The sequence below is a fragment of the Curtobacterium sp. WHRI 8282 genome (assembly GCF_040223925.2).
Lineage (GTDB): Bacteria > Actinomycetota > Actinomycetes > Actinomycetales > Microbacteriaceae > Curtobacterium > Curtobacterium flaccumfaciens.
The window spans coordinates 1068831-1124430 of record NZ_JBEHCD020000001.1; the positions used below are offsets into that span (position 1 = coordinate 1068831).

Below are 55600 nucleotides of genomic sequence, written 5' to 3' on the forward strand. Positions count from 1 at the left end.
GTGATGGACCGTCTGGCCTCGAACCTCGCCGGCCAGTCGTTCGACTTCCTCGACGACGCCGAACCCGGCCAGGTCATCTCCCTGCTCGAGGGCGAGCTGCCGCAGACGATCGCGCTCGTGCTCGCCCACCTGGGCCCCGGGCAGGCCAGTGCCGTGCTCGCCGGGATCGACGAGCGCGTCCGCACCGACGTCGCCCAGGCCTTCGCGACCATGGGCAGCGCGACCCCCGAGGCCGTCGGCATCGTCGCCGGCGTGCTGCGCCAGCGCGCCGGGGCCGTCGTGTCGCCGCGCGAGAGCGTCGAGGTCGTCGGTGGCATCGCACCCCTGGTCGACATCATCAACCGCTCGGACGTCGCGACCGAGAAGGCCGTGCTCGAGGGGCTCGAAGCCCGCGACCCGGAGCTCGCCGAGGACATCCGCTCCCGCATGCTGACCTTCGAGGACATCGTGAAGCTCGAGTCCCGCGACATCCAGCAGGTGCTGCGCGGCATCGACTCGAAGATCCTCGCGACCGCCATGAAGGGCGCAGCCGGGCCGGTCGTCGAGACCATCCGCGCGAACGTGTCCGAGCGCAACCGCGAACTGCTCGACGACGAACTGCAGGCCATGGGCCCGGTCCGCGTCTCGCAGGTCGAGGAAGCCCGTGCCGAGGTCGTCCGCTCCGTGCGCGAGCTCGAGGCCCAGGGCGTCGTCACCGTGCACCGCGCCGAGGAGGACGAGCTCGTTGACTGACACCGTCGTGCACCGCGTCGCCTTCCCGGTGCTCGCCGACCCCGCCGGACGCGAGCGTGCGTCGAGCGCGGACGTCCGCGGGCACGCGGCCGGGTACACCGCCGGCCTGCGGGCCGCGCAGGCCGAGACCGACGCCCTGCGCGCCCGGCTCGAGACCGAGCACGCCGCGCGGATCACCGCGCTGCAGGCCGACACGGCACGCCGGATCGCGGTCCTCGACGCCGCCACGAACGCCATGCTCTCCACGGTCGCACCCGTCCTGGCGGACGCCGAGGCGTCGGTCGCGAGCGCGGCAGTCGACCTGGCCGAGGCGATCGTCGGGAACGTGGTCCGCGCCTCCAGGCCCGCACACGACGCGACCGTCGTCGGTCCGGACGGACAGGGCAGCCGGGAGGCCCGGATCGCGTCCGGCGCGGAGGCCACCGTCCGGCGGGCGCTCGCGTCCGTCGACCGCACGGTCCCGGTGGCCGTCCGGCTGAGCCCGGCAGACGCCGCGCGCGTCGCCGGCCTCGACCTGCCGGTGCCGGTCGTCGCCGACGGCGCACTGCGCGACGGCGACGCCGTCGTCGACCTGCCGGACGGCATGCTCGACGCGCGCATCGCCACGGCGCTCGACCGCGCCCGCACCGCCCTCGGTGTCGACGTGACGGGAGCCGACCGGTGACCGCCACGCTGCTCCGTCCGCGCGGTCTCGACGAGGCGCTGCTGCGGGCCGCACCCCAGCGGGTCGGTGTCGTCACGAGCGCCGTCGGCCTGGGGCTGACGATCGCCGGGCTCGACGCCCGCGTCGGCGAGGTCGTCACGGTCGGCGCCGAGGACGGCGAGCAGACCGCGGTCGAGGTCGTCGCCACCGATGCCTCGGGCGTCCGCTGCATGCCGCTCGGCCGACTGACCGGCGTGACCGCGGGCACCCCGGCGCGTCCGACCGGCCGCCCGGTGCTCGTGCCGACCGGATCCGGTCTGTTCGGCCGCGTGCTCGACGGACTCGGCCGACCGATCGACGACCGCGGCCCGCTCGAGGGCCCCGGCGGCGAACCGGTGACCTGGGTCCCGCTCGACCACGACACCCCGAGCGCGATGGCCCGGACCCGCATCGACACCCCGATGCAGCTCGGCGTCCGCGTGCTCGACACCCTGACCACCGTCGGCCGCGGGCAGCGCATGGGCCTGTTCGCCGGCTCCGGCGTGGGCAAGTCGTCGCTGCTGTCGATGATCGCCCGTGGGAGCGACGCGGCCGTCAACGTCATCGCCCTGGTGGGGGAGCGCGGCCGCGAGGTGCGCGAGTTCCTGGAGGACGACCTGGGACCCGAGGGGCTCGCCCGCTCGATCGTCGTCGTGTCGACCTCCGACGAGCCCGCGCTCATGCGCCTGCGTGCCGCGTTCGTGGCCACCCGCATCGCCGAGTCGTTCCGCGACGCCGGCCAGGACGTCGTGCTCATGATGGACTCGCTCACCCGCGTCGCGATGGCGCAGCGTGAGATCGGGCTGTCGGTGGGGGAACCGCCGGCCACCAGGGGCTACCCGCCGTCGACGTTCTCGGTGCTCGCGGGACTGCTCGAGCGCGCCGGGACCGACCGCGTCGGCAGCATCACGGGCATGTACACCGTGCTGGTCGACGGCGACGACCACAACGAGCCGATCGCCGACGCGGCCCGCAGCATCCTCGACGGCCACGTCGTGCTCGACCGCAAGCTCGCGATCACCGGGCACTTCCCGTCGGTCGACGCCCTCGGCTCGGTGTCCCGCGTCGCCTCGAAGGTCACCCGACCCGAGCAGCGTGCCGCCGCCACCGTGCTGCGGAAGGTGATGGCCGCCCGTGCCGGTGCCCAGGACCTGCTCGACGTCGGTGCGTACCAGCGCGGGTCGAACCCGCTCGTGGACGCCGCCGTCGACCACCAGGGATCGATCGACGCGTTCCTGCGCCAGGGCATGGACGAGCGGGCGACCGCCGACGCGTCCTGGCAGCGCCTCGGCGGCCTCGTGCAGCAGCTGGGGGTGTCGTGATGGCCCGCCGCTTCCCGCTCGCCGGACTCCTGCGCCTGCGTCACACCGAACAGGACCGTGCCGCCGCCACGCTGGCCACCGCGAACGAGCGCGTCCGTGACGCAGCCGACGCCCGGATCGCCGCACGCCGGAGCCTCGCCGACAGCGAGGACGCCCAGCCGATCCAGGATGCCGCCACCCTGAGCGCCGTCGCCGCAGCACGTGCCGCGACCCGCGGGATGCTCGAGGAACTCGACGCCGTGGTGCAGAACCGCCGTGCCGACGCCGACCGGGCACAGCAGGACTACACCGCCGCCCGTCGTGCCGCCGTCGGCCTCGAGAAGCTCGAGGGCAAGCACACCGAGCAGCAGGCGGCCGAGGAACTCCGGACCGAACAGAACGCCCTCGACGAGATCGCGGCACGACGCCGCACGGAAGGTGGTGCCCGATGAGCGTCGAAGCGGTGCTCTCCCGGATCTCGGAGATCCGGTCCCAGATCGACACGCTGCGCGGCGGGACGGCCACGGCTGCCCCGAGCGCGTCCGCCACCGGCGGTGCCGCGGGGTCCTCGGCCTTCGCCGATGCTCTCGCCACCGCCGACGGCGCGACCGGCGCGGCGGCCGCTGCCGGTGCCACCGCCGCAGCCTCCGCGACGGGCACCCGTGCCCCCGCGACCTCGGTCGACGCCGGCGCCGGAACCCTCGCCACCGGCAGTGGTGCGACCGGCGCCGACGTCGTGGCCGACGCGAAGAAGTACCTCGGTGTGCCGTACGTGTTCGGCGGGGAGACGACCGCGGGCATGGACTGCTCGGGCCTGGTGCAGACGGTCTTCAAGGACCTCGGGGTCACGATGCCCCGGGTCGTGCCGGACCAGGCGAAGATGGGCGTCGAGGTCGGCTCCCTGAAGGACGCGCAGCCCGGCGACCTGATCATCCCGAAGGGCGAGGGCCACGTCGTCATCTACGTCGGCGACGGCAAGGTGCTGCACGCGCCGCGCCCCGGCAAGGACGTCCGGATCGTCGACAACTGGTACTCCCAGGGCGACATCGCGACCATCCGCCGGATCGTCCCCGCACAGGCGGCCCCGGCGGCCGTCGCCGCGCCGACCGCCTCGACAGCGCGTTCCGCGACCGACCTGCAGACCGCCGCGCTGCTGTCCGTGATGCAGTCCGGGAGCGCCGCATGAGCCTGACCATCGCCCCCCAGCCGTCCGTGCCCACCGCACCGGGCTCCACCCGGGGTGCATCGTCCGACCCCGCTGCTGCCGGGTCCTTCGGCGCAGCACTGACCGCCGCCGTCGCGACCGAGCGGCGCCCAGGAGGCGGTGCCGCCGGGCGGGACGACACCGACGGCCGCACGGCGGACGGCTCGGCCGCGACGCCGAGCACCGCCGCCACGCCGTCCGCGTCCGCGTCCGCGTCCGCGTCCGCGTCGGACCAGTCGGTGCTCGCGACCGGTTCCCCGTCGGTCGACGCGCAGGCGCTGCTCGCCGCCGGACTCGTGACCGTGGCCGCACCGACCGCTCCGGCGGGCCTCACGAGTGGCCCGGAGGACCAGTCGGCCACCGGCGCCGCCGAGACGCCCGCTGGCGACCAGCACGTCGCCGTGGCCACGGGGGTGACCTCCGGAACGGCCGCGACACCGGCGTCGGTCAACGAGCACACCTCGACGCCGGTCCCGTCGACCCCGGCGCCGACCACCGCCTCCGCCACGGCGGCCCCGCAGCAGTCGCCGACGTCGGGTGGGGCACGGCAGAACGCTGCCGGAGCGACGACGGGCACGGCGACCAAAGCCACGACGACCCCCGCCGTGCCGCCCACCGGCACCGCGTCTCCGGCCGCCGCCGCGACGATCGCCGCGGGCGCCACCCCCGCGACCACCACATCCGCGACGACCGCCGTCTCGATGGCCACGGCCGCGACCGACCCGGCGACCACCGCCCCGACGGCCGCCACCGCGATCGCGGCCCCCGCGGCCCCCGCCGCCACCCGCACCGCCGACGGCGACACCGCCACCGTGGCCCCGGGCCAGGCGCCGGTCGTCACGGCCGCCCCGGCAGCCGGCGCCGGCTCCCGAGCCGGCCACGGGACGGAGCAGCAGGCGTCGACGCCGGGTGATCCGGGCCTCCCGGCCGTCGCCCCCAGCCGCGGTGGCGAGACGCCGTTCGTCATGTCGACGACGCCGACCGCCGCGCCCGCCGCGACGACCGCGCCGGCCCCGGCACCGCTCGCCCAGCAGCTGGCGCGACCGGTGTTCTCGCTCGCACAGGCCGGCCCCGGCGAGCACGTCGTCACCGTGCAGGTCGTGCCGGACAGCCTCGGCCCGGTCACGGTCCGCGCGCACGTCACCGCACACGGCATGCACGTCGAGCTGTTCGCCGCGTCGGACGCCGGCCGCGAGGCCGTCCGCCAGGTCCTGCCGGACCTGCGGCGGGACGCGGCCGGAACCGGTGTGAGCACCACGCTCGACCTGTCGTCGCAGAACCAGCCGCAGGACGCGCCGGGTCGCGACGAGCGTCCGGCCGCGCGTGCCCTGCCTGGCGACCCGGGCCTGGAGGCGCGGGTCACCCCGCGCACGCAGCCCACCGCCCACACGCCCTCCATCCGCACCGCGGGACTCGACGTCCTCGCCTGATCCGGCTCACGAACAGGAACTCACCATGCCCATCGACGGCATCACCGGCAGCGTGGACCCGACCGCGCAGGCAGCGGCCCTGGCCGCCAACTCGACGCCCCAGAAGTCCCAGACGATGGACTCCGAGGTCTTCATGAAGCTGCTCGTCACGCAGCTGCGCAACCAGGACCCGTCCTCGCCGATGGACACCAACCAGATGATCAGCCAGCAGACGCAGCTCGCGATGATGGAGCAGATCACCAACCAGACCACGACAGGGAACGAGAACTTCTCGCTCCAGATGCGCATCGCCGCAGCGAACCTCGTCGGCAAGCAGGTCAGCTACACCGACGCCGACTCGGGCAAGTCCGTCACCGGGGCCGCCTCGGCCGTGTCGTACGCGAACAGCGTCCCCACGGTCACCGTGAACGGGAAGGAGGTCGCTCTCGACGTGATCTCCGGCATCACCACCACCGCTCCGGCGTCCTGACGCCCGCTCGTTCCTCCCTCGTTCTTCCTCGTACTCCCTCGTACTCCCTCGTTCTTCCTCGCTCTTCCTGCCTCTCCGAAAGGACGCACCATGCTCCGCTCGCTCTACTCCGGGATCTCCGGCCTCCGCTCCCACCAGCAGATGCTCGACGTCACCGGCAACAACATCGCCAACGTCAACACCGTCGGCTTCAAGTCGTCGACCACCGTGTTCCAGGACACCCTGTCGCAGATGACCCAGGGCGCCGGCGGACCGCAGACCGGCATCGGCGGCACGAACCCCGCCCAGATCGGCCTGGGCGTGCAGGTCGCCGGGGTCTCCACGAACTTCTCGCAGGGCTCGGCGCAGGCCACCGGCAAGGCGACCGACCTGATGATCTCGGGCGACGGCTTCTTCGTCACCCGCCTGGGCAACGACACCGTCTACACCCGCGCCGGTGCGTTCGACTTCGACGCGGACGGCCGCCTGGTCACCGCCGACGGCAAGATCGTGCAGGGCTACCCGGCCACGAACGGCGTCGTCAACGAGAACGGCCAGCTGTCCGACATCACGCTGCCGCTCGAAGCAGCGGCCCCGGCGGTCCGCACCACCGCCGCCACGGTCGCCGGCAACCTGCCGTCCGAGACCGCGGTCGGCCAGACCATCACGCGCGAGGCCACCGTCTACGACGCCTCGGGTGCCAAGCACACGATGTCGCTCGCCTACACGCGCACCGCCGACGGCTGGGACGTCACCGGGCGCAACGGCCAGGGCACCACGGCGACGACCTCGCTGACCTTCGGCACCGACGGCAAGCTGACCGCCGGCGGCACCCTCGCCGTCGGGGGCATCCGCGTCGACATGGGCGACCTGACCGGGTTCGCCTCGCTCAACACCGCGGCGATCGGCTCGCAGAACGGCCGCGAGGCCGGCGCGCTGCAGGGCTACTCGATCGCGAAGGACGGCACCGTCACCGGCACGTTCTCGAACGGCGCGTCGCTCGCGCTCGGCCGCATCGCCCTCGCCACGTTCGCCAACCCGGCCGGCCTCGAGAAGACCGGGGCGTCGGGCTACCGCGCCACCGCGAACTCGGGCGGTGCGACGGTCGGCGGTCCCGGCTCGGCGGGCGTCGGTTCGCTCGCTGCGGGGACGCTCGAGATGTCGAACGTCGACCTGTCGCAGGAGTTCACGAACCTGATCGTGGCGCAGCGTGGGTTCCAGGCGAACGCCCGCATCATCACCACCTCGGACGAGGTGCTGCAGGAGCTCACGAACCTGAAGCGCTAGGCGCGGGGGCTCGCGTCGCGGGCGCTGCGCTCGCGTCGCCGGGTGCTTGGTGAGCAGGAACGGTCGGGTGCTGAAGGGGGACTCGACCGTTCCTGCTCACCATCGTCCGTGGTGCATGGAGTTCGGCGCCGGTTCGTGACGAAACGGCGCGTCGTGACGTCTCATCGGTGCGATGCGCGAGAACCCCGACACCGACCACCAGTCCGACCACCGCTGCTGCAGCGTCTTCGACCGCTGGCGGTGTGATCGACCACGCGGCCACGACGGCGTGCACGAGTCGCGTGCTCCCGGCGGCCGCGCGAGCTGGAACGACGCGCTGACCGGGCGGCGGCTCGGGGACGTCTGAGCCCGAGCGGGTATGGTCAGCACATGCTGACCATTGCCTCGCGGCGCGACGTGCTGAACCGTCTCGGGCGGGCGCTCTCCGACCCCACGCGTGCGCGGATCCTGCTCCGGCTGCTCGACGAACCCGGCTACCCGGCGCGGCTCGCCGAGGAACTCGAGTTGACGCGGACGAACGTGTCGAACCACCTGGTGTGCCTGCGCGGCTGCGGGATCGTCGTCGCCGTGCCTGAGGGGCGTCGGACCCGCTACGAGATCGCGGACCGCAACCTCACCCGCGCGCTCGAGTCCCTGGTCGACGTGGTCCTGGCGGTCGACGTCGCCGACGACGACGGATGCGAGGTCGAGCGGTGACCACGGCTGCGATGTCGCTCGCGCCGGCCCGTGTCGGCGTGCTCCGGCAACGGATCAGGTGGATCGTCGCGGCGACCATCGCCTACAACGTGATCGAGGCCGTCGTGGCGATCGCCGCCGGTTCGGTGGCGTCCTCCACCGCGCTGATCGGCTTCGGGCTCGACTCGATCGTCGAGGTCCTGTCGGCAGCGGCCGTGGCGTGGCAGCTCGCCGGGCGTGACCCGGAAGCCCGGGAACGAACGGCGCTGAAGGTGATCGCGGTCTCGTTCTTCGGGCTCGCCCTGGTGGTCAGTGTCGATGCCGTCCTGACCTTCACGGGTGTCCGGTCGCCGGAGCACAGTCCGGTCGGCATCGGCCTGGCCGCGGTGAGCCTGGCGGTCATGCCGTTCCTGAGCCTCGTCGAACGGCGGACCGGACGCGAACTCGGCTCGGCGTCGGCGATCGCCGACTCGAAGCAGACGCTGATCTGCAGCTACCTGTCGGCGGCGGTGCTGCTCGGCCTGCTGGCGAACAGCCTGTTCGGCTGGTGGTGGGCCGATCCGCTCGCAGGACTCGTCGTGGTCGTGTTCGCCGTGCGCGAGGGTCTCGAAGCCTGGCGCGGTGACGCGTGCAAGCAGCCGGTGTCGGCGCTGACCGGGGAACGCGAGCGCGAGGGTTGCGACTGCTGCTGAACGGAGTCTGCCTGTGGCCGGCGGTTCAGCCGGCTTCGGACTCGCTGACGTGGCTGACCGCGTCACCGACGATGTGGGCGATGTGCTCGTCGTGCAGCGAGTAGACGGCGTTCCGCCCGATGCGCTCGACCTGCACGATGCCCGCGAGCCGCAGCGTGCGGAGGTGCTGGGACACCAGGGGCTGCGACAGCTCGGTCGCTTCGGCGAGGGAGCCGACGTCGGAAGGCTGGGAGATCAGCGCGGACAGGATCCGGAGTCGGGCGGGCGAGGACAGCGCCTTGAAGAGTTCGGCTGCTGCTTCGATCCCGTCTGACATGGACTCATGTAAGCGCACGCGCATACGTGCATGCAACACGACGGCCCCGGCGCGGTGCGTCGGGGCCGTCGTGCAGGTCCGTCGATCGGTGCTGATCACGGGCCTGCGCTGATCAGGAGATCAGTGCTCGTCGTAGTGGTCGCCGTGCTGGGCGTGCTTGTGTCCGTCGTGGACGAAGTCGACGTGGTCCTCGTGCTGGACCGTCTCGTGGCCGCAGCCGTCCTGGTGGGTGTGCTCGGCGACGGTGTGCTCTGCGCTGTTCTCGTGCTCGGCCATGGTGACCTCCTGCTGATCGTCGGTTGGGATGCCCTCAGCGTAGATCACATATGCAGAAGTAGCAATACATTTATAGATGAGAACCGGTGTCAACCCGGGAACCGCTGGGTTCCCGCGACGGCCGACGTCGGCAGCGCGTCCGCGGGGATCGCGACTCCGGCGGTGAGTGCCGACGTCCACTCCGCGGTCGTTGCGACGGCGGCGAGGTTCGACTGCAACAACGCCATCAGGGTGCGGTGCACCGTCTCGGCGGACACGGCCCCGCCGGCGTTGACGATGTTGATCGCGCCGGTCGCATCGGACAGCACCTCGACCGAGACGCCGAGCGCCTCCGCCTCGGCTGCCGAGGCGATGATGCAGTTGTTCGTCATGAAGCCGACCAGGGTGACCGTGTCGACCGACCGCTCCTGCAGCCAGGCGAGCAGGTCCGTGTGGGCGAACACGGAGCTGAACTGCTTCGTGACCTGATGCCACTCGGGCGTCCGTCGCCGCTCGATCTCGGGGTGCAGGGCGAACGCCTCCGTCGTCGGGTTGAACACCGGCGCAGCGTCGCCGGCGGTGTGCTGGACGACGACGATCGGCGTGCCGGCGGCCGTCGCGGCGTCGATCGCGGTCGTGATCTGCGCGAGCGCGTCGCGGACGGGCGGGAACCGGACCTCCAGTGGACCGCTGAAGTACTCCAGCTGGATGTCGACGAGGACGAGGGCGCGCTGGGGATCGGACACGGGAGCTCCTTGGGTCGGTGTGCGTACTCCACGATCCTCGTCCGTGGATGCGCTCGGTGCGATTGGCACGCGTGCGTCGGTACGATGGATCCAGGCCAAACCGGAGGAGTCGCGCGTGCGGATCGCCATCTACGCCTTCGACGGCATCACGATGTTCCACCTGTCGGTCCCGCAGATGGTGTTCGACGAGGTCACCCGGCTCGGGCTCGCCGACTGGGAGACCGTCGTGTTCTCCGACCGGCACGGTTCGGTCCGGACCGCCGAGGGACTGACGCTCGGACCGGTGCAGGGGCTCGACGCCGCCGCGGACGCCGACCTGGTCGTGGTGCCGTCCTGGACCGACGACGGAACCCGCCTGCCGACACCGACGGAGCGGGCGGTCGTCGACGCGCACGCGCGGGGATCGGTCGTGGTCGGTCTGTGCCTCGGGTCGATCGCGGTCGCCGGTGCCGGGCTCCTCGCGGGACGCAGCGCCGTCACGCACTGGCGCGCGGTCGATCGGCTCGCCGCCGCGCACCCCGACGTCACCGTGGACGCCGACGTGCTCTACGTCGACCACGGTGACGTGCTGACCTCGGCGGGCACGGCGTCCGGGCTGGACGCGTGCCTGCACGTCGTGCGGACGCGGCTGGGCGCCGACGCGGCGAACCGGGTCGCGCGGAGCCTGGTCGTCGCGCCGCACCGCGAAGGCGGGCAGGCCCAGTACATCGAGCGCCCGGTCGTGCAGCGTCTGGGTGACGACCCGGTGGCGACGGCATCGGCCTGGGCGGTCGAGCACCTGGACGAGGATCTCGGCGTCGACCGACTCGCTGCGGCGGCCCACATGAGCCGCCGTAGCTTCGTCCGGGCCTTCAAGGCATCGACCGGCACCACCCCGGCGGCCTGGGTACGGAGTCGCCGTCTGGACGAGGCCCGTCGGCTGCTCGAGGCCACGGACCTGCCTGTCGACCGGATCGCCGCAGCGTGCGGGTTCGGCAACCCGGTCACGCTGCGGCAGAACTTCGCCGCGGCGTTCGGTAGCACACCCTCGAGCTACCGCCGACGGTTCGACGCGCGGCCCTGACCGGCAGGCCGAGCGAGTGCGTTCCTTCCCATGACGGCTGCAATGGGAACGGGAATCGGGCGTACCCGGTCAGAACGACAGACCGGGTGCGCCCGTTTCGACCAGGTGTGCGCGGAGTCGCCCTACGACGACGTGGGCGGTGACGCCACCGACTCGATGCCATCCAACCGCGCCTCTTCCGCGTCGTACCCCGCACGCACCTGGCGCAGCACCAGGTCGTCGATCTCGTCGGCGTCGCGCAGGCGCAACAGGGTCCTCGCCTTGTGCTGGACGAGTGCGAGCTCGAGGGCGACCGCGTTGTCGTGCCGCTGCAGCGCGGGGTGGTCGTCGTCGTCCCCCTCGCGGGCCTCGATCACGTCGAGGTGCGCCTCGTAGTCCTTCCGCAGGCGATCGACGGTGGCACGATCGGCTCCGGTCGACCGTGCCAGGCGGGGGAGCGCATCGAGCGCCTCCTCGATCGCGGTGCGTTCGGCGTAGCGACGTTCCTCGCTGACGGACTCGTCCTCGGGCAGCGCGGCGCGACGCAGGACGGCCGGCAGCACGAGGGCCTGGCCGACGATCGTGACGATGACCACGCCGGCGGTGACGAAGACGATGAGGTCCCGCTCGGGGAAGTCGCCACCGGACTCCAGGGTGCGCGGCACGGCGACGGCCATGGCGAGCGACACCGCGCCCCGGAACCCGGCGAACCCGCTGACGAGCCGGTCGCGGTGCCCTTCGCGGGGTTCCCCGCCGGTGCGCCGGGTGACGAGCCAGATGGTCCCGCCCGCGGCGTTGAGGAACGCGAACCGCACGATGACGAGCAGCACCGCGACCGCGAAGACGATCCCGGTCCCACGCAGCAGGTCGGCGGGGTCGAGCGCGCGGGCGGCGACCATCGCCTCGATACCGACCAGGACGAACAGCGCGCCGTTGAGCAGGAAGGTCAGGAACGACCAGAACGCGCGCACCTGCTGTCGGGTCTCGGCGCGGTCGAGCTTGGGGCCGACCTGGCTGACGACGATGCCGGCCGCCACGACGGCGAGCACGCCGGAGGCGCCGATGGCCTCGGCGGCCAGGAAGGCTGCGAAGGGCACGAGCAGGGTGACGAGGTTCTCGAGCACGACGGTGTCGACGCGCCGCAGCACCATCGTCCCGATCCAGGCGGCGGCGAGCCCGGCGGCGACCCCGCCGATGTAGGACAGGACGAGCATGCCGGACACGCCCCAGAACGTGAGCTCCTGCGTGCCGACGGTGACGGCCACCGCGATGCCGTAGACGACGAGGGTGGTGCCGTCGTTCACCAGGCTCTCGGCGCGGAGCACCGTGACGTTCGGCCGCGGCAGCATCTTCGTGAGCACGCCGACCGCGGTCGCGTCGGTCGGGGCGACCGCGGCACCGAGCACCCAGGCCGGCCCCCACGGCATCCCGAGCAGGTGCAGCAGCACGGCGACGGCGCCGGCGGTCACCACGACGAGCAGGGTGCCCATCAGGACGATGCCGCGCAGGTTCTTCCGGATCTCGCGGAGCGACGTCGTCAGGCTCTCCCAGTAGAGCAGCGCCGGCAGGAACAGCAGCAGCACGGCCTCGGCAGGGAGCTCGACGTCCGCGAACTCCGGCACGAGCCCGAGCAGCGCGCCGAAGACCAGGAGCAGCACGGGTGGTGCGATCCGGATCCGGTCGGCCACGGCCGCCGTCAGTGCGATGGCGAGGCCGAGCACGACCACCAGTTCCGGTCCCAGCACGTGCACTCCGATCGTCGTCCGACCCGCCAGTCAACGCCGATCCACGGTGGATCCTTCCAGAACAGCCGGACGACGCGCCGCACCACACCCGGACGACGCGCCGCACCGCGCCGCACGACGCGTCACGAGCCGACGCATCACACCGCCCGCGGCCGCCGCACCACCCGCCGCCACCACGCGCGCCACGGCAGGGAACTCACCAGCGCCGACCCGATCACGACGGTCCCGAACCACCCCACGACGACGCCTGGGATCGGCACGAGCAGACTCGCCCACAGCAGCACCGACAGCACCCCGAGCACGTACGCCGCCCCGGCCTTCAGGTACCGCAGCCGCTTGAGCCCCGCAGCCTGGTCGACCCGCGAGGTCAGGCGGGCCAGGAACACCGCGCCCACCCCGATCGCCCCGATGGCGACGGCGGCCTGCTCGAGGGCCCCGAGCCCGTCCGATCCGAGCGGCCCGGACCCCGCCAGGCTGTACACGCCATCGAGGATCTCGAACAGCATGAACACGACGAGCCCCCGCTCGAACACGACCGTCGACGCGTAGAGGTGGATGCGCCAGGCTCCGCGGCCGACCCCGATCGACGCCGTGTCCGACCCGCCGCCGAGGCGGCCGCTGCGCAGCGCCCACGCCGCCGTCCGCTTCGACACGAGGTACGCGGCGATGCCGGCCACCCCGCCGAGCGCGACCGGCAGCAGCGCACCGGCGGCCCACCCGGAACGCGACCCGACGAGCACGGAGGTCACCACGACCCCGGTCAGAGCGGTGACCAGTGACCAGACGCGGGGTCGCGCGACGGAGGCGAGCCGCGCCTCCAGGCTGCCCAGCCACGACCTGCGGGACGCGCGGTCGGTGTTGAACAGGTACTCGGCGAAGACCTGCCAGATGAACGCGGCGCCGAAGGCGGCGAGGGCGGGACGCACCTCGGCCAGGTGCGCGGAGAACGAACCGGGTGCGAAGATGGCTTCCTCCACCGAGCTCGCCGGGTCGGTCGCGTCACCGACCGCGACGGCGGCCGGCGGCAGGAGCAGGCGCATCGCGAGCACGCCCGCGACGATGCCGAGCGACAGGAACAGCCGCCGGGCGGGGGAGTGCAGTCGGCCGGCGATGCCGGCCATCGGCACGGACGAGTCCGCGGCCATCGCGATCTCGAGGAACGCGAGGGCCACGAAGGCGAGCGCTGCGGCGGGGCCGAGCACCAGCCAGGCCGCCGCGGCGGCCGCGACGGTGATGAGCAGGGGGACGGTCAGGAGTGATCTCGTGGCCATCTGCCCATCCAGCACGGTCGGCCTCGGCGGCGCATGGAGCGCTCCTGGGCATCGGCCTGGAGGCCCGTGGGGACTCCGCAGAACGGGTGACGGCCCGTCCCCACTTGCGGGGACGGGCCGTCGGGTCGCGCGGGAACGCAAAACACCGGTGTTCGCGTGTTGAACCGCGGTCTGCGCGTGTTCAACCGGCGAACACCGGTGTCTAGCGGGGGTTCAGCGTCAGTCGTGGAACGTCTCGATGGACGCACCGAGCGAGTTGAGGCGCTCCTGCAGCTGCTCGTAGCCACGGGCGATGATGCCGACGTTGCGCAGGACGCTCTCGCCCTTCGCCGCGAGCATCGCCAGCAGGATCACCACGGCGGGCCGCAGCGCCGGCGGGCAGCTGATCTCGGCCCCTGAGAAGTGCGTCGGGCCGGTGACGTCGAGGCGGTGCGGGTCACGCAGGGTGACGCTCGCGCCCAGGCGGGTGAGGTCGAGCAGGTGGATCGCCCGTCCCTCGTACACCCAGTCGTGCACGAGCGTGGTGCCCTCGGCCATGGCAGCGATGACGACGAAGAACGGCAGGTTGTCGATGTTCAGGCCGGGGAACGGCATCGCGTGGATCTTGTCGATCGGCGCGTGCAGCTCGGACGGGTGCACCGTGATGTCGACGAGACGGGTACGGCCGTTGGCGGCTGCGTACTCCTCGCTGACGTCGAAGCGCAGGCCCATCTCGGCCAGGGTCGCGAGCTCGATCTCGAGGAACTCGATCGGCGCACGCGTCACGGTGAGGGTCGACGCGGTGACGATGCCGGCGGTCAGCAGGCTCATCGCCTCGACCGGGTCCTCGCTCGGCCAGTAGTCCACGACCTCGTCGATGCGGCTCTTGCCGGTGATGCGGAGCGTGGTGGTGCCGATGCCCTCGATCTGCACCCCGAGCAGCTCGAGGAAGAAGCAGAGGTCCTGCACCATGTAGTTGGGGCTGGCGTTCCGGATGACGGTCTCGCCGTCGCGGGCCGCGGCGGCCAGGATCGCGTTCTCGGTCACGGTGTCGCCGCGCTCGGTGAGCACGACCGACTTGGTGGGGACGGCCTGGTTCGCGACGTCGACCTCGTACCAGCCGGAGGTCGCCTCGACGTCCACGCCGAACGGACGCAGCGCGATGAGGTGCGGCTCGACCGTGCGGGTGCCGAGGTCGCAGCCGCCGGCGTAGGGCAGACGGAAGGACTCGTACCGGCCGCTGAGCGGGCCGAGGAACATGAGCACGCTGCGGGTGCGGCGGGCGGCGTCCGCGTCGATCGCGTCGAGGTGCAGGTCGTCGGGGGCGACGATCTCGAGGGTCTCGCCGTCTTCCGACCAGGTGACGCTCGCGCCGAGGCTGCGGAGCACGTCGATGATGCGGTCGACCTCGACGATCCGGGCGACCTTGTGCAGACGGGTCACGCCGCGGTTGAGCAGCGAGGCGCAGAGCAGCGCCACGGCGGCGTTCTTGCTCGAGTTCACCGCGATGGAGCCGCTGAGCTTCCGGCCGCCCTGCACGCGCAGGTGGGCCCGCTGCGGGGCGCCGCCGATCGAGACGATCTGCTGGTCGAGGGCGTCGCTGATGCGGGTGAGCATCTCGAGGGACAGGTTCTGCCCACCCTGCTCGATGCGGTTGATCGCGCTCTGGCTGGTGCCGACGCGTTCGGCGAGCTGGGCCTGCGTCATGCTGCGGCCCTTGCGGGCGCCCCGGATCAGGGCGCCGACCTCACGGAGGGGTGCTGCGGTCGCCGGAGATGCCGGCGAGACGACGGTGGTGGTGTCGGTCATGCGCGCCACGCTAACACGCTCATGAGATAAACCGATGGAAGATCGACACCCGTTGCGCGTCCTGAGGTCTCGAATACGTCACAGTTGGGAATTTCGGGGGACGAACGCTCAGGCATCGGTCAGGCGGCCGTCGACGACGGTGACCAGGCGGTCGAGCGCGTCGCCGTGGACGAGATCGTGCGTGACAAGCATCGTCGCCGTGCCCTGCTCGTGCGTGAGGCGCGCGATCAGCGCCATGATCTCGGCGCCTCGCTCCTGGTCGAGCGCGCTGGTGGGTTCGTCGACGAGCAGGACGGACGGGGTGTTCACCAGGGCGCGGGCGATGGCGACCCGTTGCCGCTGGCCGCCGGAGAGCTGCGCGGGTCGCTTGCCGCGGTGCTCGGCGAGACCGACCGCTGCCAGCAGCGCATCGGCACGGGTGCGCACCGCGGTCCGGTCTCGGTGGCCGCCGCCGAGCTCCGCCATGACGAGCAGCTGTTCCCGAGCGGTGAGCGACTCGATGAGGTTCGACTGCTGGAAGACAATGCCGACCTGGTCGCGGCGGAGCGTCGTCGCCTCGTTCCGGCTCAGGGTCGCTGCGTCGACGTCGTTGATCCACACGTGCCCGGAGTCCGGGCGGATCAGGGTCGCCGCGACCGCGAGGAGTGAGGACTTCCCGGAGCCGGAGGGCCCGGTGATGCCCGTGACGACCCCGCTCGGAGCGGTCAGGGACACGCGGTCCACCGCCGTGATGCGGGAGTCGCCGTCGGGGAAGGTGAGGGTGACGTCGTCGAGGGTGATCATCGGTTGCTCCCGAGTGCGGTGAGGGGGTCGGCCTTGGTGACGGTGCGGAGTGCGACGGCGGCACCGGCGAGGCCGAGGACGACCATCACGGCGGCCGGCAGCAGCGTGGTGAGCGGGCTGAGCAGGAACGGCAGGACACCGTTCGCGAGCGTCCCCAGGACCGACACGAGACCGATCCCGACCCCGACGCCCGCGGCCAGGACGACGAGTGCCTGGCCGAGGGCATCGCCCACGAGCGACGCGTCGGAGGCGCCGAGGGCCTTCAGGACGGCGATGTCGTCGGCACGCTGCAGCGTCCACACGGTGAAGAACGCCCCGACGACGAGCGCGGAGACACCGAAGAGCATCACGATCATGAGTCCGAGGGACCCGACCTCCGACTTGAACGTCTCGATCGCGGTGAGGCTGGCGAGCGGTGACACGGCGACGGTGCGCGTGCGGTCCGCCGTGCTGCCCCAGTCCGGCGTTCCGGAGACGGCGAGCACAGTCGCTTCGCCGTCCCCGCCGAGGCGCCGGTCGGTCGACGCCCACGCCGTCGGGGAGAGCGCGACGACGGGGGTGTGGCTGTACCAGGCGTCTCCGCCGACGGTGGCGACCCGGTAGGTCGTCCCGGTGATCGTGACGGCGTCCCCGACGGCGACGTCGAGGTCCTTCGCTGCGCCGGCGGACAGGCCCACCGTGTCGTCGGACCTCGGAGCCAGGTCGGTGACCGTCGACGCGGGGGCTCCCCGTGGGACGCCGAACAGGGCGACGGCGACCGCTGGTGCGGCTTCGGCGTGCCCGGCGGCGCGCCCCTGTGCGATCCCGATCGGCGTGACCTGCTCGACGCCGGAGGACTCCCGCCAGGCGGACACCGTCGCGGCGTCGATCGTCGACTGCGAGAACGATGGTTGCCCGGTCGAGGGCCCCTGCAGGACGAGCCGGTTCCCGGGGAGGCCGAGGACTGCGGACACGTTCTGCGCGGCGAGGCCGCCGGTCAGGCCAGCGAGGAAGCCGACGAGGAGTGTGATCAACGACACCACGGACCCGATGAGCACGAACCTGCCACGGGCGGATCGGAGGTCGCGCCAAGCGACGAACACGATGGTTCCTTCCCGACGGCAGGGGCGCTCCCTGCCGTCCAGACGAGCCTCGCCGTCGTGGGTCCGAGTGCCATCGCCGGGAGGTTGACTGCTCTCGTCCAACTTCTGGTTGATGTCCGGTGGGTCGTGGCCGCCGTACGCTGCAACGGACATGGCACACAGCACCCTCACGCCCGTGTTCGTCGGGCTCCGCACAGGACTGCACGTGCTGTTCGCCGCGCTCGTCGCACTCGTCGTCGTCCGGGTCCTCGTCGTCCGCGACCCGACCATGTGGGCGGCGATCGCCCTGGTGGCCGGGTTCGCGGTCCTGTACCTGCTCGGTGCCGGTGTTGCCGCCGCGCCGGAGGCACGCCGAGCCGTGGTGGGAGCGGCCTGGATCACCGCCTTGACCGTCGTGTGGGTGGCGTTGCTCGTCCTGGTGCCGGAAGCGGCGTACCTGGTGTTCCCGTTGTTCTTCCTCTACCTGCACGTCCTGCCCCGGATCGTCGGGCCGGCCGCCGTGGTCGCAGCGACCCTGATCGCGGTCGTCGCCCTGGGCCTGCACGGCGGCTTCACCGTGGGCGGGGTGATCGGGCCCCTCGTCGGTGCCGGGGTCGCGTTGCTCATCGGCCTGGGCTACCGGGCGCTCGCCCGCGAGTCCGTCGAGCGGGAGGCGCTGCTGGCAGAACTCCTCGCCACCCGCGACCGACTCGCCGCGACCGAACGGCAGCAGGGCGTCCTCACCGAACGCGCCCGCCTGGCACGCGAGATCCACGACACCGTCGCGCAGGACCTCTCCAGCATCCAGATGCTCCTCCACGCCGCCGAAGCAGCCGACGGCAGCCGGCCGGGCATCGAGCACATCCGCCTCGCACGCGCCACAGCGGCCGACGGCCTCGCCGACACGCGGCGCTTCATCCGGGAGCTCGCACCGCCGTCCCTCGATGCCGGCCTCCCCGCGGCACTGCGCCGCCTCAGCGACCAGTGGCACCGCGAGGGGCTCGGCATCACCGTGACGGCCGCACCCGAAGCGTCGGAGTTGACGATGGACGTGCAGACCGCTCTGCTGCGCATCGCCCAGGGGGCCGTCGCGAACGTCGCCCAGCACGCCGGTGCCACGACCGTCGACATCACCCTCGACGTCAGCGCGACGCACGCGTCCCTGCGGGTGCAGGACGACGGCTGCGGCTTCGACCCGGACCGTGTCGGCACCCGCTCCGGCACATCCGACGCGTTCGGGCTCCGCGCGATTGGTGAACGTGTCGACCAGCTGGGTGGCCGTCTCACCATCGACAGCGCGCCCGGGAACGGCACCACCATCACCGCGACCGTGGAGGTCGGCGGCCCGTGATCCGACTCGTCATCGCGGATGACCACCCCGTCGTCCGCGCCGGCCTGCGCGCACTCCTCGACGGGGCGGTCGACATCGACGTCGTCGGGGAAGCCGCGACACCCGACGAAGCCGCCGCGCTCGTGTCGTCCTTGGACCCCGACCTCGTGCTCATGGACCTGCAGTTCGGGCAGGACCGCACCGGTGCCGACGCCACCCGGCAGATCCGTTCGACCGACGCCGCGCCGTACGTCCTCGTCCTCACCAACTACGACAGCGACGGCGACATCCTGGGCGCCGTCGAAGCGGGGGCCAGCGGGTACCTGCTCAAGGACACGCCACCCGACGAACTGCTCGCCGCGGTGCGCGCCGCAGCCGCCGGTGAGAGCGCCCTCGCGCCGGCGGTCGCCAGCCGCCTGATGGCACGGATGCGTGCGCCACGGGTCAGCCTGTCCGCTCGCGAGATCGAGGTCCTCCGGCTCGTCGCCGAGGGCGCCTCGAACGTCGACGTGGCAGCACGCCTGCACATCACCGACGCCACCGTGAAGTCACACCTGGTCCACGTGTTCTCCAAGCTCGGCGTCGGATCCCGGACCGGCGCGGTGTCCGAGGCCCGGGCGCTCGGCATCCTCCGCTGACGGAGCTGACGGAGCTGACGGAGCCGATGGAGCTGCCGGAGCTGACCTCTCGCGGACACCATGGCATCGCACCGCTCAGGGATCGGTCAGGGTGCCCCGGACAATGGAGTCACCGGAGTGCGCCGGATCACCGTCGTCGGCCTCGGCCGAGACGTCCACGACCGGGAACTCCGCGGTGTCGACGCCGTCGGGCACCGTGAAGCGGCCCTGGTCGCCGTCGAGGTAGCCGACGCTCACCAGTCCGCCGAGGTCCGAACGCATCATCCAGACTTCGCGGAGCGGACCGGTGCCGGAGCGACCGCGCTCACCGTGCAGGTCGACGAGCAGGGTCACCCGGCCGTCCTGGTCACGTTCGAGTTCGGCGCGGCCGGTCGTCCCCGACCAACCGGGCAGCGCTGCGAGCTCGGTGTTCGCCAGGACGGTCTCGGTGTCGCCGCGGGGGAGTCCGGGGACGATCCCCGACGCCACACCGATGCCGAGGACGACGGCGAGGACACCGACGCCGGCGATCACCAGCGCCAGGACACGGCGACGACGCGGACGGGATCGGTGTCGGCGTGCCACGGCGTGGTGCTGCCCGTCGGACGGCGTGGCGGCGGACGCGCGTTCGGCCGCTCGTCCTGGATCGGTCGCCGGCGCCGCGGCCTGCTGTGGCGTCCGGGCGATCTCGGCCGCGATCCGGTCCCACACGTGCTCCGGGGGCGCGGCCAGCGTGACGTCCTCGGACGCCCGGGTCACCGCGGCGACCCGCTGCAGCGCGGCCACCTCGTCGCGGCACCGGTCGCAGGACGCCAGGTGCTCGGCGACGTCGTCGGTCGCGACCTGGTCGGAGACCGCGAGCATCGCCAGCGTCTCGTCGTCGACGTGCTTCATTCGATCACCTCCAGACGTGTTCGGAGCCGAGCCAGACTTCGGTGGATGTGGCTCTTGACGGTGCCCAGCGGCAGTTCGAGCCGTTCGGCGATCTCACGATGGCTGAGGTCGTCGTAGAACGCCAGTCGCATCACGCGCCGTGGGACCTCGTCGAGCCGCTCGAGCTCGCGGGCGACCAGTGCGCGTTCGGCCAGGTCGAAGGCCGGTTCCGGCGCCGGGGTGGTCTCCTCGACCACGTCCGGGTCGGCGGCGCTGGCGTGCCGTCGGCGCTCGTTCTGCGCGTCGGCGATGCAGTTCCGGGTGATGCCGACCAGCCACGCGCCGAGCGGGGCGCGGCCGGGGTCGTAGCTCGTGCTGCGCTGCCAGGCCTTCACGAAGACCTGCTGCGTGACGTCCTCCGCGGCGGCCGGGTCGGCCAGGGCGCGCAGGGCCAGCGAGTACACGAGCGACGACCACCGCTCGTAGACGGCTCGCAGGGCGTGCTCGCCCCCGGCGCGGAACGCGTCCGAGAGCTCGCTGTCGTCCGGGAGGATGGTCGTCACGTCTTCCTGTCGCTGGCGCGGTCGTCGTCGACCACGGTCCGATCGTAGGGGGCGGATCGTCGCCACGGTCAGGCCGGGACCGCGGTCACGACGAGGTTGCTCTCGTAGTGTCCGGTGGCTGCGTCGAACGTCCCGCCGCAGGTCACCAGGACGAGCCGTCGGGGCCCGTCGTGACGGAACACCTCACCCCAGGGGAGTCCCTGCTTCTCGAGCATGCTGACGGAGTCGATCCGCCACGCGGTCTCGGCACCGTCCGCGTCGGTCAGGGTGACCCGGGTGCCGGACGGGGCGTTGCCGAGGCGGGAGAACGGGCCGATGCCGTAGCCGACCGCGTCGACGTGGGCCGCGATGACGACGGTGCCCTCGGTGGACGACGGTGCGGCACCGAACCGGTACCAGCCCGCGGTGGCCGGGTCGGGCGGGAGCGCCATCGCGCCGTCCTCGTCGACCCCCTCCGGACGGACCGGCGCGCTGATGCCGGCGTGGTCGACGGTGATGGTGGTCGGGGCGGGGGCGTCCCGGACCGGGGGGATCGTGGCGGCCTGCTGCGGCACCTCGGTCGAGAACGCCGACGGGACCGGTGTGGGGGTGGTGGTCGTCAGGACGGACGGCTGCCCGCCGGGGGTGGTCCCGGCCGACGAGCACCCGGTCAGGGCGGCAGCCGCCACGGCGACGACGAGCGTCACCGTGGCGGACCGCACGGGGCGTGGCACGTTCAGCGGCGGGTCGCTGCGTGCCGGCGGCGGAGCACCACGGCCCCGATCGCGGCAGCGGCGGCCAGTGCGGCCGCCGCTGCGCCGACCAGGGGCAGGGGGTCCTGGTCGTTCGTGGCCACGAGACCGGCGTTCCCGGCGGGGACGCCGTTCGGCGTGCCACCGAGGTCCGCGATCGTCTGCGTGGCGAGGGCGAGGTTGTCGTCGTCCAGGCTGCCCCAGGCGTAGACGATGGTCGACGAGCCCGCGGTGACCGCGACGTCCGCCGGGCCGATCACGGGTTCGGTGGTCCCGGTGGCGGCGACGGTCGCCGACACGGTGCCGGCCGGCAGCTCGAGAGCCTGCTCGTCGGGGTTCGACAGGTTCGACACGACGGCCTTCCCACCGGCGAGGACGTCGACGGCCGGTGCGGCGGCGACGTGCCGGACGACCAGGCGTCCCTGGCCGGCCGCGACGGCCGAGGTGTCGTTGGTGAACACCGTGGCGGTCGGGGACCCGTCCGTGGCGTCGTGGGCGACGGCGGTGTAGTTGCCCCCGGCGTCGAACGAGACGTCCGCCGGGCCGATGATCGGCTTCGACGCGTCGGTGGCGTCCGAGGCGGTGATCGCGAGCTGGTGCGCACCGGCCGGCACCATCATCGGGCCGGCGAGGGTGCCCGGGGTGAAATCGTCGATGGCACGTTCGCCGTCGAGGTAGACGTCGACGGTGACGTCCGGCACGGCGTGGAGGACCGAGAGCGTCGCCTCGCCGGTGGCGGCGGTCGCAGCGGTCGCGGGCAGTACGGCCGCAGCGGCGGCGAACAGGACACCGGCGCTGAGGCCGGTGGCGAGTGTCTTGCGCATGACGTGTCTCCTTCGGGCCTGTCCGGGCCGGTGCGGACGACATCGTCCTCGACGTCGTACCCCCACTACCGCCGGAGCACCCCGATCGGATGCAGCGATTTCCTGGGGATCAGCTGAGACGGCCCGAACGCGTCGCTAACGCACCCGTCGCACCCGCCGATAGTCCTCCGTGCAGGCCCACGGACGGGCCCGCATCCCGCCCCACGGACGGCGGCGGGACGATCGAGAACCAGGACGGGCCATGATCGTCGTCACACGACTGAACGGCAGCGGATTCGCTGTGAACCCCGATCTCGTGGAGCGCATCCAGGAGACGCCGGACACGACGCTCATCATGGTCGACGGCGCGAAGTACATCGTGCGGGAGTCGATGGCCGACGTCATCGACCTGATCGCCGCGTACCGCGCCCGCATCGTCGGGATGGCCTACGGCACCGACCAGGCCCCCCGCTCGAGCACGAACACCGGCCCGCAGCCCACGCTCGCCCCGGTCGCCGCACTCCGCTCCACGCAGCACGGCCGCGCGCTGGACGGGGGTCGCTGACGTGGACATCGCAACGATCGTCGGCATCCTGCTCGCCTTCGGCGCCCTGTTCGGCATGGTCCAGATGGAGCACGTCGAGCTCGGTGGACTCTTCCTGCCCGCCCCGATGCTGCTCGTGTTCGGCGCCACCATCGGCTGCGGCATCGCGAGCACCACGCTGAAGGACGCGATCGCCAGCTTCAAGGCGGTCCCGAAGGCGTTCACCGGCAAGGTCACCTCGCCGGCGTCGGTCATCGACGACGTCGTCGGGCTCGCCGAGACCGCCCGCGCGAACGGCCTGCTCGCCCTCGAGCAGGAGGCCGACAAGCACGACGACCCGTTCATGAAGAAGGCGCTGCAGAACATCGCGGACGGCACCGACGGCGACGAGCTGCGGATCCTGCTCGAGGACGAGATCGAGTCGAACGCGGCCCCGACCCGGAGCGCGAGTGCGTTCTTCATGGGCCTCGGCGGCTTCGCCCCGACCGTCGGCATCATCGGCACCGTGGTCTCGCTGACCCACGTGCTCGCGAACCTCGGCAAGCCCGACGAGCTCGGACCGCTGATCGCCAGTGCCTTCGTCGCCACCCTGTGGGGCCTGCTGACCGCGAACTTCATGTGGCTGCCGATCGGCGGCAAGCTCCGGAAGCTCGCCCAGCTCGAGTCGGACCGCCAGACGCTCCTGATGGAGGGGCTGCTCGCGGTGCAGGCCGGCAGCCAGCCCCGTCTGCTCGGTGAGCGGCTGAAGGCCATGGTCCCGCCCGCCGCCCGCGCCGACACGGGTGGCAAGGCCGGCAAGGCAGGCAAGAAGGCCGACGCGGCCGACGACCAGCAGCTGGCGGCCTGACCGTGAGCGCCAACCCCCGGGGCCGCGGCCGCGGTCGCGCGAAGAAGTCCCACGACGAGGCCGAGCACCCCGACGAGCGCTGGATGGCGTCCTACATGGACATGATCACGGTGCTGATGTGCATGTTCCTCGTGCTCTTCGCGATGTCCACCGTCGACCAGGAGAAGTACATCCAGCTGAAGCAGTCGCTCGCCACCGGCTTCGGCGAGGTCGACTCGCAGAAGATCGACACCGCGAGCGGCACCGTCGTGACGAAGGACCAGGTCGAGGACGGCTCCGGCTACTCGACGGACAAGTCCCAGGCCGACCACTCGACCGCCTCGTCGGGCACGAAGGACACCAACGTCGACCCCGCGTCGACGGTGGTGCCGACGACGGCGACGAAGCAGGACCTCGCCGAAGCGAAGCGCGAGCTCGACGACCTGACGAAGCTCGAGCGTGCGATCCAGCACAACCTGGCGAAGGCGGGCCAGAGCGAGAACGTCCAGTTCACCGTGGACGCCCGCGGCCTGATCGTCCGGTTGATCGGCAGCGAGACGTACTTCGGCACGAACAGCGCGGACCTGTCCGACCAGGCGCGGTCGATCATGGACGCCATCGCGCCGGTGCTGAAGACCTCCGACCACGACGTCAGCGTCGAGGGGCACGCCGACCAGCGGAACTCGACGGCGCCGTACGCGACCAACTGGGAGCTCAGCGCGGCTCGGGCGACCGGGGTCCTGCGCGACCTGGTCGAGCGCGGCGGGATGCCCGGCGAGCACGTGCAGAGCGTCGGGTTCGGGTCGAGCCGGCCACTGGCGAAGGGCGGCACGGACCGGGACCTCGCCCTGAACCGCCGGGTCGACATCGTGGTGCTGTCGAACGCCGACCAGGACGTCAGCGCGCTGATGCCGGCGCTGGCGAAGGCACAGGACGGAGCGCAGCAGGGCTGAGACGCAGAGCGCAGCAGGGCTGGGACACGGAGCGCAGCGGGACTGAGACACGCAGCGCGCGGAGCGCACCAGCGCTGACGCCACCGCCCCACTACGGGGTACAGCACTGACGGGTGCCCCACAGGTGACCGATAGACGCAGCCGTGACCGAGACCCTGCCAGCGCCCGAGGTGTACGACTTCGCGCGCCCGTCGACGCTGGCCCGTGAGCACGCCCGGGTCCTCGAGCTCGCCTTCGAGACGTTCGCGCGCCAGTGGGGCACGCAGCTGACGGCGAAGGTCCGCGCGGTCAGCCAGGTCACCTGCGAGCAGGTGGAGATGACGACGTACGACGAGTACGCCGCGTCGCTGCCCGCGCTCACCGGCATGGTGCTGCTGCCGATCACCGGCCTGACCCCGAAGGGCGTGCTGCAGGTCCCGCTCGACGCCGCGCTCACATGGGTGTCGCACGCACTGGGCGCCTCGAAGCCGCTGCCGACGCCGGACCGCACCTTCACGCCCATCGAGCAGGCCCTGGTCCGCAAGATCGTCGAGGACGCCCTGGACGACCTCCGCTACTCGTTCGGCGGGCTGCTCGCGCAGGACGTCGCGGTCGGCGGGTTCCAGTTCAACAGCCAGTTCGCCCAGGCCGCGCAGAAGGGCGACCTGATGATCGTCGCCTCGTTCTCGATCCGGGTCGGCGACCGCATCGCCCCCGGCACGCTGGCCCTGCCGGCCGAGGCCGTCCTGCCGCAGCTCGGCGAGGCTGCAGCGCACGTGTCGCCGGCCGACGCCCGAGCCCTGCTGGACGCGCAGCTCGAGAGCGTGCCCGTGGGCGTCAGCCTGCGCTTCGCCCCGGCCGCGGTCCTGCCGACGCAGGTCCTGCGGCTCGCCGTCGGCGATGTCCTGCCGCTGCCGCACCCGCAGCACCGGCCCCTCACCATCGCGGTCGACGGCGAACCCGTCGGCACCGCCGCGGTCGGCGCGAACGGCTCGCGCCTCGCCGGCATCGTCGTCACCACCACGAGCACGGAGCAGCACTGATGACCGAAACGACCACCCTCCACACCGCAGCGGCCGAGTCGCTCGCGGCGCAGCTCCCGACGGCCGCCCCCTTGACCGCGGTGCTCCTGCCGGGAGGCGCGACACCGGTCGTGCTCGACGCGGCGACGGACGCCGTGGTCGCCTCGTTCGTCGGCGGCCTCTCGGCCGACCTGGCGCTCGTGCTCACCGACCTCGAGGCGATCACGGCCGCCGGAGGCACCGACCACGGCATCGTGGCCGTCACGGACGTGCTGCGTCCGTCGCTCGAGGCCGCGGCCTCGGTCCTCGGCGTCGGGGTGCTCGGCGAGGCGCACCGCGAGTCGGCCGCGTCGCTGCTGGCCGACCCGGACACCGTCGTGTTCGAACTCACCGCCGGTGGCCTGCCCGCCGGGTGGTTCGGCATCCGGGTCCGCGAGAACGGCACGGTGTCCGCGCCCGTCGTGGCGAACCTGCCCGCCGGCAACCTCGGCCGGATCAACAACGTCGAGATGACCCTGACGGTCGAGATCGGCCGCACCCGGATGTCGGTCCGCGACGTGCTCGGCATGGAGCCCGGCGCCGTCGTCGAGCTCGACCGCAGTGCCGGCGCCCCCGCCGACGTCCTGCTGAACGGCCGCCTCATCGCGCACGGCGAGGTCGTCGTCGTCGACCAGGACTACGCGGTCCGGATCACCCGCATCCTCGACGTCGCCGAAACGGTCTGACCCGCACGTGGACACCCTCGTCGTCACCCTCCGCGTCGCGCTCTCGCTCGGCGTCGTGCTCGCCCTCATGTGGGTGCTGCACCGCGCGAGCCGCAAGCGCTTCTCGGGCAAGCCGTCGGGCCGTCGTGCCGCGACCGTCGAGGTCGTCGGTCGGCAGGGCATCGGCGGCAAGGCGAGCGTCGTCGTGGTCGACGTCGAGGGGGAGCGGCTCGTCCTAGGCGTGTCCGAGCACGGGGTCAACCTGCTCACCAGCGGGCAGGCGCCCGCGCCGGAACTCACCATCGTGACCGGACCGGTGGCGCTGCCGGTGCGTCCCGCCCCGTCGGCCGACGCGTTCGGTCGGGAACTCGCGCAGCAGTCGGACGCCACCACGGGCCTCCCGGCAGGCACGGACGACGTGACCCGGGCGACCGACGCGACCAGCGCCGTCGCGCCGCTGCCGATGCGCCCGCGCAACCGTCGCCCGCAGCGCGCCGTGCCGAGCGCCCAGCAGCTGCAGGGCTCGATCCTGTCGGTCGACACCTGGCGCCAGGCCGCGGCCGCGCTGCGGAACCGGCGGGCCGGGTGAGGGCGGCAGGGCCGCACCGGCTGGCACGGTCGGGTCGACTCGTCGCCCTCGTCCTGCTCGGCCTGGCGGTCGTGGCCGGGTTCCTGATGCTCACGACGACCGGTGCGCACGCCGCCGGTGTCGTCGAACCCACCGCCCCGGCGACCCCGACCGCCCCCGCGACCGGTGACTTCAGCGTCAGCGTGAACGGCCCGGACGGTACCCCGTCGTCGGCCGTGGTGACGCTCATCGGCATCACGCTGCTGAGCGTCGCACCCGCGCTGATGCTCATGATGACGTCGTTCACGAAGATCTTCGTCGTGCTCGCGATGACCCGGAACGCGCTCGGGCTGCAGTCGATCCCGCCGAACCAGGTGATCGCCGGACTGGCACTGTTCCTGTCGCTCTTCGTGATGGCACCGGTGCTCGGGCACATCAACGACGACGCCCTGCAGCCCTACCTGGCCGGGCACCTCGACTTCAACCAGGCCGTCGAGATCGGCACGAAGCCCCTGCGGACCTTCATGCTCCACCAGACCCGCGACGAGGACGTCGCCCTGATCACCCGAGCCGCCGGGCTGGACAACCCGAAGTCGATGGCGGACGTGCCGATGACGACGGTGATCCCGGCGTTCATCATCTCGGAGCTCCGCAGCGCGTTCATCATCGGGTTCGTCATCTTCATCCCGTTCCTGGTGATCGACCTCGTCGTCTCCGCGGCCCTGATGTCGATGGGCATGATGATGCTCCCGCCGGTCATGATCTCGCTGCCGTTCAAGATCCTGCTCTTCGTGCTGGTCGACGGCTGGGGCCTCATCATCACGTCGCTCATCGAGAGCTACCACGTTGTCTAGGGGGCACGCATGAACCAGCAGGCCGTCATCGACCTCGTGCTCCAGGCGCTCCTGGTGTCCGGCAAGCTCGCCGCCCCGGTGCTCATCACCTCGCTCGTCGTCGGCTTCGCGATCTCGCTCTTCCAGTCGGTGACGCAGATCCAGGAGGTCACGCTCTCGTTCGTGCCGAAGGCCGTCGCCGTCGCGATCGCCCTGGTGGTCTGCGGCAACTGGATGATCTCGGAGATGATCGCGTTCACGCACGTCGCCTTCGACATGATCCCGAAGCTGCTCGGGGCCGGTTGATGGAGCTCAGCATCGACGCCGACCGTCTGGAGGCGACCATGCTCGCCGGCGTCCGGCTCGTCGCGTTCTTCGTCATCGCGCCGCCGTTCTCGTATCGGGCGTTCCCCGGCACGGTGAAGGTGATCCTCGGGCTGGGGCTCGCCATCGGCGTCGCCCCGCGCGTCGCCGTCGGCTACGAGTCGCTCGACACGGGGCCGTTCCTGCTCGCCCTGCTCACCCAGCTCGTCGTCGGGCTGTCCCTCGGGTTCCTGGTGTTCCTGGTGTTCGCCGCCGTGCAGTCGGCGGGTGCGCTCATCGACCTGTTCGGCGGGTTCACGCTCGCGCAGGCGTTCGACCCGCAGTCCCAGGTCAACGGCGCCCAGTTCACCCGCCTGTTCCAGATGACCGCGCTCGCGCTGCTCTTCACCTCGGGCGGCTACCAGCTCATCGTCGGTGGTCTGGTGCGGTCGTTCGACGCCGTGCCGCTCACCGGCACCTTCGCGGTGGACGGGCTCGCGTCGATGCTCGTGACCGCGATGTCGCAGATGTTCCTCGCCACCCTGCAGATCGCCGGTCCGCTCGTCGTCGTGCTCTTCCTGGCCGACGTCGGCCTCGGGCTGCTGACCCGCGTTGCACCGGCGCTCAACGCGTTCCAGATGGGCTTCCCGATCAAGATCGGCCTGACCGTCCTGTTCGCCGGCGCGCTCTTCATGGCCCTGCCCTCGGTGGTGTCGTCGCTGACCGGCGACGCCGTCGAGGCGATCACGGGACGGGGGTGACGACGTGTCCGACAGCGGAGAACGTTCCGAACAGGCAACCCAGCAGCGGATGCGCGAGGTCCACGAGAAGGGCCAGATCGGTCGCTCGCAGGACCTCGGCGCGTGGATCGGGATCGCCGTCGCAGCGCTCATGATCCCGGCCGCGATCGGCAACGCCGCGGCCGCCGGACAGGACCAGCTCCTCGCAGTGCAGCGGGTCATCGAGGACCCCGAGCTCGGTGCCGTGCAGGCCCTGCTCGCCGATGCCCTCGGTTCGATGGGTGCGACCCTCGGCCCGATGCTCGCGGTCGTCGCGGTCGCGGTGCTCGCCGCCGCCGTCACCCAGGGCGGGGTGCACTTCCGCAAGATGACGCCGCAGCCCGACCACTTCGATCCGATCGCCGGACTGAAGCGCGTGTTCGGCACCCAGGCGCTCTGGAACGGCGCGAAGGCGCTGCTGAAGACCGCCGTCGTCGGGCTCGTCCTCTGGTTCGCGGTGCAGGGGCTCATGCCGGTCCTGATGACGAGCGGCTCGCTGCCGCTGTCGGCCGTGCTCGAGGCCGCCGCCGCCGGGTCCGGCACCCTGCTGCGCGCCGCGATCGTCGCCGGGCTCGTCCTCGCAGCCCTCGACGTGTTCGTGGTGATCCGCCGCAACCGGAAGCGCACGATGATGACCAAGCGCGAGGTCAAGGACGAGAACAAGCGGAGCGACGGCGACCCGCTGGTGAAGTCGCAGCGCCGCTCCCGTCAGCTCGCGATGAGCCGCAACCGGATGATCCAGGCCATCGGCACCGCGGACGTCGTGATGACGAACCCGACCCACTACGCCGTCGCGATCAAGTACGAGCCGGGGAAGTCCGCGCCCCGGGTGGTGGCGAAGGGGGCCGGCCCGGTCGCCGACGTGATCCGCGCCCGTGCCGAGGAAGAGCGGGTGCCGATCGTCCGCGACGTCCCGCTCACCCGGGCGCTGCACGCCACGTGCGAGCTCGGGCACGAGATCCCCGTCGACCTGTACACGCCCGTGGCCCGCGTCCTGTCCTTCGTGATGGCGCTCAAGGCGCGCGGCACCGCGGCCGGCACGCACGCGCCGCCGCGGCCGACCACCCCGGACGAGGTCGCGAGCGTCATCGACCCCGCCACCCTGACCGGGGACCTCCGCCCCCGCAGGCTCCGCACACCGCGCACCGCAGAGAACCAGACCGAAGGACTCCCCGCATGAACCGCAAGGACCTGCCGAAGCTCGTCGTCCCGGTGTTCATCGTCGGCATCATCCTGCTGCTGATCCTGCCGGTGCCGTCGTTCCTGCTCGACTTCCTGATCATCATCAACATCCTGCTGGCGCTGGTGATCCTGCTCACGACGCTGTTCGTGAAGAAGCCGCTCGACTTCTCGGTGTTCCCGTCCCTGCTGCTCGTCGCGACGCTGTTCCGGCTCGGCCTGAACGTCGCATCCACCCGGCTGGTGCTCGGCGAGGGCTTCGCCGGTGACGTCATCCAGGCGTTCGGCCACGTCGCCGTCTCCGGGTCGATCATCATCGGCGCGGTCATCTTCCTGATCCTCATCGTCATCCAGTTCGTCGTGGTGACGAAGGGTGCCGAGCGCGTCGCCGAGGTCGGGGCACGCTTCACCCTCGACGCGATGCCGGGCAAGCAGATGGCGATCGACGCGGACCTGAACGCCGGACTGATCACCGACCAGGAAGCCAAGGAGCGCCGCGCCGCGGTGTCCGCCGAGGCCGACTTCTACGGCGCGATGGACGGTGCGTCGAAGTTCGTCAAGGGCGATGCGATCGCCGGCATCCTGATCATCATCATCAACCTGATCGGTGGCATCGCCATCGGCATGCTGCAGAACGGACTGTCCGCCACCGACGCCCTGTCGAAGTACGGCATCCTGACGATCGGCGACGGCCTGGTCACGCAGATCCCGGCGCTGCTCATGGCGGTGTCGACGGGCATGATCGTCACCCGGTCCGGCGCCGAGTCCGAGATGGGGTCCTCGGCCGCGACCCAGCTGTCGCAGTCGCGGAACGCCCTGATGATCGCCGGCGTCGCCGCGATCGCGATGGGGTTCATCCCCGGCATGCCGATCCTGCCCTTCCTGCTCGTCGGCGCGACCCTGCTCTTCACGGGCTGGCGCATCGGCCGGAACGCCGCCCGGGCCGAGGCCGACGCCGCCCAGCAGCAGGCACTCGCGGCGGCGGCACCGACCGGCGACACCCCGGAGGACCTGCTCGAGCAGATGCGCGTGCACGCCCTCGAGATCCTGCTCGCCCCCGACCTGGTCGACATGGTCTCCGGCGCCTCCGACGACCTGCTCGGCCGGGTGCGTGCCCTCCGCCGCAAGATCGCGATCGACATGGGGATCGTCGTCCCGCCGGTCCGCACCCGCGACTCGATCGACCTGCCGCCGTCGACGTACGCCATCCGGATCGCTGGCGTCGAGGCCGGTCGGGGCACCGCGCCCGCCCGCAGCGTCCTGGCGCTCGGCGACCACCTGGACGGCCTGCCCGGCACCTCGACCGTCGAGCCGGTGTTCGGCCTGACCGGCAAGTGGGTTCCCGCCGAACTGCGGCACGCCGCCGAGATGACCGGCGCGACCGTGATCGACCGGGTCTCGGTGCTCGTCACCCACCTGCAGGCGGTCATCGGCGACAACGCCGCGCGCCTGCTCACCCGCGAGGACGTCAAGGTCCTGACCGAGGGCGTCAAGCAGGTCAACCCCGCCGCGGTCGAGGAACTCGTCCCCGGCATGCTGTCGATGGCCGAGCTGCAGCGGGTGCTGCAGGGCCTGCTCGCCGAGCGCGTGCCGATCAACGACCTCGGCCGGATCTGCGAGGCCCTCACGCTCCGCGCCAAGGTGTCGACCGACCCCGAGGGGCTCGTCGAGTCCGCCCGTGCGGCCCTCGGACCGGCCCTCGCCGCCCGGCACACCGACGCCGGCACCCTGCGCGTCATCATGATCGACCCGATGCTCGAGCAGTCGATGCTCGAGGGGCTCCGGCCGTCCGAGCAGGGCAGCCAGATCGTGCTCGACGCGCACCGCATCGAGCAGGTCCTGGGCTCCGTCCGCGACGCCGTGCGCTCCGTGGAGGACCAGGGGCTCTCCGCCGTCCTGGTCTGCGCCCCGCAACTCCGCCCGGCCGTGCACCGCATGGTCGCCGCCCAGTCGAACGGGCTCCCGGTGCTGTCGTACCAGGAGGCCACCGCCGCGGGCTCCACCATCGAGACCGTGGGAGTGGTCCGTGCCGCCGACCCGATTGCAGCGTAGCGGCGCCACGCTCGAGTCCCTCCGCGACGCGGTCCGGACCGAGTTCGGCGCGGGTGCGCGGATCGTCGCGGCCGAACGCGTGACCACGCCGGGTTTCGGCGGGCTGTTCCGCAAGGCGCACGTCGAGGCCACCGTCGAGGTGCCGGAACCGGGGGACCAGCCCACCGCCCGGGTCGTCATCGCCGACTCGCCCGTGCAGCGCGTCGGCATCGCCGCGCTGCTCGCCGACGCCGAGGCGGCCGAGGCACGCATCGCCGGCACCGACGGCACCGCGACGACGCGGGCCGATGCCTTCGCGTCGGTGCTCGACGGGTTCCAGGCGGACGGGATCACGCCGAGCGCCCCGCGCCCGACGCGTGCGCCGTCCGAGCCGGGCGCGCCCACCGGGGTCGACCCGCGCCTCCAGGCCGCCGTCGACGCGCAGACGGTGGCGGACGCGCAGGCGGTGGCCGTCGCGCAGCCGGTCGTCGAGACCCGGTCGGGAGGCCCGTCCCACGTCCTCGACGCGCCCTCGCCGGCACCGGTGGGCCGGCCCACCGCCCCGGCCGTGCGGTCCGCGGACGGTGACCTGGTGCTCCTGGTCGGGCGGCCGAACGACGTCGACGCGGCCGCCGGGCTCTTCGCGGTGCGGCACGCGCTCCGGCCGACGGACGCCGCCGACCGCCGTGCGGCGATCCTGGCGCGGGCCGACGGTGTCCGCGACGGGCACGCCGTGCTCGCCGTCGCCGCGTGGGACGACCGGGCGACCGGCGACGCGCTGCAGGCCGACCAGGTGTGGGTCGTGGTCGACGTCGGGCGGAAGCCCGCGGACTCGGCCGCGATGGTGTCCGCGGTGGCCTCGCGGCTGCACGTGGTCGGTGTCGTCGCGATCGGTGCGGGGGAGACCGCCACGCCCGGGTCGGTGGACCTGCTGGGGCTCCCCGTCGTGTCGCTAGGCTGAACGGGTGCTGGTACTCACGCGGAAGGTCGGCGAGCGGATCCTCGTCGGCGACGACATCGTCATCACGGTGCTCGACTCCCGGGGCGACGGCGTCCGGATCGGCATCGACGCCCCGCGCGGCGTGAAGATCCAGCGCGAAGAGGTCGTGCGTGCGGTCGCCGAGGCGAACGCCGAGGCCGCCGCTGCCGGTGACGACGCCGAGGCGCAGCTGCGCGCGGCGCTCGGGGCCCGCGGTGGGGCTGCCGCGGGCGGCCCGACTCCGCCGGAGCCGACCGACTCCTAGCGGCCGACACGGCCACGCCCGTCAGGGGCGCGGCCGCGTGTCCGTCACGGACGTGGCTGCACGTCCGTCACGGACGTGGCTGCACGTCCGTCACGGACGGGGCTGCACGTCCGTCACGGACGTGGCCGCACCCCCGTCACGGACGGGGCTTCTTCTCCTGTTCGGGCAGGCGGCCGGCGGCGGCCTCGGCCGCGAACCAGGCACGTGCCTCGTCCTGTCGGGCCTGCTCGGCACCGAGCGCGATCGGCGCCCGGACGTGACCGGGCTCGTAGCCGAAGGTCTCGATCAGCTGCGGCACGATGGGCCGGACCCGGGCGACGAGCCGGTCGATGTACGCCGACACCGCACGGGCACGCTGCGCCGACAGCCGGCCGTGCAGCAGGTACCAGTCCAGGTGCTGCTCGAGCAGGCCGAGCGCGAACAGGTCGCGCAGCCACACCAGCACGCGTCGGGTGTCGCCCTCGGTGACCTCGTCGAGCGCCTCGGTGAAGGCGTCCCACTGCATGAGCTCGGCGTGCGCCTTGGACGCCTCGATGAGCTCGTGCTGGGAGCGGTTCAGGAGTCGGGCGGCGCGCGCTCGGTCCTTGCCGGCCGACGCCAGGCGCATGCCGATCTCGGCGACCATGGTGTCGACCCGACCGGCGAGCAGTTCGCGCTGCGTGCGGGGGTCCTGCAGGTCGGCGACGCTGGCGGCCAGCGACCCGCGGTCCGCGACGGTCTGGCCGAGGCGACGGATGCCGGACGCGTCGGCCAGCTTGGACGCCGCGACGGCCGCCACGAACTTCGCGGTGGACGCCGGGTCCTTCGGGGCCTTCGCCCGGAACTCGGTGAGCAGGCGCTTGCCGACGAGCTGCAGCAGCACGGTGTTGTCGCCCTCGAACGTCACGTAGACGTCGAGGTCGGCGCGGAGCCCGGTCAGACGGTTCTCGGCGAGGAACCCGGCACCGCCGCAGGCCTCGCGGGCCTCCTGCAGGGTGTCGAGCGCCGACCACGTCGACATCGACTTGAACGCCGCGGCCTGGGTCTCCAGGTCCTCCCGGCGCTCCGGGGTGTCCTCGCGCCCGCTGAAGACGTCGTCGAAGGTGCGCAGGAGCTTCTCGTGCGCGAACGACTGCGCGAACACCGTCGCCAGGCGCGGGATGAGTCGGCGCTGGTGCCGGCCGTAGTCGAGCAGCACGCCCTCGGTGCCGTCACCGGTGGGGAACTGCCGGCGCTGCATCGCGTAGGTCAGGGCGATCTGCAGCGCGATCTTCTGCGCGACGACCGCGGCGCCGTCGAGCGACACCCGGCCCTGCACCAGGGTGCCGAGCATCGTGAAGAACCGGCGGCCGGGCGAGGCGATCGGCGACGAGTAGGCGCCGTCCGCGGCGACGTCGCCGTAGCGGTTCAGCAGGTTCGTGCGGGGGACCCGGACGTGGTCGAACGCGAGCCGGCCGTTGTCGATGCCGTTCAGGCCGCCCTTGGGGCCGTCGTCCTCCCTGCTCACGCCGGGCAGGAACGCCCCCTCGGCGTCGCGGAGCGGGACGTAGAACGCGTGCACCCCGTGGTCGACACCGGCGGTCACGAGCTTCGCGAACACGACGGCGGCGTGCCCGTGCAGGGCAGCGTTGCCGATGTAGTCCTTCCACGCACCGCGGAACGGCGTGTGGATCTCGAACTCCTCGGTCGCGGGGTCGTACGTGGCCGTCGTGGCGATGCTCTGCACGTCCGAGCCGTGGCCGGTCTCGGTCATCGCGAAGCAGCCGGGGACCTCGAACGAGACGATGCCCGGCAGGAACTCGCGGTGGTTCGCCTCGGTGCCCAGGTGGTGCACGGCGGACCCGAACAGTCCCCACTGCACCCCGGCCTTGATCTGCATCGACGGGTCGGCGGTGACGAGCTCCTCGAACGCGGCGAGGTTGCCGCCGTGGTTGCTCTGGCCGCCGAACTCGGCGGGGTAGGGGCGCTGGATCGCACCGGCGTCGACCAGGGTCCGGAGCTGCTCGAGCACGCGTGCCCGGTGCTCGGGGATCGGCTGGCCCTCGATCTTCTGCATCGCGGGGTCGAGCGCGAGCCGCCGGGAGATCCGGCGGTCGTCGGCCCAGCGTCCGAGCAGGAGCTCCTGCACCAGCTCGACGTCGATGCGGACGTCGGTGTCCGTGCCGGCGGTCGGGGTGCCCGCTGCCGGGTCGCCGGCGGCGTCCGCGTTCGGCGCGGCGTGCTGCGCGTCGACGTCCGGCGCGGTGTCGTTGCCGCTGGCGGGGGTGGTGCGCTGGGCGGGTGCGGTGTCGACCATGGGCGGAGTCCTCCTGAACTGCGGTGTCCGTGTTGCACCGTCCACGCTAGACACCGGTGCCGACAGTGGCGGGAACGCCGTGCGGGCCGCACAACCCCGTGTCGTCGGTGGCGTCACGAGGTCGTGGGAACCCTCCAAAGACATGAGCCGTGTTCGACGATTGGGCGTGCCCACCCGGCCAGGGGCAGACTGGCCGCCATGTCACGTACCACCCCCGCGGACCGCGAAGGCCGTCCCGGACGCACCTTCTTCGGGCAACCGTTCGAGCTCTCGACACCGTTCGCCGTGGAGCTCTGGGAGCGGTTCTCGTTCTACGGGATGCAGGGCATCGTCCTCATCTACATGTACTACACGGTCACGCAGGGCGGCCTGGGGATCGACAAGGGCATCGCCACCGGCATCATGGGTGCCTACGGCGGCGCGGTCTACCTGTTCACGATCATCGGGGCGTGGATCGCCGACCGGCTCATCGGCGCGGACCGGACCCTGTTCGGCAGCGCGATCGTCGTGATGCTCGGGCACATCGCCCTCGCGCTCATCCCCGGGGTGGCCGGAGTCGGGGTCGGCCTCGTGCTCATCGCGCTCGGCTCCGGCGGGCTCAAGGCCACCGCCACCACGATCGTCGGAGGCCTCTACAGCCGAGAGGACCCGCGCCGCGACGCCGGCTTCTCGCTCTACTACCTCGGCGTGAACCTCGGGGCGTTCTTCGGACCGCTGCTCACCGGGCTGCTGCAGAGCTCGCTCGGCTTCCACTGGGGCTTCGGCCTGGCCGCCGTCGGCATGGCGGCGGGCCTGGTGCAGTACGCGATCAGGCGGGGGAAGCTGCCCGAGGTCGTCCGCCACGTGGCGAACCCCGTCGACCGCCGCCGCCTGCCGCTCATCGGTGCCGGCGTCGTCGTCGCGCTCGTCGTCATCGTCGTCGCCGTGCTGACCGGCCTGCTCAACGTCGGCAACCTGCCCACCGTCGTGGTCGCGGTCGTCGTGCTGGCCACCATCGGTTACTTCGTCGTGATCCTGTCGAGCGGCATCACCCGTGACGAGCGGTCGCGGGTCTTCGCGTTTATCCCGCTGTTCATCGGCAGCGCCGTGTTCTGGTCGCTCTACCAGCAGCAGTTCACCGTCGTGACGGTCTACTCCGACGAGCGCCTCGACCGCTCGCTGTTCGGCTGGGAGATGCCGGTGTCGTGGGTGCAGTCGATCAACCCGGTCTTCATCATCGTGCTGTCCGGCGTCTTCGCGGCGCTGTGGACCAAGCTCGGCGACCGCCAGCCGTCCACCCCGACGAAGTTCGCGCTCGGCACCGGGATCATGGGGCTCGCGTTCCTGCTCTTCCTGCCGTTCACCGGCTCGGGCGAGAACGGCACGCCGCTGCTCGCGCTCGTCGGCATCCTGCTGGTGTTCACGCTCGCCGAACTGCTGCTCTCGCCCGTCGGCCAGTCCGTCGCCACGAAGCTCGCGCCGCCGAAGTTCCAGACGCAGATGGTCGCGTTGTTCTTCCTGTCGGTGTCGCTCGGCACCGCCGTCACCGGGGTGCTGTCCCGCTACTACGACCCGGCGAACGAGGCCCCGTACTTCACGATCCTCGGCCTGGTCGCCGTCGTGGTGGGCGTGGTCCTGCTGCTCCTGGCCAAGCCGGTGCTGCGGCTCATGCGCGGCATCCGGTAGCCTGAGCGGAGCCACACGCCGACGCAACCAAGGAGTCACCACCCATGCTCGAACTCATCGCAGGGATCATCATCGGCGTCGGCGTCCTCGGTGGCGTCGGGTGCTGCATGGCCGTCGCGGCCATGATGAAGAGCGGCTCCGAGGAGTACTGAGTCCCTGACCCGGACTACTCGCCGCTGTCGGTCGTGACCGGCACCAGCTGACGACTCAGGACGGTCGCGCGCTCGAAGGGGCCGCGGCCGTCCTTCGTGTACACGGGCTCCTCGAACGCGACGGTCCACGTGCGCTGTGTCCCGCCGATCTGACTCCCGCCGGGAGCCACGATCACCCCGATCGGCTCGTCGGCCCACTGCTCGCCACCCCGATCGGTGTCGATGACCTGCACGAGGGCACCGATGCCGAGACCGGGAGCGTCGTCGGGGCGGGGACTGGGGGAGCGGCGGCGTCCGAACACGCCATCACCGTAGCGGCGCGTGGTCATGGAACGTCTGTGCGGCAGCTGCCGACACGCTGACGGCCCGGCCGCCGGGTGGTCGAGACACCCCGCCGACAGCGCCTCGAGTGGTCGCAGACCGTCGTCGGCGCCGCCGCCAGGCGACGGTTCGTGACCGCTCGGCGGAGGTGAGCGGGGTGTTGCGACCGGCGGGACGACGGCCGGGAGGCCCGTGGCGGGCCCGCACCGCGCCTCCAGACCGCCGTCGGTCGCGTCCAGAGCGCGGGCCGGGTGGTCAGGACACCCCGCCGACACCGTGTCGAGTGGTCACGAAGTGTCGGCCTCGGCGCCGCCAGGCGACGATTCGTGACCGCTCGGCGGAGGTGAGCGGGGTGTTGCGACCGGCGGGACGACGGCCGGGAGGCCCGTGGCGGGCCCGCACCGCGCCTCCAGACCGCTGTTGGTCGCGTCCAGGCCGCGGCCGGGTGGTCAGGACACCCCGCCGACACCGCGTCGAGTGGTCACGAACTGTCGTCGGCGTCGCCGCCATCCGACGGTTCGTGACCGCTCGGCGGACCTGAGCGGGGTGTCCTGACCAGCCGACACGCGCGACCACTCACCCCGGCCCGCGTCAGACGGCGGCCGGCTCCACCCGGGCGATCTCGGTGATGGACGAGTGGCCCGTCTCGGGGTGCTTGCGCATCGACAGGAGCCGCTCCATCGACGGCTCGAGCGCCGTGACCTTGTCGAGCGGCGCACTCACGACGAGCTGGAACCCGAGCCGGAGCCACGCGGTGACCGCACGGCCGGCGAACTCCGAGTCCGCCTTGATGAACGCCTCGTCGAGGAACACCGGCGCGAACCGGGGCCGGGGACGCGTCTCGTCGCCGAGCTGGTAGCGCAGCGCGGCGCCGACGATGAACGCCACGAGTTCCTGCGTCTCACCTCCGGACTTGTCGCCGAGCGACGAGTACACGCCGAGGTCGTTGCCGTCGGTGTCGTACCGCACGGCCGTGATCTCCATGTGCCGGCGGACGTCGAGCACCGCGTCGCGCTGGGTGGTGCGGCCCCGGGCAGCGTCCGGGTCGGGCCGGATGACCGCCATGAAGCGCCGGAGCCGTCGGAACCGGGTCTCCAGCACGTCGTCGGTCAGCTCGGTGTCGACCGAGGCCGACAGAGCGCGGAGCTCGCGGCGGAAGGCGGTGACGTCCTCGCGGGTGACCCGGCGGATCTGGATCTTCAGGCGGTCCCGGTTCGCGCCGAACGGCAGCTCCCGCAGGATCTCGTTGACCGGCTCGAGGCGCTCCTCGATCTCGACGACGGCGCGGTCGAAGGCGCCGGCGAGCGGGACGAGGTCCTCGCCGCTCCACTGCGACAGGCGTCGACGCCACTCGCTCCGACGCGCGTGCAGGCCGGTCGCCACGATCTGGTCGAGGATCGCGTGGTAATCGGGGTACGACGCGACGCCGGTGCCGAGGTTCGGGTCGGGCCAGGCATCCTGGTACCGCTGGAACGTCAGCGTCAACGAGGTCGAGGCTGCTGCGGCACCGTCGAGTGCCTGCGTGAGCCGCTCCTCGAGCCGGCGCTTCAGCCGTCGCGTGGCGTCGTCGAACCCGTCGACGCCGTCCGGGGCGCCGATCTCCTCGAAGGTCTCCTCGAGAAGGCGGGCCTGCTGGTCGTCCGGCAGCGAACCGGGCGAGGACTCGAAGCGCTCGAGGATCTCGGCGGCGGCGTCCTGGCCGTCGACGAGCACCGCGTGGCGCTCCTCGAGCCGCTGGACGGACAGCCGTGCGGCGGAGCGACGATCGGCGGCCTCGTCGAGGGACTTCCGGAGCCGGGCGACCGAGGCCCGCAGCGTCCGGAGGCCGTCGTCGGCGGCGAGCAGCGCCTGCCGTTCCTCGTCGAGCCGGGCGAGGGACGTCCCCAGCCCGTCGACGTCGATCGCGGCCCACGTGGCGTCGACCACGTGCTGGTGCGCGGCGCGGAGCACGTCGAGCGCGGTGAGGTCCTGCGCGACGTCGGTGCGGCGGGCCTCGAGCGTGGCGAGGTCCTGCGCGATCGAGGCGAGCTCCTGCTCGACCGCGGCGACGCGGGCCTCGTTCGTGAAGCCGATGACGTTCGACTGGCGGCGGTCACCGTGCGCGCCACGACGGCCGTCACGCAGCTGCCCGGACTCGGTGACCCGGCGGCCACCACCGCCGAGGTCGGACGCCGAGGCGACACAGCGGGCGTCGGTGCGGTCGGACTCGATCCGCTCGCGCACCCACGTGCTGAACGGCGACGGCTTGATGGCGAGCTTGCCGGAGACCATCGCCGGGTCGCCGTCGAGGTCCAGGTGCGGGCCGGTCGGCACACCCTCGAACTGCACGCGGACGGGCAGGCGCAGTGCGTCGATCGCCTCGCTGAAGTCGCCGAGGCGGTCCTGGTCGACGAGCAGCGTGCGGGCGACGGGCGCCAGGACGGACTCGATGGCCGTGCGCCAGCGCTCCTCGCCGGGCAGCACGTCGAGCAGTTCCGCCACGAAGGGCAGTTCGGCCGGGTCGATGCCGGTGGCGCGGGCCATCGCGAGCCGGGCCTCGTGCATCGGCAGCGGCATGGCGCCCTGCCGGTGCTCGAGCGACTGGCGCTCCTGCCGCAGGGACCGTTCGCGGTCGAGGAGCGGGTACTCCTCGCGGGTCAGCGCGTCGCGGCGCTCGTCGAGGGCCGTGCGCGCGTCAGTGTACGACCCGAGGAACTCGTGCGAGCTGCGCTGTGCGGCGGTGAAGTCAGCCTCGGTCGCGACGGACGTGCCGAGCACCGCGGTGCGCTCGTCGAAGGTGCCACGGGTGCGGACCACGGCGTCGCGCTCACGGGTGAGCCGTTCGATGCGGTCCTCGAGCTGGGCGAGCGCGTTGCCGCCCTGGTCGCGGAGCCGGGCCTCGGCATCGCGCAGCTCGATCTCGACGGCGGCGTGCCGGGCCTCGGCCGCGGCGACCTCGGCGCGCGATGCCGTGCGCTCCCGGGCGTTGCGCGAGACCTCGGCGTCGAGCAGGTCGCGCTTCCGCGACGCCGTCCAGTGCGCGAACGGCGACACCTCGGCGCCGGTCGCGATGCCGTCCAGGGCCGCTGCGGCTTCGGTCGCGCGCGAGATCTCGTCGTGCAGGTCGGTGATGGGGGAGAGGATGCGGACCTTGCGCTCCTCGGTGTCCATCGCCTCGTACGCCTCGTCGAGGGCGGAGAAGTGTGCGAGGGCCCGGTCGGCCGCCTCGTACGTGCCGGGGGTCTCGAGCACGAGCGACTTGTACAGCGCGTCGACGGTCGGCAGGTGCTGGCCGGCCTGGATCCGGGCGAGCAGGCGCATCGCGCGGTTGCCGCCGCCGGAGTCACCGATGCCCAGCCGCGTCTGCAACGTGTACGCGAGCTCCTGGTAGGTGTCACGGATGACGAGCCCCGGCACGCGACCGGTCAGCTCGAGGTGGTGGAACCGCGACGGCACGAACTCCTCGAGCCGGCGCAGGTCGAAGGTGTCGTCGACCGTCGCCATGGTCATCTGGATGTCGCCGACCCCGCGGGCGCGCTTCGGCACGATGTACGCACGCAGCACCGTGAAGCGCCGCTCGTCGTCGTTCCGGAACGTGACCGCCGCAGCGCCCCAGGTGGTCTGGTCGTCGCCGCGCAGGTTCACGTCGCGCAGGCTGCCGGTCTCCGGGTCGCGCCGGGTGTCGACCTTGCCGCGCAGGTACGTGAGCAGGTTGCGCTGGTCGGCGCTGCGGGCGCGGCCGGTGGTGGCGTCGTTGGAGGCGCCGTTGAACGGCACGTCGGACGGCATCATCACGGCCAGGTAGGCGTCCATCAGCGTGGACTTGCCGGTGCCCGAGGCGCCGGAGATGAGCGTCGCCGTGCCGGACAGCTCGACCTGCCGGTGGCCGTGGAACCCACCCCAGTTGACGACCTGCATCGACTCGGCGCGCCACTGCGCGACCGTGTCGAAGAGCGCCGGGATCTCGAACGTGTCGGTCACGCTTCCGTCTCGCCTTCGTCGTCGGTGTCGGTCTCGGCTTCGCCGTCTGCCGGGAGGCCCGGGTCGTCCCCGTCGGTCGGCTCGCCACCCGGGGCGGTCGCCTCACCCTGCGCGGTGGTGGTCCGCAGCCAGGCGTCCAGTTCGAGCAGGCGCTCCAGGGGGAGCAGCACCTCGACGACGCTCGCCACCCGGAAGCGGTCCGGGTCGGAGGTGCGGATCAGGATGCGTGCGGTCACGAGACGCTCGATGGCCTTGGCGACCCGGCCCTCGTCGCGGGTGCGGTCGGTCGCGGTCGCCGGACGGAAGCCCGCCACGTGGCCGAGGATCTCGGACCGGTCGACGACGACCTGGTCCGGGCCCGGTCGGGCGTCGGCGCGCAGTCGCATCCGCAGGTAGACGAGGACGATCGTCTCCTCGCGGGTGTACGGCAGGTCGCGGAGCAGGGTCGGGAACGTGCGGCGCTGGCTCTCCGACCGGGCCTGGCGCTTCCACGCGACCTCGCGGTCACGGTCGACGTGCAGCTCGAGGAACAGGTCGTTCAGACGGGACCGCAGCTGGTACTCGGCGTCGAGGACCGCACGCCACTCGTCGGGGTGGGTGCGGGAGCTGACGTACGAGTGCCTCAGCAGGGCCACCAGGGCGCGCCGCTGGTGCTCGTCGAGCCGGCCCTCGTCGCCCTCGAAGAGGGCGAAGCTGGACTCGTCACGCTCGTCGTCCTGCATCACGGATGCGGGGTCGTCGTAGGGGACCGTCTCGTCGACCGGTGCCGGCGTCGTGTCGCTCACCGTGCCTCCTGTGCGTTCTCGTCGTGTGCGTCGCCGACCGCAGTGCGCTCGTCGTCGAGCGCAGCGGTGGGCATGTGGAAGGTGATCGCGGTGCCGTCGGGGCGGACCGTGCGGTGCTCGGCGACGTGGGCGGCCGACTCGAAGTCGTCGCGCCCCGTCAGCAGGTGCGCGAGTCCGAAGAGCTCGACCGGTCGGCGCTGCTCGGGCGGCAGCCCGTGGAACGCATCGACGCTGGAGTCGGCCTCGGCGAAGCGGAGTGCCGCGCGCAGCTCGGTCAGGAGCGGCCCACCGTGCTTGCGGAGCATCTCGACGTCGAGGTCCTCGAAGACGTCGTCGTCGGGTTCCTCGATGGGCGGCGGCACGGACTCGGCGTCCGGGTCGTAGAAGCGCTCGCGCAGCGTGCCGACCTCGGCCGCCGCCGGCAGGAGCGGCAGCGGGATCCGGTCGCGTGCGCCGCCCTGGTCCATCAGGGTGGCGAGGCCGCGGTTGATCGAGCGGAGCACCGCGTCGAGCTCGCGGTCGCGCACCACGTCGTGGGCGACGATCTGGTCGCGGAGCGTGGCGGTGAGCTGACGGCGCTGGGCGAGGACGTCCTCGATGCCCTGGCGCAGGATCGTCACGGTGTTGCGGAAGGCCCGACGCTCGCCGGCTCCGAGGCCCTGCGCGAACGGGTGCGCCAGGATCGTCGCGATGTCGTCGCGGAGCCGCAGGAGCAGGGCGTCGTCGCGGAGGAGCTCGAAGGCACCCTCGAAGGCACGGCCCTCGGGCGTCGCTTCCATCAGGTTGTCCGTGCGCGCCAGGTAGTCGTCGAGGATCTCGCCGATCGGGCGGACCTCTTGCCGGAAGTCCTCGACGATCGAGCGGTGCATCGTCGCGACCGCTTCTTCCACGCGCTTGAAGTCGCTCGGCAGCTGCCGGATCAGGTCGGAGATGTTCGTGTACCCGTCGCGCATCCGGTCGTCGTCGACGGCCACGACGTCGTCGCCGTGCTCCAGGCGCTCCCGTTCAGCCTGCAACTCGGCGATCTGGGCGTCGATCCGGCGGATCTGCACGTCGGGGTCGGGTTCGGCGCGAGCCGCCCACCGGTGCACCGCGTCCACGATCATCGCCAGCCGGCTCTCGCTGATCAGTGCGCGGTCGGCCGACAGGGCGTCGACGAGGCTCAGCGCCTCGAGGGCGTGGCTGGTCAGGGAGTACTGCTCGTCACCGTCGGGGGAGTTCGAGCGGACGAGCCACTGGGCGCCGACCCACTCGCGACACAGCGCCCGGCCGTTCGGGCGGGCCTCCTGCTCGCCCCCGGTCGGCTCGCTGTCGGTCTGCGCGCTGGCTGCCGGCACCGCCTGGTCGCTGGCGGGCACGCGGGCACCCGCCGCCTGCAGGCGCGCAACGTGCTCCTCGACCTGCAGGTGCATGCGGTCGGCGGGGACGTACTGCACGTCGCGGTCGAAGACCGTGCGGAACACGGCGAGGACCGTGGCGCTGGTCGGCCGGGACATGAGCCGCAGGGTCGGACGGTCGAGGACCGCTCGGACCCGGGCGAACTCGAGGTCGACGTCGGTCATGCGCCCCTTCGTCCGATCGTGCTGGTGGTCTGGCCCGCGTGCTGCGGCCTGATGAGATGACAAGAGCCCGACGCTGCTGCGTCGGGCTCTTGTCGGTGGTGTTCGTGTTGCTCTGTGGGCGATACCAGACTCGAACTGATGACCTCTTCGGTGTGAACGAAGCGCGCTACCAACTGCGCCAATCGCCCCCTGCACTGTTCGTGCGGATCGATACTAGCGGAAGTCCGGCGGTGCATCGAACACATCGCGCGGCCCGGGTGTGGCGCGCTGCCCACAGGGGGTGTCGAACCGCCCCGATCCGCATGAACTCGGGGGACACGCCCGGTGAACGGGGAGGATTTTGGTGGAAGTGCCCCGGTGCGTATAGAGTTTACGTCGTCGCCGCGACAGCGGAACGACAAGTGCGGATGTGGCGCAGTGGTAGCGCATCACCTTGCCAAGGTGAGGGTCGCGAGTTCGAATCTCGTCATCCGCTCGAGTGTGGGTCTTCTCGAAGGCCCGCGACTCACCAGAGGGTATCCCACCGTTCGGGTACTCACGGAGACGTGAACCTCGATGGTGGGGTGGCCGAGAGGCTAGGCAGCGGCCTGCAAAGCCGTCCACGCGGGTTCGAATCCCGTCCCCACCTCCAGATCCACCCTCCAAGACCTTGATGGACTCCGGTCCACGCAGGGACTTGGGCGATTGGCGCAGCGGTAGCGCGCTTCCCTGACACGGAAGAGGTCACTGGTTCGATCCCAGTATCGCCCACCACCACAAAGCCCCCGGCAGGACCACCAGGTCCGGCCGGGGGCTTTGTTCGTTCCGGTCTGCTGGTCGGCAGCGCTCGTTCCGTGTTCGGGTCCTCCTGCACACGGTTCGTTCGTCTGCTCTCGGGTCAGCCACCACCCGTGAGCTTGTCACCGCTCACGTCACCCCGCCGCGCGTACCCTGCGTCGGAGGAGTCCCGCCGGGTTCGGGCCCGGTCGGGGTCCTCGGCCCAGTGGTCGATGGCGTCGTCGCCGACGGCGAAGAACTGCGGGCGTAGCTGCTGGATCGCCCAGACCGTGCCGGGGCCGTCCTCGTCGACCGGCGGGATGACGGCCTTCAGGTCACGCCTCGATCGAACGAGATCCCGGGGAGCGCCATCGTGCACGTAGACAGCGGCGAGGGCGATGCACTTCGACAGCATCATCGAAGCGCCCGACCCCGACGTCGGACCGAACAAGCTGAGGAAGTCGGCGACGTCGCAGACGCGGACGAACTCCTCGTCGGTGCAGGTCTCCACCCAGTCGGCGACCGCCGGTTCGTGGAACTGCAGCAGGTCGCGGACCGTCAGGTTCCTCGTGGTGGAGAGCACGGGTGCAAGCGTGTGCGGCACGGTTCCGGTGCGCCGTGCAGGCCGGTCACCCGAGACCGTGCGGGGTTGAGCTGCACCGCCACCCTCGGCTAGCCCGGGTCCTCGGCTGACGACGACGGGACGGCGAACCGCGCAACCGCAGCACGAACCGCTCCGGACAGCTGACGGTCACCATGCCGTGCGAAGGCGAGGACCGTCTGGTCGAACCGGTCGGCGTCCGCGACCTCCCACGTCGCCGTCTCGCGGCCCGATCGTGACGGCTCCACACCGTGGCGGAGTGCCCAACGGACGTGGAAGTCCTCCAACGCGGCGACCGCCGGAGCGCGCAACGGACGGATGGCGCCGGCCCGCTCGAGCTCCCCGAACACCCGTCGAATCCCGGGTGCTGCGTTCCCACCGTGCCAGTCGTCCGCACAGGCGTAGAGGACATCGAACTCGCGGACGAAGGGCGGGACGACAACGGCCGAGTCGGCGAGCTCGGGCAGGAGCTCTTGGTGATGCCGCCACGTGCCGACGGACTCGTTCAGCAGGTCGACGACGTGCCACGCGACCGTGGCGAGGACGGTCGGCGACGGCGGATCGTACCGGTCGGCCGTCATCGCACGTCCGGCCAACGGGTGCAGGCGTCAGCTCTGACGATGCGGGGAGGAACTGGCACGGTGGCGGTCACGTCGTCCATGCTGCCAGGCGGATGAGGTGTCCCACGAGTGCAGCCAGCGTCGAACACGCCCGGCGTTGGCGATCCGGCCCGTGGTCAGCCAAGGTGAGCACGTGACCGCCCCGTCGACGACCACCGCCCCTCGGCTCGCTCCGCTGTACGCCGCGGGGTTCGTGACCGCCTTCGGGGCGAACGGCATCGCCGCGGCGGTCGGTGGCGAGCACCTCGAACTCGGCCTGACGCTCGCGTGGCTGGGGCTCTTCCTGGCGCTCTACGACGTCGCCGAACTCGTCCTCAAACCGGTCTTCGGCGCACTGTCCGACCGCATCGGCCCGCGACCTGTGATCGTCGGCGGACTCGTCGTCTTCGCGGCAGCTTCACTGATCGGCGTGTTCGGGACCGGACCGTTCTGGCTCGGCCTCGCGCGTCTGCTGCAGGGTGCCGGCGCCTCCGCGTTCTCGCCGGCATCGTCCGCCGCGGTCGCCCGCCTCGTTCCGGCGCACCGTCGCGGGACGTACTTCGGTCGGTACGGCTCGTGGAAGGGTCTCGGCTACGCCGGGGGACCGGTCATCGGTGCACTCGTGGTGCAGTTCGGCAGCACGCAGTGGCTCTTCGGGATCCTCGTCGTGATGGCTCTCGTGACGGCGGTGGCGGTGCTCGTCGCCGTCGAGCCGATCGTGCCCCTGCCCCGGCAGCGGGCCACGCTCGCCGTGATGGTCCGAGCCGCCACGGACCGCCAGTTCCTCATCCCGGTCGTCGTCCTGGCCGTCGGCAGCGCTGCGATCGGCGCGCTGACCGGGATGCTCCCGGCGCTCGGCACCGAGGTCGGCATCCCGCTCCTGGTGTCGACACTCGCGGTCGCCGTCCTCGCGGTGACGTCGTCGCTCGTGCAGCCCGTCGCCGGGCGGCTGCACGACGCCGGGCGTCTCGGCACCGGGATCGCGGGGGTGGCCGGGACGGCCGCGGTGGCCGCTGCGTTCCTGGTGGTCGCCGTCGCACCCTCGGCGGTGGCCGTCTTCATGGCGGCCCTGCTCGCCGGGGCCGGTGTCGCCACGCTGACACCCGTCGCGTTCGCGCACCTCGCCGGGACGACTCCGCCGGATCGGCTCGGTCGCACCATGGGTTCAGCGGAGCTCGGGCGTGAGACCGGGGACGCCGTCGGACCACTCGTCGTCGGTGGTGTCGGCAGCGCGATCGGGCTGCCGTTCGGGTTCGCGGCCTTCGCGGTGGTGGCGCTCGTCGGGACGCTCGTGGCATCGCGGTTGCCGTCGAAGACCAATTCGGCACAGGACACGTAGGGGATCGACGAACCTCATCGGGCGCTACGCGTACGGGTCAGCGGACACCGTCCCGTAGGCATTCGTCCGACGTCGACGATCGCGGTGGGCAGCGACCCAGCGAGCCACCGCGAGCGCGAGCAGCGCGGCGGACATGCCGGCGAGCAGCCACAACCACCCGTCGTCGTCCTCGATGAGCAGGCGCAGGGCCAGCAGCCCGAGCGGTGCTGCCACCAGGATCCGTCGGAGCTCGCGCCACGACGGCTTCCACAGCGTGGTGAGGCCCTTCTTCCACCGACCGACCACGACGTACGCGATCACACATCCGGGGATGCAGAGGGCGAGCCAGTTCGCGACCGCCCGCACCCCGTCGTCGTAGAACGGATGCGCCACTTCGCGGAGGACGCCGCCAGCAGCAGCCGCAACGAGCAGCCCCCACATCCGCGCCTCCCAGCGGCGAGGGTGCCACCACGGTGTGCGCCACAGCGGCACTCGCTCACGGACCACCGGCATCGCGACTCCTCCCGGTCGGGCGTCCAGCCTATGCGCGACGTCGATCGACGACGGGACCGAGAGTCTGCCGTCCCTGGCGGGAATCCGGCTGTTCCGCGTACGGTGTGACCGGACGAGGCCGACACCGCAGGTCGGTCCGACGAGGGGGCGCCATGACGATCTTGAGCACCGTGGCACGGGGACTGGGCTGGTTGCTCACGACGGTCGCGAAGACGATGGGCGGGATGCGGGGCGCGAAGCCGTTCACCGATTCGCACGCGGCGCAGGTCCCGCCACGTCGTGAGGACTACCGCCCCTAGGAGGCGCGACCGTGGTTCCGCGCCGTCACCGTAGGATCGTCGAGCCGCATCCAGCGGAACGACGGGGGAGCACCTGATGGAACAGCACACCGAACCGCGCACGCGACCACGGGTCGTCACGATCGCCGTGGCGCTCTGGTGGGCGTCCGTCATCATCAGCCTCGTGGCCGCGGCGCCCGGCATCGTCGTGTCCATGCGCGAAGCCGGCGGCGCGATCATCGGTGCTTCGCTCGGGCTCCTCTTCGTCCTCGCCTGGTCGGCACTGTTCGTGTGGCTGGCGACGCGGATGGGACGAGGCTCCGGGAACGCGCGACTCTGGCTCGCCATCATCGCCGGGCTGACTGCCTGCAGCGAAGTGATCACCATCGCCACCGACGGCGTGGGCTGGAACCTCGTCGACACCGTTTGCGTCGTCGTCGCCGCGGTGCTCAGCTACCTGCCCAGTGCCCGTCCGTTCTTCCCGCGCGAGGAACGACGCTCGCGAGCAACGGAACCCCGCACCATCGGGTGGGACCCGACGACGGGCGAGCGCATCGTCGAGGCGCCCCCGTCGGCCGACCGCGCGCACTGACGCTCACCCCGGGAAGCGGCCGGAGAACGTGCGTTCCCCGTAGTGGGGGTACCGCCGGACGCGGCCGGATGGTTCCATTCAGAGGTCGGCATCCTCCGGGTGCCGCTCAGCCACGGACCGTCTTGCGTCGCAGTGAAGGTGGTCACCGCTGGTTACGGTGGCCACGAGGTGCCGTCGAGTCGATTCGGGTTCGATACGGCGGCGCCTCCCACACACCGGGGGACCGTCCGACCAGGAAGCAGCACCATGCGATCGCTCGTCTACACCAGCACCCAGACCCGTCCGATCACGGATTCCGAACTCGCCCAGATCCTGGCGGTCGGTCGCGAGAAGAACACCCGTCTCGGCGTCACCGGCATGCTCGCGCACCGCGACGACAACTGCATCGGGATCATCGAGGGCGAGGACGACGTCGTCCGGGAGCGCTTCGACCAGGTCCGAGCCGACCCGCGACACACGAACGTCCGGGTGCTGCTCGACGAGCCGATCACACAGCGCTCGTTCCCGGACTGGTCGATGGCGTTCCAGTCCCTCGACCCGCTGATGCACGACGTTCCGGGGTTCAGCGACCTGTTCAGCCCGGGTCGCCCGACCGACCCGGCGTTCGGGGCCTCCCGCGCTCGCGCACTCCTGGACTGGTTCCGGAAGCACCCGCTGGCACCACTGACGAACCAGAACGCCGCCGACGAGGAAGTCCCGCGCACGCGGGCGATCAACGGTGCGATCGCGGTCATCCACGACGGGGGACTGTCACGCTTCTCGCTCGAGGGCGTCGCGTCCCGGTCGGGGATGCGGCAGGCCGAGATCCTCGAGCTCTTCCACTCCGAGCACGCACTGCTGGCCGCCGCGGTGATGCGGTGGACCCGCGCGGTGTCGGCACCGCTGCTGCCGCTCGCCGGTGAGAAGGGCACGGTCGCGTTCCTGCACGCGCTGCTCTCCGCCCACGCCGAGGACCCGTCCCTCATGCGTCTGATCGCCGCGACGCTGGCCATCTCGACCGACCCGTCGACCGACGGCGCCGACTACTACCGGTCCGCGTACCTGCAGTTCCGCGAGACCGTCCGCACCGCGCTGCAGGAAGACGTCCGCGCCGGCCGCGAACCGGCGACGATGGACCCGATCCGAGGTGCGCAGCAGCTGCTCGCCCTCTACGACGGCATCCGCCTGCAGGCGCTGCTGACACCGGACACCGACGTCGTCGACGCGTTCGACCGTGCCGCCGCACGGATGCGCCGCGGCTGGTCCGAGCAGTACGAGGAGACCACCGTGTGGGACATCTCCGCGCCGGCGGGGGACTGACGTTCAGCGCACCAGACGCACGGTCCGGGGGATGGGTCCGAACGCCGACTCGGCACCGTCGGGCGTGAAGCCGTTCCGCCGGTAGAAGGCGTGCGCCCGCGGGTTGTCCGCGGCCACCCACAGCGACGCCGGACGATCGGCGAGCACGGTGTCGAGGAGTGCCTGGCCGGCTCCGGTTCCGTGCGCACGTGCCAGGACGTAGAGCGTCGTCAGCTCCTCGGGGCGGACGGCATCCGGCTCGGGGGTCGTCTGCGCCGCGGCGAAGCCCACGACGCCGGCGCTGTCGAGGGCGACCTGGACGCCCCCTCGGACGTCAGGACTCGCGAGCGTCGCCCGCCACATGTCGACCCGGCGACCCGCGTCGAACCACGGGCTCGTGTCCGGGTCGTCGACGAACCGGCCGTACGTCTCTCGCCACGACACCGTGTGCACGTGGGCGATCGCATCCGCATCCGCGAGCGTCGCCGGCCGGATCAGCGTCGAGACATCAGCATCGTTCCCCACTCGGTCAGGGTAGCGACCGGCGTCCGGTGCTCAGAGCTGGAGGTCCAGGTCGAAGAACCCCGCACCGCCGAGGAACAGCGGCACGAAGACCCCGAACAACGTCAGCGTCGCCCCGATCAGGATCGCCGCGAACGCGATGCCGTCGCGCCGCTCACCGGTCAGTCGCACGTCGCGGCGCGCGATGAACCCGACGACGAGACCGCCGATCGGTGCCACGAACGCGGGGGCGCTCGGCGCGGTCTGGTCACACGCCGGGGGTGAAGACGGCCCGGACGCAGCCGTCGTCCTTGTTCTTGAACATCTCGTACCCGCGCGGCCCTTGCGACAGTGGCATCACGTGCGTGGCGAGGTGCTCGGTGCTGATCTCTCCCGCGGCGATGCGGTCGAGGATCATCGGGATGTAGCGGTGCCCGTGCTGCTGAGCGCCGCGGACCGTCATGCCCTTGTTCATGATCGCGCCGAACGGGAACTTGTCGACGAGCCCACCGAAGACCCCGAGCGAGAACAGGCTGCCGCCCTTCCGGCAGGCGTAGATGGCCTCGCGCAGGGCGGTGGGCCGGTCGGTCTGCAACCGCAGCTGCTGCTTGGCCTGGTCGTACAGGTACAGCGGTCCGGCGCCGTGCGCTTCCATGCCGACGGCCTCGATGCAGACGTCGGGACCCCGACCGCCGGTGCGTTCCTTGAGTTCCGGGAGCACGGCGTCGCCGGTGTAGTCGAGCGTCTCGGCACCGATGTGCTCGCGCACCTGTCGCAGCCGTTCGGGCAGACGGTCGATCACGATCACCTGCTCGGCGCCGAGGAGCATCGCTGCACGAGCGGCCATCTGGCCCACACCACCGGCGCCCCACACTGCGACGGTGTCACCCGGTGTGATCCCGGCCAGGTCGGCTCCGGTCCACCCGGTGGGTGCGGCATCGGAGGCGAACAGGGCGGCCGTGTCGGACACGCCATCGGGGACCGTGAACGCCCCCTGGTCGGCGTAGGGCACGCGGACGTACTCGGCGTGGCTGCCCGCGAACCCGCCGAGCGCGTGGCTGTAGGCGAAGCAGCCGCCGATCGACGACCCCCACATCGCCTCGGTCAAGCCCGGGTTCGGGTTGCCGTTGTCGCAGAGTGAGAACTGCCCGTGGGTGCAGTACCAGCACTGCCCGCAGGCGATGAACGAGCAGACGACGACCCGGTCGCCCACCTTGTGCTTCGTGACGGCCGATCCCGTCTCGACGACCTCGCCCATGAACTCGTGCCCCAGGACGTCACCGGATCGCATGGTCGGGATGTACCCGCCGAGCAGGTGCAGGTCCGAGCCGCAGGTGGTGCTCAGACGCACCTTCAGGATCACGTCGTGATCGTTGAGGATCTTCGGGTCCTCCACCGTCTCCACCGCGGTCTCGTTGACCCCGGTCCAACAGAGCGCTTTCACAGCACACCCTCCTCGTTGCTCCGTTTCGTCGCCACGTCCACCAACGCGCCGGTGGGTGTGGCCTTCCGTCGGCCGTGGGGGACCGGATCCACCCGGAGCACCTCGCCGACCTCGATGAGTTGCTTCGCCTCACGCAGAGCGGCCCGCAGCCGACCCCGTGGGTCCGGGCCGCCGCCTCGGAACCGGGCACGGAGCTCGGTGCCACGATCGCCGGGCGCGGGACGGGCCTCCACCTCGACGTCCTGCCCGAACGCCGTGAGCGGCGCGGGGATCCGCCCGCCTGGCAGCACCGCGTCCTGCCCGCGGTTCACCGTGACCGCGTGCCAGCCGGAACGCGGTTCGGCCAGCACCTTCCGTGCGGGCCCGGGTGCGCCGCGTCGGCGGCGCGAGACGACGATGCCGACGGCAGCCGTGACCATCGCAGCGGCGGCGAGGTTCCGGGCCCTCATCGTGGTGTCCCAGCGAGGAGTCGGTGGGCAGCGGACGCGTTCGCGCCACACCGCCGGGGATTCGTGTGTTCCATCGCGGCCTCCATGAGTCGCATCGGTGCGGATCAACGGGACGGGAGCGACGCCCGCGCGATCGTGCCGGTCGGGACCACGGAGTCGCTCCTGTCGATCCACGATGAGCGTGGCCTCCCTGGCGCCGTCCCTGGTTGTCCGCGATGCGCTGCGGCAGGTGACGGGAGCGAGACGGACGGGAGGCCCGGTACCAGCTGGCACCGGGCCTCCCGTCCGTCCTGGGGTCGCGTCTCAGACGCGCACGGCGCGTTCGTCGGGGACGCAGTGCGTCATCATCAGGCCCTCGACGTCGCGGGAGCCGTTGTGGCCGAGGTTCGCCAGGCGGGCGAGCTCGTCGTCGCTGAGCGTCTGGGACTGCAGCGGGGGCAGGTCCTTCACCTCGTCGAGGGTGATGCCCAGCCCCTCGCCGACACGACGACCCAGGTCCTCCTCGACCATGTAGAAGTGCCAGAGCATGCGCTCCTGCACCGGACGGGCCGCCTGCGAGATGAGGTCGACGAAGTTCGCGACGAGGTCGTCGCGCTCCCAGTCCTGCAGGAGCAGGTACCGCTGGCCGGCCTGGGTGTAGTCGTTCGTCCGGGGGATCCGCTTGCGGGTGAGCCGCCCGACGATCTCCGGTCCCTGGTCGTCGTGGGTCGGGTACTCCGCCTCGCGCAGGCCGCCGGTGATCGACGGCTCGTAGTTGACGTGCGGGTTCTCGCCGCCGTGGTCCTGGTGGTACGCCATCTGTCCATCGCGCTGGTTGGTCGCGACGGCGCCGTTCTTCGGGGCGTTCACCGGCAGCTGCAGGTAGTTCGGGCCGACGCGGTAGCGCTGCGTGTCCGAGTACGAGAACGTGCGGCCGACGAGCATCTTGTCGTCGGAGAAGTCCAGGCCGTCGACGAGCACGCCGGTGCCGAAGGACAGCTGCTCGTTCTCGGCGAAGTGGTTCGTGACGTTGCGGTTCAGGACCATCTTGCCGACGGGCTTCGGCGGGAAATCGTTCTCCGGCCACACCTTCGTGTCGTCGAGCGGGTCGAAGTCGAGCTCCGGGTGCTCGTGGTCGTCCATGAGCTGCACGCGGAGCTCCCACTCGGGGTACTCACCACGCTCGATCGCCTCGTACAGGTCCTGCGACGCGTGCCCGAGGTCGCCGGCCTGCACGGCGGCGGCGTCGGCCTCGGTCATCGACGACACGCCCACCGACGGGATCCAGTGGTACTTGACGAGCTTGGTGTCGCCGTCCGCGTTCACCCACTTGTAGGTGTTCACGCCGAAGCCCTGCTGGGTGCGGTAGTTCGCGGGGATGCCGCGTGGGCTGAACAGGTTGACGAGCATGTGCATCGACTCGGGGGTCTGCGACATGAAGTCGAAGATGCGCGCCGGCTCCTGCCGGAAGGTCACGGGGTCGGGCTTGAGGGAGTGGATGACGTCGGGGAACTTGATGGCGTCGCGGATGAAGAAGACGCCGAGGTTGTTGCCGACGAGGTCCCAGTTGCCGTCCTCGGTGTAGAACTTCACGGCGAAGCCGCGCGGGTCGCGGGCGGCCTCGGAGGAGTCACGGCCGCCGATCACGGTGGAGAACCGGATCGCCAGGTCGGTGCGCTTGCCCGGCTCCTGGAACAGCTTCGCACGGGTGTACTGGGCGATGGGCTCGTCACCCCACGTGCCGGTGGCCTCGAAGTACCCGAAGGCGACCGCACCGCGGGCGTGCACGACGCGCTCCGGGAGCCGTTCGCGGTCGAAGTGGCTGATCTTCTCGAGGAACTGGTAGTTCTCGAGCGTCGCCGGGCCACGGGCTCCGACGGTGCGCTGGTTCTGGTTGTCGTACACGGGGTGGCCCTGGCGGTTCGTCAGGATGCGGCGGTCGTCGCCCTCGGCGGGCGGTTGGCTGGAGACGTCGGTCATGTCTCGTCCTCTCTGCGGTCGCGGTCGGCTCGGGTTCTCGACCGAGTGTGGACCGGGGCGCGGGCACGCCCTCCCAGCGGCCTTGAGGACGCGGACGAGGGCCGGTCGCCGGTGCGTTCGCCGATGACGGCCGAGCAGTGCTTCGCCGCGGACGGTCCGTCAGTACTTCGCCGCGGACGGCCCAGCAGTACTCCGCCGCTGACGGCCCGTCAGTACGAGGTGCGACCGGTGGCAGCTGCGCCGAGCACCGCGGCCGCACCGTGGGCGAGCAGGGTCCCGTCGGTGACGACGGCGACGCGGTCGAATCCGAGCGCGCGGAGCCGTTCGGCGCGGGCCAGGTCGCCGGCGAAGGCGCCGGTGTGCTTGCCCGCGCGGCGGGCTGCGGCGACGATCGCGGGGAGTGCGCCGTCGTGGTGCAGCAGTGCGTCCAGCTCGATGCCCAGTCCGATCGACAGGTCGAAGGGGCCGACGAACACCGCCGAGACGCCCGGGACCGCCAGGATCTCCTCGGCGGCACGGAGGCCCTCGGGTGTCTCGAGCATCACCCACACCTCGGGGTCGGCAGCGGCGGCGGACGGTGCCGCGCCGCCCCAGAGTCCCGCCATCGGCCCCCAGCTCCGTCGGCCGCGCGGTGGGTAGTGCGCGGCACGGACGGCGTGCTCGGCCTGCTCAACGGTCTCGATCATCGGGACGATCACGATGTCGGCGCCGAGGTCGAGCGCACGGCCGATCGCGGCGTCCGAGCCCTCGGCGACCCGGACGGCGACGGGGACCTGCGGTGCGACCGCGGCCAGCGCCGGCATCGTCGCCAGGAGCGTGGCGTCGTCGAATGCGCCGTGCTGGGCGTCGAGGCCGAGCCAGGCGAACCCGTTCTGCGCGATCTGCGCGGTGGTGCGGGGTTCGCCGAGCGTGCACCACACACCGTCGGCGCGGCCGTCTCCGAGTGCTGGCACCGTGGTCCTCCGTCTCGTCTGCGATCGCGAGCGCCGATGGTTCGGCGTCCGGCGCGCCAGGCTACCGCCCACGGGGACCTCGACCCTCACACGGCGGCGGTGCCGGGGACAGCCCGCGCCCCGATGCGCACGCATGGGACATGGACAACTACTCACCTCCGGGTGTAGTCCTGTGCGCAGGACGCACTGCACGGGCGGTCACAGGTCGCCAGCACCAACCAGCACCACAGCACCAGTCGGGACCTGCAGGGAGGTCGGACGGACATGCGTGACGAAGGTGACGTCGGCCAGCAGACGGG

At 71.9% G+C, this 55600-nt stretch carries 59 protein-coding genes and 4 tRNA genes (2 of these 63 only partly in view); 36 read left to right on the forward strand and 27 right to left on the reverse strand.

Annotated elements, in window-relative coordinates; translation table 11 throughout:
- The 11 genes from fliG to ABRP24_RS05345 all read left to right on the forward strand — a co-directional run.
- Positions 1–732, forward strand: the 3' portion of a protein-coding gene (gene fliG / locus ABRP24_RS05295) for a flagellar motor switch protein FliG (protein WP_071244891.1). 309 nt of this gene lie to the left of the window's left edge; the window shows 732 of its 1041 coding nt (coding positions 310–1041); its start codon lies off the left edge, out of view; its stop codon occupies positions 730–732.
- Positions 725–1396 (forward strand): hypothetical protein, encoded by a 672-nt coding sequence (locus ABRP24_RS05300; protein WP_349849311.1) that lies wholly within the window; start codon positions 725–727, stop codon positions 1394–1396. Before fliG ends, ABRP24_RS05300 begins: the two co-directional genes overlap by 8 nt.
- Positions 1393–2736 carry a FliI/YscN family ATPase gene (locus ABRP24_RS05305; protein WP_110863829.1) on the forward strand — a complete coding sequence of 448 codons (1344 nt, stop codon included), beginning with the start codon at positions 1393–1395 and terminating at the stop codon, positions 2734–2736. Before ABRP24_RS05300 ends, ABRP24_RS05305 begins: the two co-directional genes overlap by 4 nt.
- Positions 2736–3167: a flagellar FliJ family protein gene (locus ABRP24_RS05310; protein WP_071403924.1), complete on the forward strand. Its 432-nt coding sequence runs from the start codon at positions 2736–2738 to the stop codon at positions 3165–3167. Before ABRP24_RS05305 ends, ABRP24_RS05310 begins: the two co-directional genes overlap by 1 nt.
- Positions 3164–3901 (forward strand): C40 family peptidase, encoded by a 738-nt coding sequence (locus tag ABRP24_RS05315; protein ID WP_349849308.1) that lies wholly within the window; start codon positions 3164–3166, stop codon positions 3899–3901. The genes ABRP24_RS05310 and ABRP24_RS05315 overlap by 4 nt, the downstream gene beginning before the upstream one ends.
- Positions 3898–5349 (forward strand): flagellar hook-length control protein FliK, encoded by a 1452-nt coding sequence (locus ABRP24_RS05320; protein WP_349849306.1) that lies wholly within the window; start codon positions 3898–3900, stop codon positions 5347–5349. Before ABRP24_RS05315 ends, ABRP24_RS05320 begins: the two co-directional genes overlap by 4 nt.
- Positions 5350–5374: 25 nt before the next feature.
- The gene (locus tag ABRP24_RS05325; protein WP_349849304.1) at positions 5375–5818 is read left to right on the forward strand and encodes a flagellar hook capping FlgD N-terminal domain-containing protein; all 444 of its coding nucleotides are present in this window, start codon (positions 5375–5377) and stop codon (positions 5816–5818) included.
- Positions 5819–5908: 90 nt separating this feature from the next.
- Positions 5909–7084 carry a flagellar hook protein FlgE gene (locus tag ABRP24_RS05330; protein WP_349849302.1) on the forward strand — a complete coding sequence of 392 codons (1176 nt, stop codon included), beginning with the start codon at positions 5909–5911 and terminating at the stop codon, positions 7082–7084.
- 172 nt (positions 7085–7256) lie between these two features.
- A complete protein-coding gene (locus ABRP24_RS05335) occupies positions 7257–7430 on the forward strand; it encodes a hypothetical protein (RefSeq protein ID WP_349849300.1) in 174 nt (57 codons plus the stop codon).
- Between the two features lie 23 nt (positions 7431–7453).
- Complete coding sequence (locus ABRP24_RS05340; protein ID WP_349849298.1) at positions 7454–7780, forward strand: metalloregulator ArsR/SmtB family transcription factor; 327 nt, start codon at positions 7454–7456, stop codon at positions 7778–7780.
- Positions 7777–8451 (forward strand): cation diffusion facilitator family transporter, encoded by a 675-nt coding sequence (locus ABRP24_RS05345; RefSeq protein WP_371836715.1) that lies wholly within the window; start codon positions 7777–7779, stop codon positions 8449–8451. The genes ABRP24_RS05340 and ABRP24_RS05345 overlap by 4 nt, the downstream gene beginning before the upstream one ends.
- Positions 8452–8476: 25 nt before the next feature.
- Here the strand turns inward: ABRP24_RS05345 and ABRP24_RS05350 are convergent, their stop codons facing one another.
- The 3 genes from ABRP24_RS05350 to ABRP24_RS05360 form a co-directional block, all read right to left on the reverse strand.
- Entirely contained in the window at positions 8477–8767 is a 291-nt protein-coding gene (locus ABRP24_RS05350) for a helix-turn-helix transcriptional regulator (protein ID WP_027465525.1), read from the reverse strand.
- A 120-nt stretch (positions 8768–8887) separates the two neighbouring features.
- A complete protein-coding gene (locus ABRP24_RS05355) occupies positions 8888–9043 on the reverse strand; it encodes a hypothetical protein (RefSeq protein ID WP_017887460.1) in 156 nt (51 codons plus the stop codon).
- A gap of 89 nt (positions 9044–9132) precedes the next feature.
- Positions 9133–9768, reverse strand: coding sequence for an isochorismatase family protein (locus ABRP24_RS05360; protein ID WP_349849293.1), 636 nt, complete (start codon positions 9766–9768; stop codon positions 9133–9135).
- A gap of 115 nt (positions 9769–9883) precedes the next feature.
- Between ABRP24_RS05360 and ABRP24_RS05365 the strand changes: the two genes are divergently transcribed.
- On the forward strand, positions 9884–10831 hold the full coding sequence (locus tag ABRP24_RS05365) for a helix-turn-helix domain-containing protein (protein ID WP_349849291.1): 948 nt from the start codon (positions 9884–9886) through the stop codon (positions 10829–10831).
- 122 nt (positions 10832–10953) lie between these two features.
- On the opposite strand, the gene ABRP24_RS05370 is transcribed toward ABRP24_RS05365, so the two are convergent.
- The 5 genes from ABRP24_RS05370 to ABRP24_RS05390 form a co-directional block, all read right to left on the reverse strand.
- Complete coding sequence (locus ABRP24_RS05370; protein ID WP_349849289.1) at positions 10954–12555, reverse strand: Na+/H+ antiporter; 1602 nt, start codon at positions 12553–12555, stop codon at positions 10954–10956.
- Between the two features lie 137 nt (positions 12556–12692).
- Positions 12693–13826, reverse strand: a complete 1134-nt coding sequence (locus ABRP24_RS05375; protein WP_349849287.1) for a DUF475 domain-containing protein — start codon at positions 13824–13826, stop codon at positions 12693–12695.
- A gap of 219 nt (positions 13827–14045) precedes the next feature.
- On the reverse strand, positions 14046–15614 hold the full coding sequence (locus ABRP24_RS05380; RefSeq protein WP_176708770.1) for a UDP-N-acetylglucosamine 1-carboxyvinyltransferase: 1569 nt from the start codon (positions 15612–15614) through the stop codon (positions 14046–14048).
- Positions 15615–15722: 108 nt separating this feature from the next.
- Positions 15723–16397 carry an ABC transporter ATP-binding protein gene (locus tag ABRP24_RS05385; protein WP_349849285.1) on the reverse strand — a complete coding sequence of 225 codons (675 nt, stop codon included), beginning with the start codon at positions 16395–16397 and terminating at the stop codon, positions 15723–15725.
- Positions 16394–17479: an ABC transporter permease gene (locus tag ABRP24_RS05390; RefSeq protein WP_349849283.1), complete on the reverse strand. Its 1086-nt coding sequence runs from the start codon at positions 17477–17479 to the stop codon at positions 16394–16396. The genes ABRP24_RS05385 and ABRP24_RS05390 overlap by 4 nt, the downstream gene beginning before the upstream one ends.
- Positions 17480–17630: 151 nt before the next feature.
- On the opposite strand from ABRP24_RS05390, the gene ABRP24_RS05395 reads away from it, so the two are divergent.
- The gene (locus ABRP24_RS05395; protein ID WP_349849281.1) at positions 17631–18809 is read left to right on the forward strand and encodes a sensor histidine kinase; all 1179 of its coding nucleotides are present in this window, start codon (positions 17631–17633) and stop codon (positions 18807–18809) included.
- On the forward strand, positions 18806–19426 hold the full coding sequence (locus tag ABRP24_RS05400) for a response regulator transcription factor (protein WP_349849279.1): 621 nt from the start codon (positions 18806–18808) through the stop codon (positions 19424–19426). The genes ABRP24_RS05395 and ABRP24_RS05400 overlap by 4 nt, the downstream gene beginning before the upstream one ends.
- 75 nt (positions 19427–19501) lie before the next feature.
- On the opposite strand, the gene ABRP24_RS05405 is transcribed toward ABRP24_RS05400, so the two are convergent.
- From ABRP24_RS05405 to ABRP24_RS05420, 4 genes are all read right to left on the reverse strand, one after another.
- A complete protein-coding gene (locus ABRP24_RS05405) occupies positions 19502–20299 on the reverse strand; it encodes an anti-sigma factor domain-containing protein (protein WP_214526944.1) in 798 nt (265 codons plus the stop codon).
- A complete protein-coding gene (locus ABRP24_RS05410) occupies positions 20296–20841 on the reverse strand; it encodes a sigma-70 family RNA polymerase sigma factor (protein WP_349849277.1) in 546 nt (181 codons plus the stop codon). The genes ABRP24_RS05405 and ABRP24_RS05410 overlap by 4 nt, the downstream gene beginning before the upstream one ends.
- Positions 20842–20909: 68 nt before the next feature.
- Positions 20910–21527: a class F sortase gene (locus tag ABRP24_RS05415; RefSeq protein WP_371836716.1), complete on the reverse strand. Its 618-nt coding sequence runs from the start codon at positions 21525–21527 to the stop codon at positions 20910–20912.
- A 29-nt stretch (positions 21528–21556) separates the two neighbouring features.
- On the reverse strand, positions 21557–22396 hold the full coding sequence (locus ABRP24_RS05420) for a DUF4397 domain-containing protein (RefSeq protein WP_301627592.1): 840 nt from the start codon (positions 22394–22396) through the stop codon (positions 21557–21559).
- 241 nt (positions 22397–22637) lie between these two features.
- Between ABRP24_RS05420 and ABRP24_RS05425 the strand changes: the two genes are divergently transcribed.
- The 13 genes from ABRP24_RS05425 (at position 22638) to csrA (ending at position 33340) form a co-directional block, all read left to right on the forward strand.
- Positions 22638–22940, forward strand: coding sequence for a flagellar FlbD family protein (locus ABRP24_RS05425; protein WP_110863815.1), 303 nt, complete (start codon positions 22638–22640; stop codon positions 22938–22940).
- 1 nt (position 22941) lies between these two features.
- Complete coding sequence (locus tag ABRP24_RS05430; protein WP_301627593.1) at positions 22942–23766, forward strand: motility protein A; 825 nt, start codon at positions 22942–22944, stop codon at positions 23764–23766.
- A gap of 2 nt (positions 23767–23768) precedes the next feature.
- Positions 23769–24698, forward strand: a complete 930-nt coding sequence (locus tag ABRP24_RS05435; RefSeq protein WP_027465536.1) for a flagellar motor protein MotB — start codon at positions 23769–23771, stop codon at positions 24696–24698.
- Positions 24699–24841: 143 nt separating this feature from the next.
- Positions 24842–25720 carry a flagellar motor switch protein FliM gene (locus ABRP24_RS05440; protein ID WP_027465537.1) on the forward strand — a complete coding sequence of 293 codons (879 nt, stop codon included), beginning with the start codon at positions 24842–24844 and terminating at the stop codon, positions 25718–25720.
- Positions 25720–26424, forward strand: coding sequence for a flagellar motor switch protein FliN (gene fliN, locus ABRP24_RS05445; protein WP_301600802.1), 705 nt, complete (start codon positions 25720–25722; stop codon positions 26422–26424). Before ABRP24_RS05440 ends, fliN begins: the two co-directional genes overlap by 1 nt.
- A 7-nt stretch (positions 26425–26431) precedes the next feature.
- Positions 26432–26992, forward strand: a complete 561-nt coding sequence (locus tag ABRP24_RS05450) for a flagellar biosynthetic protein FliO (RefSeq protein ID WP_027465539.1) — start codon at positions 26432–26434, stop codon at positions 26990–26992.
- Complete coding sequence (fliP, locus tag ABRP24_RS05455) at positions 26989–27825, forward strand: flagellar type III secretion system pore protein FliP (RefSeq protein ID WP_071244631.1); 837 nt, start codon at positions 26989–26991, stop codon at positions 27823–27825. The genes ABRP24_RS05450 and fliP overlap by 4 nt, the downstream gene beginning before the upstream one ends.
- Before the next feature lie 9 nt (positions 27826–27834).
- Complete coding sequence (locus ABRP24_RS05460) at positions 27835–28110, forward strand: flagellar biosynthetic protein FliQ (RefSeq protein WP_027465541.1); 276 nt, start codon at positions 27835–27837, stop codon at positions 28108–28110.
- Positions 28110–28868 (forward strand): flagellar biosynthetic protein FliR, encoded by a 759-nt coding sequence (locus ABRP24_RS05465; RefSeq protein WP_071403902.1) that lies wholly within the window; start codon positions 28110–28112, stop codon positions 28866–28868. The genes ABRP24_RS05460 and ABRP24_RS05465 overlap by 1 nt, the downstream gene beginning before the upstream one ends.
- A gap of 4 nt (positions 28869–28872) precedes the next feature.
- Positions 28873–30066: a flagellar biosynthesis protein FlhB gene (locus tag ABRP24_RS05470; protein ID WP_035808276.1), complete on the forward strand. Its 1194-nt coding sequence runs from the start codon at positions 28873–28875 to the stop codon at positions 30064–30066.
- Positions 30063–32117, forward strand: a complete 2055-nt coding sequence (locus ABRP24_RS05475; protein WP_027465543.1) for a flagellar biosynthesis protein FlhA — start codon at positions 30063–30065, stop codon at positions 32115–32117. Before ABRP24_RS05470 ends, ABRP24_RS05475 begins: the two co-directional genes overlap by 4 nt.
- Entirely contained in the window at positions 32092–33057 is a 966-nt protein-coding gene (locus tag ABRP24_RS05480) for a hypothetical protein (protein WP_301627596.1), read from the forward strand. Before ABRP24_RS05475 ends, ABRP24_RS05480 begins: the two co-directional genes overlap by 26 nt.
- A gap of 4 nt (positions 33058–33061) precedes the next feature.
- Entirely contained in the window at positions 33062–33340 is a 279-nt protein-coding gene (gene csrA, locus ABRP24_RS05485) for a carbon storage regulator CsrA (protein ID WP_182065453.1), read from the forward strand.
- 136 nt (positions 33341–33476) lie between these two features.
- Here the strand turns inward: csrA and ABRP24_RS05490 are convergent, their stop codons facing one another.
- Positions 33477–35615: an acyl-CoA dehydrogenase gene (locus tag ABRP24_RS05490; RefSeq protein WP_301627598.1), complete on the reverse strand. Its 2139-nt coding sequence runs from the start codon at positions 35613–35615 to the stop codon at positions 33477–33479.
- A 198-nt stretch (positions 35616–35813) separates the two neighbouring features.
- Here ABRP24_RS05490 and ABRP24_RS05495 point away from each other — a divergent pair, with 198 nt between their 5' ends.
- A complete protein-coding gene (locus tag ABRP24_RS05495; RefSeq protein WP_173033752.1) occupies positions 35814–37280 on the forward strand; it encodes a peptide MFS transporter in 1467 nt (488 codons plus the stop codon).
- A gap of 166 nt (positions 37281–37446) precedes the next feature.
- Here the strand turns inward: ABRP24_RS05495 and ABRP24_RS05500 are convergent, their stop codons facing one another.
- From ABRP24_RS05500 to ABRP24_RS05520, 5 genes are all read right to left on the reverse strand, one after another.
- A complete protein-coding gene (locus tag ABRP24_RS05500) occupies positions 37447–37734 on the reverse strand; it encodes a hypothetical protein (RefSeq protein WP_139178754.1) in 288 nt (95 codons plus the stop codon).
- A 610-nt stretch (positions 37735–38344) separates the two neighbouring features.
- Positions 38345–41713, reverse strand: a complete 3369-nt coding sequence (locus ABRP24_RS05505; RefSeq protein WP_301627599.1) for an ATP-binding protein — start codon at positions 41711–41713, stop codon at positions 38345–38347.
- Positions 41710–42498, reverse strand: coding sequence for a DUF4194 domain-containing protein (locus tag ABRP24_RS05510; RefSeq protein ID WP_214522518.1), 789 nt, complete (start codon positions 42496–42498; stop codon positions 41710–41712). Before ABRP24_RS05510 ends, ABRP24_RS05505 begins: the two co-directional genes overlap by 4 nt.
- On the reverse strand, positions 42495–44060 hold the full coding sequence (locus ABRP24_RS05515) for a DUF3375 family protein (protein ID WP_138803289.1): 1566 nt from the start codon (positions 44058–44060) through the stop codon (positions 42495–42497). The genes ABRP24_RS05510 and ABRP24_RS05515 overlap by 4 nt, the downstream gene beginning before the upstream one ends.
- Before the next feature lie 115 nt (positions 44061–44175).
- Positions 44176–44248 (reverse strand) — tRNA-Val (locus tag ABRP24_RS05520).
- A 215-nt stretch (positions 44249–44463) separates the two neighbouring features.
- Between ABRP24_RS05520 and ABRP24_RS05525 the strand changes: the two genes are divergently transcribed.
- From ABRP24_RS05525 to ABRP24_RS05535, 3 genes are all read left to right on the forward strand, one after another.
- A tRNA-Gly gene (locus tag ABRP24_RS05525) sits at positions 44464–44535 on the forward strand.
- 82 nt (positions 44536–44617) lie between these two features.
- Positions 44618–44691, forward strand: a tRNA-Cys gene (locus ABRP24_RS05530).
- A 47-nt stretch (positions 44692–44738) separates the two neighbouring features.
- A tRNA-Val gene (locus ABRP24_RS05535) sits at positions 44739–44813 on the forward strand.
- 124 nt (positions 44814–44937) lie between these two features.
- On the opposite strand, the gene ABRP24_RS05540 is transcribed toward ABRP24_RS05535, so the two are convergent.
- Both ABRP24_RS05540 and ABRP24_RS05545 read right to left on the reverse strand, forming a co-directional pair.
- A complete protein-coding gene (locus tag ABRP24_RS05540; protein ID WP_301627601.1) occupies positions 44938–45399 on the reverse strand; it encodes a hypothetical protein in 462 nt (153 codons plus the stop codon).
- A gap of 89 nt (positions 45400–45488) precedes the next feature.
- Positions 45489–45998: a hypothetical protein gene (locus tag ABRP24_RS05545; protein WP_071244639.1), complete on the reverse strand. Its 510-nt coding sequence runs from the start codon at positions 45996–45998 to the stop codon at positions 45489–45491.
- A 172-nt stretch (positions 45999–46170) separates the two neighbouring features.
- Here ABRP24_RS05545 and ABRP24_RS05550 point away from each other — a divergent pair, with 172 nt between their 5' ends.
- A complete protein-coding gene (locus tag ABRP24_RS05550; protein ID WP_301627603.1) occupies positions 46171–47355 on the forward strand; it encodes an MFS transporter in 1185 nt (394 codons plus the stop codon).
- Positions 47356–47379: 24 nt separating this feature from the next.
- On the opposite strand, the gene ABRP24_RS05555 is transcribed toward ABRP24_RS05550, so the two are convergent.
- Positions 47380–47847: a hypothetical protein gene (locus tag ABRP24_RS05555; RefSeq protein WP_301627604.1), complete on the reverse strand. Its 468-nt coding sequence runs from the start codon at positions 47845–47847 to the stop codon at positions 47380–47382.
- Between the two features lie 152 nt (positions 47848–47999).
- On the opposite strand from ABRP24_RS05555, the gene ABRP24_RS05560 reads away from it, so the two are divergent.
- The 3 genes from ABRP24_RS05560 to ABRP24_RS05570 all read left to right on the forward strand — a co-directional run bounded on the left by ABRP24_RS05560 (position 48000) and on the right by ABRP24_RS05570 (position 50016).
- Positions 48000–48146 carry a hypothetical protein gene (locus ABRP24_RS05560; RefSeq protein ID WP_155896817.1) on the forward strand — a complete coding sequence of 49 codons (147 nt, stop codon included), beginning with the start codon at positions 48000–48002 and terminating at the stop codon, positions 48144–48146.
- Positions 48147–48222: 76 nt separating this feature from the next.
- Positions 48223–48717, forward strand: a complete 495-nt coding sequence (locus ABRP24_RS05565) for a hypothetical protein (RefSeq protein WP_027465556.1) — start codon at positions 48223–48225, stop codon at positions 48715–48717.
- A 246-nt stretch (positions 48718–48963) separates the two neighbouring features.
- The gene (locus tag ABRP24_RS05570; protein WP_301627605.1) at positions 48964–50016 is read left to right on the forward strand and encodes a BLUF domain-containing protein; all 1053 of its coding nucleotides are present in this window, start codon (positions 48964–48966) and stop codon (positions 50014–50016) included.
- Positions 50017–50019: 3 nt separating this feature from the next.
- Here ABRP24_RS05570 and ABRP24_RS05575 read toward each other — a convergent pair whose 3' ends face one another.
- The 6 genes from ABRP24_RS05575 to ABRP24_RS05600 all read right to left on the reverse strand — a co-directional run bounded on the left by ABRP24_RS05575 (position 50020) and on the right by ABRP24_RS05600 (position 55301).
- On the reverse strand, positions 50020–50520 hold the full coding sequence (locus ABRP24_RS05575) for a GNAT family N-acetyltransferase (protein WP_301627607.1): 501 nt from the start codon (positions 50518–50520) through the stop codon (positions 50020–50022).
- Positions 50521–50550: 30 nt separating this feature from the next.
- Complete coding sequence (locus tag ABRP24_RS05580; RefSeq protein WP_349849264.1) at positions 50551–50736, reverse strand: hypothetical protein; 186 nt, start codon at positions 50734–50736, stop codon at positions 50551–50553.
- 28 nt (positions 50737–50764) lie between these two features.
- The gene (locus ABRP24_RS05585) at positions 50765–51940 is read right to left on the reverse strand and encodes a zinc-dependent alcohol dehydrogenase (protein WP_349849262.1); all 1176 of its coding nucleotides are present in this window, start codon (positions 51938–51940) and stop codon (positions 50765–50767) included.
- Positions 51937–52389 carry a hypothetical protein gene (locus ABRP24_RS05590; RefSeq protein ID WP_173033786.1) on the reverse strand — a complete coding sequence of 151 codons (453 nt, stop codon included), beginning with the start codon at positions 52387–52389 and terminating at the stop codon, positions 51937–51939. The genes ABRP24_RS05585 and ABRP24_RS05590 overlap by 4 nt, the downstream gene beginning before the upstream one ends.
- Positions 52390–52692: 303 nt before the next feature.
- Positions 52693–54348, reverse strand: a complete 1656-nt coding sequence (locus tag ABRP24_RS05595) for a catalase (protein WP_349849260.1) — start codon at positions 54346–54348, stop codon at positions 52693–52695.
- 209 nt (positions 54349–54557) lie between these two features.
- On the reverse strand, positions 54558–55301 hold the full coding sequence (locus ABRP24_RS05600) for an aldolase/citrate lyase family protein (RefSeq protein ID WP_349849258.1): 744 nt from the start codon (positions 55299–55301) through the stop codon (positions 54558–54560).
- 264 nt (positions 55302–55565) lie between these two features.
- On the opposite strand from ABRP24_RS05600, the gene ABRP24_RS05605 reads away from it, so the two are divergent.
- Positions 55566–55600 carry the 5' end (the start) of a DUF308 domain-containing protein gene (locus ABRP24_RS05605; RefSeq protein ID WP_349849256.1) on the forward strand. It continues 559 nt past the right edge of the window, so 35 of the gene's 594 nt are visible here — the first part of the coding sequence; the start codon lies at positions 55566–55568; its stop codon lies off the right edge, out of view.

Coding starts and splice junctions, on each gene's coding strand:
- ABRP24_RS05310 (WP_071403924.1), top strand. CDS start 2,736: ATGGCCCGCCGCTTCCCGCTCGCCGGACTCCTGCGCCTGCGTCACACC.
- ABRP24_RS05315 (WP_349849308.1), top strand. CDS start 3,164: ATGAGCGTCGAAGCGGTGCTCTCCCGGATCTCGGAGATCCGGTCCCAG.
- ABRP24_RS05320 (WP_349849306.1), top strand. CDS start 3,898: ATGAGCCTGACCATCGCCCCCCAGCCGTCCGTGCCCACCGCACCGGGC.
- ABRP24_RS05325 (WP_349849304.1), top strand. CDS start 5,375: ATGCCCATCGACGGCATCACCGGCAGCGTGGACCCGACCGCGCAGGCA.
- ABRP24_RS05330 (WP_349849302.1), top strand. CDS start 5,909: ATGCTCCGCTCGCTCTACTCCGGGATCTCCGGCCTCCGCTCCCACCAG.
- ABRP24_RS05335 (WP_349849300.1), top strand. CDS start 7,257: ATGCGCGAGAACCCCGACACCGACCACCAGTCCGACCACCGCTGCTGC.
- ABRP24_RS05340 (WP_349849298.1), top strand. CDS start 7,454: ATGCTGACCATTGCCTCGCGGCGCGACGTGCTGAACCGTCTCGGGCGG.
- ABRP24_RS05350 (WP_027465525.1), bottom strand. CDS start 8,767: ATGTCAGACGGGATCGAAGCAGCAGCCGAACTCTTCAAGGCGCTGTCC.
- ABRP24_RS05355 (WP_017887460.1), bottom strand. CDS start 9,043: ATGGCCGAGCACGAGAACAGCGCAGAGCACACCGTCGCCGAGCACACC.
- ABRP24_RS05375 (WP_349849287.1), bottom strand. CDS start 13,826: ATGGCCACGAGATCACTCCTGACCGTCCCCCTGCTCATCACCGTCGCG.
- ABRP24_RS05380 (WP_176708770.1), bottom strand. CDS start 15,614: ATGACCGACACCACCACCGTCGTCTCGCCGGCATCTCCGGCGACCGCA.
- ABRP24_RS05385 (WP_349849285.1), bottom strand. CDS start 16,397: ATGATCACCCTCGACGACGTCACCCTCACCTTCCCCGACGGCGACTCC.
- ABRP24_RS05395 (WP_349849281.1), top strand. CDS start 17,631: ATGGCACACAGCACCCTCACGCCCGTGTTCGTCGGGCTCCGCACAGGA.
- ABRP24_RS05405 (WP_214526944.1), bottom strand. CDS start 20,299: ATGAAGCACGTCGACGACGAGACGCTGGCGATGCTCGCGGTCTCCGAC.
- ABRP24_RS05420 (WP_301627592.1), bottom strand. CDS start 22,396: ATGCGCAAGACACTCGCCACCGGCCTCAGCGCCGGTGTCCTGTTCGCC.
- ABRP24_RS05425 (WP_110863815.1), top strand. CDS start 22,638: ATGATCGTCGTCACACGACTGAACGGCAGCGGATTCGCTGTGAACCCC.
- fliN (WP_301600802.1), top strand. CDS start 25,720: ATGACCGAAACGACCACCCTCCACACCGCAGCGGCCGAGTCGCTCGCG.
- ABRP24_RS05460 (WP_027465541.1), top strand. CDS start 27,835: ATGAACCAGCAGGCCGTCATCGACCTCGTGCTCCAGGCGCTCCTGGTG.
- ABRP24_RS05465 (WP_071403902.1), top strand. CDS start 28,110: ATGGAGCTCAGCATCGACGCCGACCGTCTGGAGGCGACCATGCTCGCC.
- ABRP24_RS05475 (WP_027465543.1), top strand. CDS start 30,063: ATGAACCGCAAGGACCTGCCGAAGCTCGTCGTCCCGGTGTTCATCGTC.
- ABRP24_RS05490 (WP_301627598.1), bottom strand. CDS start 35,615: ATGGTCGACACCGCACCCGCCCAGCGCACCACCCCCGCCAGCGGCAAC.
- ABRP24_RS05495 (WP_173033752.1), top strand. CDS start 35,814: ATGTCACGTACCACCCCCGCGGACCGCGAAGGCCGTCCCGGACGCACC.
- ABRP24_RS05515 (WP_138803289.1), bottom strand. CDS start 44,060: ATGACCGACGTCGACCTCGAGTTCGCCCGGGTCCGAGCGGTCCTCGAC.
- ABRP24_RS05545 (WP_071244639.1), bottom strand. CDS start 45,998: ATGACGGCCGACCGGTACGATCCGCCGTCGCCGACCGTCCTCGCCACG.
- ABRP24_RS05555 (WP_301627604.1), bottom strand. CDS start 47,847: ATGCCGGTGGTCCGTGAGCGAGTGCCGCTGTGGCGCACACCGTGGTGG.
- ABRP24_RS05560 (WP_155896817.1), top strand. CDS start 48,000: ATGACGATCTTGAGCACCGTGGCACGGGGACTGGGCTGGTTGCTCACG.
- ABRP24_RS05565 (WP_027465556.1), top strand. CDS start 48,223: ATGGAACAGCACACCGAACCGCGCACGCGACCACGGGTCGTCACGATC.
- ABRP24_RS05570 (WP_301627605.1), top strand. CDS start 48,964: ATGCGATCGCTCGTCTACACCAGCACCCAGACCCGTCCGATCACGGAT.
- ABRP24_RS05590 (WP_173033786.1), bottom strand. CDS start 52,389: ATGAGGGCCCGGAACCTCGCCGCCGCTGCGATGGTCACGGCTGCCGTC.
- ABRP24_RS05595 (WP_349849260.1), bottom strand. CDS start 54,348: ATGACCGACGTCTCCAGCCAACCGCCCGCCGAGGGCGACGACCGCCGC.